Here is a 57,671-nt window from a genome sequence, read left to right on the forward strand (position 1 = left end):
TTTTTACTGACCCCCAGTTTAACTGGGGGTTTAGTCATGCCTATTCGGCGTACAATAAAAACCAAAAGAGCTCCTTCAACGAGGAGCTCTTTTGGTTTTTGTGTAGTTACTGTGTGTAAGAGAGAGATTCTGATACAAATGTATTACATAGAGTGTGTGGCTCTACGGTGGCCATGAATGCACTTTCATGACCACGTACTCTTAAAGTATTCTGCTAGAAAGGGACTAATAGAATACTATTGGTTTTGTGTAGTTTGTGGTGCACCTTGACCAGTTGGTTGTTGTGGTACATTACCATTAGGTTGACCACCTGGAAGTGGTTGACCTTGTGGAGGTATTTGACCATTTGAGTCCATACGCCTCCCATTATTTGGTCTCATACCATCTTGATGCATCATTTGATTTTGACCATTTTGGTGCATATGCTTACCATTGTTTGGTCCCATACCACCTTGAGGCATCATTTGATTATTTCCATCCATCATATGTTTATCCATATACTTATTAGGACCATCATGTCTATGTGGTTTTCTAAACTGTTGTTCATTCGTTTTCATCCATTCACCGAAATTAGGTAAATCGTTAACTGCAAAAGATGTAACTGCTCCAACAGCACAGATGACTGTAAGAATAGCTGTTATTATAATTCGTCTCATAGTTCCTCCTTAATCTACATTATGGAAGTAACGTTCACGCACACCGCGAAGCTCAAGCCCTACAAAGATACATACAAGTCCTCCGAAGAGCCCTACACCGCCTAATGCTACTAGAGTCATAGTAGACATTGCAGGGAATGCAGTTATATGTTCAAAAGGTTGCCATGAACTACCTAATAAATATAAGATAGCTGGCGTAATGATAAATACAAGAACTCCTACAATATATGATAAAGTACTACCAATTGATAGTAATGTTTTAGAAGCCTTCTTAGCCATTCCAGGCAATTGTGGCAATAAACGTTCTTTATAATCATCAAATCTAGCATAGATTTCTTGCATATTAACGGATTTACTTTCACCACCATCTTGACTGGATGAATCTGTAATAATGCCTGCATCTACATAGGATGCATAGATTTCCTCTGGTGTTCCTAAGGATTTAATAATTTCACCATCGGTAAGGCCTTTTTCATAACCTACCGCAAAGTGTTCCTCATAAACCTCTATAATATTCTCTACATCGGCAACATGCGCCTTTTTAAAGATATTACGCAAAGCCTCCAAAAAGCTATTTTTGTTCATTATAGTCAACTCCTTTCAACAGGATATTGATAACACCAGAAAACTCATCCCATTCTTGGCGCATCTTATTGTATGCTGCACGACCATCGGCCGTAATGTGATAATATTTCCGAGATGGCCCCGTAGAGGACTCCTTCAAATACGTATCAACATACTTTTCTTTCTTTAATCTATTAAATAATGGATATATCGTTCCTTCTGAAATCTCAATATATTCCGAAATTGTACTTACGATTTCATATCCATAGCGATCGTCTTGTGTTAATAATGCTAGTACTAGCATGTCCATAACACCTTTTTTCAATTGAACTTGCATAGTTCCTCCCTTTAGGCCGTGCCTATCTGCCAATGTGAAAGCTCTCTTACGGTCACTATCATGTACTAACAAATATATAATATCACAAGGTACCTAGCAATGCAAGGTACCTTGTAAAAATAAAATCCCCATCTGAGGATGAGGATTTTATTTTTCTTCTGAGCATAGAGCACTTATTTCGAAGATGCTTGTCCTAATTTAAGCTGTGTGCTCTTCATTTTTCCGTTATGAGTATAGGATATTAAAATTGTATCTCCAGGGCTCTTAGCATCAATTTGCTCTTTTAATTCGAGTAATGTGGTAATATCCTTACCATCAATTTGCGCAATTGTATCCCCTTCTACTATACCTGCTTGTGCTACCGGACCATTAGGATCCAATTGTACAACAAGAAGTCCGTCCCCTTCATAACTTACATTATTACGAGCTGCTGTTTGACGATCTATCGCCCACACACCAATATAAGGACGAATAACTTTACCATTTTTAATAATAGAATCAACGATTGTCATCGCAGAATTAATTGGAATGGCAAAACCCATTCCTTCAATCCCCTCTTTAGAGATTTTGGCGCTATTGATACCAATTAACTCTCCGTCTGCATTAATGAGAGCACCACCTGAGTTACCAGGATTAATAGCTGCATCAGTTTGAATCAATGGGAATCGTTGGCCTTGTTCATCAATTGTACGTGCTAACGCACTAATAACACCAGCGGTAACGGAACCTTTAAACTCTAACCCCAAAGGATTGCCAATAGCAATTGCGGGCTCACCCACTTGTACGGAATCGGAGTCCCCAATTTTTATAGGTTTAATATCTTTTGGAGGTTTAATTTTTACAACCGCTAAATCCGTCTGTGAATCCGAACCTATAACAGTACCCGTCACGGTACTGCCGTCAGATAATGATATCGTAACCTCTCCATTTTTAGCCCCTGCCACAACATGTTTATTCGTTACAATATGGCCTTCATTGTCGATAAGGACACCAGATCCAACACCTTCTCCCGCATAGATAGTGCGATTAAAAATATCCTTTTGGAATACTTGTGTTGTAATCCCTACAACAGCTGGACCAGATTCTTTAACCGCTTGCACTACATAGGTATTACGCGTTTCAGTGATTGGCTTAGTCTGTTTTGATTGTTCTCTCACATTTGTTGGTTGCGTATTAACAGGGCTACCAAAGAAATAGTATCCGCCCCCTACACCAATTCCCAAAGCAAGAATACAAGCAGCCGCTGTTTTCTTATATTTTAAAAATTCCATGTATATCTCCTTATGTCTGTTCTTATAGTAAGTTACATATCTATTATAACGATTAACACTCTTTATAAATGTATTATACTTGTGTATCTATTGTAAATATATACTATAATATAGTATTACTTCATATATTCTAGTATTACTACTACATAACTCACTAGATTAATCACCCTCAAAAATCAATTTTATAAAATTGATTTTGATGAACCTATTATAGTACTCTAATCTACACAATGCAAGATAACAATTTATAACGAAACCCATAATGATATAACTACTGTAAACAATATATTTCGCTCAATAAAAACTTAGAGAATTCAGGAGAAACCACATAAATATGTTCACATCTACACAAATACATAAAAACATAAAGGGCATTCGCTAGCCGTCGCTAGCAAATGCCCTTTATGCATATAGTTTGAGAGTGTAAGGACTGTTGAGAGAGAGAGTATATGTGATCTAGATAAGCTTAAGAGAGAACTTATTAAGAGAGAGAAGTTTAAATATTACTTATCTAGAGTCATAGTCAGCCTTACTTAAATAAGTATACATGGAATATCTAAACTATCAAAGTAACTATATAAACAATTCTTAAATCTTTGATTATATTTCTATAATAAATCTCTACAAACTCATATCCTATCAACAGTCACGAACAACGTGAGTCTAATGTGAATATACATTTCAGTTATTAAACAAATTTATAACCTACACCCCATACTGTAATAATATGTTTACTATCGGATGGATTATCTTCAATTTCTTCACGTAAACGATTGATATGTACCGCTACAGTAGCATAGTCACCATAGGAATCGAGACCCCATACACGAGAGTATAATTCTTCCTTACTAAATACGATGTCACGGTTACGCATCAAGAATTCTAATAATTGGAATTCTTTCTTTTTGAGATGAACTTCTTTTTCATTCACCCATACTTTCATCATCTTAGGATCAAGGCGAATTTCATCGGACTGAATAGCATTAGTTTCCATTGCATCGCGCTCTGTCAAACGTTTATATTGCGCCAACATAGCTTTGATTTTTGCAATTAAAACAGATGGAGAAAATGGTTTTTCAATATAATCATCAGCGCCTACGCCTAAGCCACGGATTTTATCGATATCATCAAGACGAGCGGTTACCATAACGATTGGTACACGAACTTTGTCGCGAATTTGACGACAAACTTCAAAGCCATCCATTTCTGGCAGCATAACATCAAGAATAATAAGGTCCACAGGAGTATTCAATGCAGCCTCGATACCATCTGTACCATTAGTCATAATAGTTACATCATAGCCTGCCACCATTAAATAATCACGCTCAATATTGGCAATATCCAAATCGTCTTCAATAATTAAGATATGTTCACTCATGATTCTTCTCCTTGTTTAGGAAACTCTAATATAATGCGTAGACCATGTGGCCTTACATTTTCAATTACAACTCGGCCTTCAAAGATTTCCATAATTCGACGAATAATCGACAATCCTAGACCACTTCCTTCTTGTGGGTTCGTACGAGACGAATCCACACGATAGAATGGGCGCATCAGACGCTCTAGAGATTCTGGTGGTACCCCTGGGCCATCATCACTGATGACACAGTATACAAAATCATCATCACTTGTTACATCGATAACGCAATGACCAATATCGGCCATTTTATACTTAGCACTATTATTCAACACATTTTGTAAAACACGTTGTAATAATTGTGGGTTAGCATTGATAAAAGGTGTTTCTGTAGCTATTCGGGCCTTAATCTCAAGCCCCTTCGATTGATACGGAGCTAAATGATCTTCTACAAAATCACGTACATACTGGCCTAATTCAATTCGCTCAGATGGACGAGATTCTTTTTTGTAGTTCAACGTTGTTATGAGGAATAGCTCCTCCAACATAGAATCTAAATCATTAGCGCGCTTCAAAATGATACCCATGTATCGTTTTTGTTGCTCTTCCGTTGGTGCAATACCATCGCGAACACCTTCAGCATAAGCTTTTATAGCCGTTAATGGCGTTCGAATATCATGGGATATACCAGCAAGTAGCTCTTTTTGTTGTTCTTGTTCCATTTCAATCTGACGATTTGCCATTTCTAACGATTTTGTCATATTTTTAACGTGAATCATGATAAAGCGTGTAACAAATCGATTGATAGCAAAGAATGTAACAATAAAGAGCAATATGGAAACTACAATAATATAGAAAGATACGGATTCCATTAAGCTATCACTACCATGAGTAGCGCGCTTAATCGCAATATGGTATACGTAGGCGTGACGCCCATCATATTTCCGCATTTCATAAACAAAAGTATTGTTGGATTGATACACGATACCCTGTAATTCAGGGTTAACATCGATAAGACCAACAATGGCAGAAGCACTATAGATTTGTGGGTTGCCATAGTTATACACCATGTTCCCTTGATCAAGTACCTCTACATATACCTCCTTTGGATCGAGAAGACTATAGCTAGGTTTAACCAAACTATTAATCAAATCATTTTCTAACCCATAAAAGGTAATGGTTTCAGTTATTCGACTGACGCTTTTAAACTGCTGTTCCTGCTCAATACGCAAATAGTAACCGGCATTAGCCAATATGCGCAAACCTGTAAAGTATAGCAAAAACAAGATAATTGCTATTAAAATAGGTACAACAAACAGCACAACATTGGATATCCAAATTCGTATTTGTAAATTCACAGGATTACCTCAATATCATTAATAGTAGATACTTCTTATAGTTTACGCTATTTTTAATACTTAACGCAAGTATAATACTCAAAAATTCAATATATTATTCACATTTTCTTCATACACAGTTTATAATTGGTAGATTATACAAGGGTTCCTCCTCCCTTTTAATATCTAATATTTCCCATAATAATAATATTTTCACACGCATCCAGGTATCTTATAACGATATGAAACTTGGTCATATCTAACGTTTCATAGATACTTAGTCTCCTCGCTTAATCAGACTCTCTCTATACTATTTATAAAATAATTTAAAATATAATATATAAAATAACTACTAAATCTCTTCATTTAATACAACGAAGCACATGCTAGATTATACTATTTCTCCATGAGAATAGTTTAAATTTAGACATAAAAAAAGAGGATTCCTAAGAATCCTCTTTTAGAGTTTAAATTAACGACGATTAGCATCGAAGAAGTTAATAGCAACTTCTGGGAACATAGCGTAAGTCAATACGTCTTCGTCAGTGATACCATTGTAGCCTTTAGAAGCTAAATCTTGACGGTAACCTTCCAATTCAGGTTCGATAAGATCTGCTGGACGGCAAGTGATAGGTTGTTCGTCACCAATAACAGTTTGACGAATTTCGTCAGAAATAGTACCAGGCAACGCACCATATTTACCGCGTACAAGGTCTTTAACTTCGTTAGGAACCATTTTGTAACGGTCGCCCATCATAACGTTCATCATAGCCATTGTACCAACGATTTGGGATGTTGGAGTTACCAATGGAGGGAAACCTAAGTCTTCACGAACGCGTGGCATTTCATCCATAACGTCGAAGAAACGATCGCCCATACCCATTTCGTTCAATTGGTTTTGAGTATTAGACAACATACCGCCAGGAATTTGGTAACGACGAACAGCTGGGATTACATCACTAGCTGGTTTCAAGTTAAATTCTTCAGCGATTTGTTGTTTAACTTTACGGAAGTGATCAACTAATGGAATGAATTTATCAAGGTCAAGACCAAGATCATATTCAGTACCTTTGAACATTTCAATCATAGTTTCAGTAGCTGGTTGGCTAGTTGCATGAGCGAATGGGGAGATAGCAGTATCGATGATATCTACGCCAGCTTTAGCAGCTTCCCAGTATGCAGTGCTTGCAAGACCGCAAGTGAAATGGCTATGTAAATCGATTGGCAATTCGCCGAAACGTTTTTTGAAAGTAGAAACCAAATCATACGCATCAGCAGGGCCTAACAAACCAGACATATCTTTGATACAAAGGGAATCAGTACCCATTTCAACCAAAGTTTCAGCTACTTTCAAGAAGCTTTCAGTTGTGTGAACTGGAGAAATTGTATATACCATAGCGGATTGAACGTGCGCACCAGCTTTTTTAGAGTACTTAATAGCAGCTTCCATGTTGCGTGGGTCATTCAATGCGTCGAAAATACGGATACGGTCGATACCATTTTTAACAGCTGCACCACAGAATGCTTCTACTACATCATCAGAGTAGTGTTTATAGCCCAATAAGTTTTGGCCACGAAGTAACATTTGTAATGGAGTGTTTTTCAAGTTGGATTTCAATTTGCGAAGGCGTTCCCATGGATCTTCATTCAAGAAACGAAGACAGCTATCATAAGTAGCACCGCCCCAACACTCAAGAGCTTCGTAACCGATATCGTCTAAAAGACCAAGTACTGGTTCCATTTGCTCATAACGCATGCGTGTTGCCAAAACAGATTGATGACCGTCACGAAGAACGGTTTCGCAAATTCTTAATTTTTTAGCCATGTTAATCCTCCAAATCGAAATAGTCTGTGTATGTAACTTTATACACCCATCAAATAACTATCTCATACCTATTTTTTTTACGATTTTTTTGATGTCTGCTCACACAAGCTAAACACACTGCAAATCGTTAAGACATACTTATATTAGACTACTTATAGAATTCTTTGTCAACAACTACATTATGCCATTTACTCATAAATTCATGTGTAAAATGATGATTTTTTCGTGATGAAAATCACAAAAAACTGCTAAAAAGCTAGATTTTAACGTGTATTTTTAATCAAATCATATTCTTTGTAATTTTTCTTTTTAATAAGAAATCAAGGATTATATAGCAATAATTTTTTACTATTATCAAAATAATCATCAAACTATATCGGTATTTATAAATGTAGTAATTCGATAAACATCGGTACGCTTATAAGCTCATCAATTTTATTAATAACATAGGTGATATGTTTAAATGTATAAACATGCAAAAGAACCTGTCCATTTATGGACAGGTTCTGATGTGATCTTTAAAATTCAAGAATCTCCGGATATACAGCTTATTTCTCAGGCTTAACCTTTTTAGGCGCAGTTTCAAGGACAATATTTTTACCATCCCGTTTTACTTGAATGGAAAAGGCCCCTTCCCCTTCTTTAAAATACTCCATCTTGATATCGAGGAGCATTTTACCAATCATAGTCTCTACCTTTTCCGTTAAGAACTCACGGTAAAATGCATCTTCCTTTTGCTTTGGACTTTGATGAACAACCGGTTTCTTAGCAGCCCGTTCCATATCGAGCATAGTATCTTCAAAATTATCTGTATCTTTAAAATTTTTCATCATATCCGCATCGGATAAACCTTTTTGAATTTTAAACTTTGCCATGTGTATCTCCTATCAGTTCGAAAATTGCTTTCTTTACACGTACTGGTTCAATACCAGACATACAATATTGATTAGGCTTAGGACAACGTCGTTTACGACACCCTAAACAATCTAATTCATCATTTACGAGCACCTTAAAGTCCCCCGTCAGAGGGCCCCATAATTTAGGATCTGTAGGACCAAAAAGTGCTACTACAGGCTTATTTAAAGCTAAAGCAATATGCAGAGCTCCAGTATCAGCAGTAACTACTACATCGCAACTTTCAATTAAAGCCCCTAACTCTTGAAGCGTCGTTTTCCCTAACATATTCAGTATAATTTTATCAATGCCCTCATCTGTTAGCGAGTCCATCAATGGTTTGTATTGAGTAGCCTCTTTAGGGCCACCTAAGCAAACAAAATTTGCTCTATATTGAAGGGATTTAATGAGGGAGTACCATTTTTCCTGAGGCCATTCTTTCGTTGCCCAAGACGTGCCTAATACAAGCCCAACTCGTAGAGGTGTATCCACCTCCCCACGATTCAAGGAAATGTCGTTATCAATCGTTTTCCACTGTTCTTCTGCCCAGCTCTGTAAATTTGATGACACCTGAAAATCCATATGGTACAGCTTATTAGCACTAGATTCATTTAGCGTGCAGTTCTCAACACCATCTTTAGCTAGATTAAGCGGTGTATCTAAATGTACATGTTCAGCAACAGCCATTGTTAACAGTTGAGCTACCTCAACATAGCGCTTAATCACATGATCTGTACTAGGCTTTGTTTTATGGTTAGTAAATAACCAATTCAACTCTTTTGTACCACCAAGGCCAAGTCGAATCGGGGCGTCTGAAGCCAATAGTACCAAACCTGTTATGAGTCGCCCTTGTACATCAATGGCTACGTCAAATCTATAAGGTTCTAATTTAGCCTTAAGCTCCCACCACATGCGCCACATTGTAGGGATATGTAGTTTTTTAGAATGTGCCTCGTATACATCCCGTTCCCAGGGAATTATTTCATCTACATAGGGATTGCCCTGTAAAAGCTCTACCATACTAGGCGTTACAATCCAATGCAACTTAGCATCAGGATACTGTTTCTTAATCCACCGCGCAGCAGGTGTAGCATGCAAAATATCACCTATGTAACTAAGGCGTACAAATAATATATTCATAGATATCCTTAGGGTACATACTATTATAGGAATAAAGCCTTTATAATGAAAGAACATTATAAAGGCTTTTTCTTAAGATTTCTTTTTACTACCACTACTATTGGATGATTTAGAAGATGTAGTATCTTCTGTTACCTTAGTAGTTTCTTCACTACCATTCTTAATGATGTTTTTTACATCTGATAATGTCAACTCATTAAATGTAGTAGGGTGATTGTATTTGTAAACTGGATTGAAGCCTACACCTAGTTTACCAGTGTAGACGGTCAATGCATTATTATCCTCATCAACACGAGCGATATAGATAGTTTTGTCCATATCAACACCGATAAAGCGGAAGCGCCCTTCAGGGTTGATAACACGCCAACCACCTTCAATGCCATTAAACATGAAGACATCCCCAGTTCTCACATTATCGTAGAAGAAGTTATCCTCATCGTAGAATACGCCGATATGACCGATATCAGTAGCTTGCATGTAAACACGACGTGTATCGTAGTTAGCATCGGTACGATAAATGCGATATGTATGTTCTTGAACTTTTACCTTCATATAAACCACATTCGTCGCTTCAGAGTACGCAGCATCTACGATTTTACTGCCCCGAGGCAAGTCTTCAAGTTTCGTATCAACTTCATGTTCTGGATCATCCGCATTAAGACGAGCCATGACAACATCTCTGGAGTCATATAAACCCATGATAGCATAGTTACGGTCTGGCATCCAGTTGAAGTAACTAATCGAACGCCCCTTCAAATCAATATTCGTAGGGGTACTTTCATTAGCCTTGTAAATTTTCAAAGAGTTTTCTGTAACAACGGCCATGAATTGACGGTCATAGGATACATATTTAGTGCCTTCCTTCACATCAGGGAAGTTTTTAGTATCATCTTTTGATGCGCCTGCTACGTTAAACTCTGTAGTCGGCGCAAACATATATTGATCAAGGTATAGGTATACCCCACCTTGCAGAAGAATACCTACCGCAAAGGCGCTCAGTACACGCGTAAAAGGTTTCATCTGTCCTCCTATTTCACGATAAACGCCGTTGGGATCATGCGTTCCCCTAACAAATCAGCTGGTTTATTTACTACTTTACCGTTGAGGTACAAAGTAGAACTAGAACCGCCATCTAAGTTTGCTGCAATGTAGCAACCTTTTTCAAAAAGAATATCTTGTACGTCACGCAAGGTAGCACCAATGGAATACCCTGGTTGGCGACCATCGATTACGAGGAATAGCACTGTACCATCTTTCTTTTGACCGATAGCAGTACGAGGACCTACACCCCAGCCACCATCACCTTCGGTAATCATCTTCTTACCATCGACGATAAGTGGTGGACCAAAGGTAATACCTTCCATGGCTTTCATATCACCTAGCTGAGTTTTATTATAATTACCAGCAATAAGGTTACCAGCTTTAGAGAAACCGACGAAGTCTACATCTTCATCAGGGCCTACATCCTTGCCGATAACGTACTCACCATCATGTAAAATAAAACCATATGGCAAACGGCCTGTACCAGTACCATTTGGATCATGGAAACCACCGCCATTAATAGCTGCTACAGCATTATTCATTTTTGCAATATTACTAGTGGTATCGCCTTTTTCTTGAATATTAGCCGCTGTACCAACTTGGATACGACGAGGGTCTGGAATTTCTAAAATATAGCCTACATAACGAGCAGACTGGATTTTTTCAAGATTTAAGCTCTTATCTTCACGAGCATTAAACTTGAATAAATCTTGACTTTTAACGACCCCAACAGTCCCCAAAATCGATTGTAATTCTTCGTCATTGAACAACCATGTAATGTAATGAGGATGACGAGATTGTAAAATAGCACCAATAACGGCACGCTTTACATTATTAAATGGTCCAAAGAGCACCACGAAGGGTGATGTGACAACGGTAAATAAGAACACCATAATGATGAACTTTACCCAATTCTTTTTGAACAATGTATTTCTCCTTATAAATCAGTGAAATGTTCAGTGCTAATGCGTTCTTCAAAATGCTTGATATCTACCGCATTACCTACCCAAACACGCAAAATATTATATGGATTATCACCCGTATGAGCCCAGCCAGACTTCATAGCCATGCCCATCTTGATACCAGCTTTCTTAGATGCCGAATCGGTGAATTCATTTTTATCTCCATATGGATAGCAGAACCAAGGATTATCCTTAATGCCTACTTCTTTAGCAAGTGCCTCTTGGGCCTTTGTGATATTTTCAATTTGTTTCACTTCGGACAATTGACCCATTTCTATATGTTGGAAACCATGATTGGAAATAGTGATACCATTTTTATGCATTTCACGCACTTGATCCCAAGTTAAACGCGTACCAATGTCGCCAGGATTGATAAAAACAGTTGCAGGGAATCCATATTCTTTCATGATTGGATATACGATAGAATATGTATCTGCATAACCATCATCAAAGGTCAAAACAACTGGTTTTTCAGGCACTGCAGCACCATTTACAACATATTCATACAATTGTTCCATCGTCAATGGATTGTAGCCGTTATCCTTGAGGAACTTCATTTGTTCTCTGAATAAATCCTCCCGAATAACTGCATCATTATCTTTGTCGTCGCCAACTTTATGATACATAAGGACAGGAATGCCCGATGGATGTACCATCTTAACTTCTTTTACAGGCGGTACTGAACTAGTAGGTTCTGTTTTTTGTGAAAGCACGCCACAACCTGCCACAACCATTGCCAATACCAAAACTAACAGTGTTACCAACGGAATCCGTTTCATAGGTCCTCCTCTATCAGAACACAATTATATACAGAATATTATAACATTTCCATGAAGAATAGTAAAAATTCCTCCATATAGGTATCATCTGAACAATGATTTATACTCTAAAGAGATTTATCACTTACTTATACTTTATGTTGTAATCTAGAAAAGAATGATTTAATATTTTAATTATAATGTTTCTTATTTAAACTATACGATTATTATATAAAGAATATAAAGGATTTCTTATGAAAAAACGCTTAAGCCTTATACAAATGGACGTCCATGTAAACGACGTGGAATACAACTATAATCGTGTTCAAGAGTTGCTCACGCAAGCTTTAGCTGAAAGTCCAGATATTATTGTTTTACCCGAAACATGGAACACAGGATTTCATCCATCTAAGGATTTAATCAATATTTCTGACAGAAACGGAGAAAGAACAAAAGATTTATTAAGTGCATTCTCTAAAGAGCACAATGTAAACATTGTGGGCGGCTCTGTAGCCGTAGCAAAAGAGGATTTAGTATTTAATACATCCTATGCTTACAACCGCGAAGGCAAGCTCGTAGGGGAATATTCCAAAATGCACGGATTCAGCCCTGCTAAAGAGGATTACTACTTTGCTAGCGGTACCCATACCACCCATTTCGAATTAGATGGTATTCCTTGCAGTACTGTCATTTGCTATGACATTCGTTTCCCTGAACTCGTTAGAATGGCGGCATTGCCTGGTACTGAACTGTTATTCGTACCCGCTCAGTGGCCAACCATGCGTTTACGTCACTGGCAAGTATTAAACGAAGTACGAGCCATTGAAAATCAACTCTTCCTATGTGCCGTAAACGGCTGTGGGACAGTGGGTCGTGTTCAAAGTACTGGTCATTCTGCCATATATGACCCATGGGGCACAAACCTTCTTGAAATGGATACCGTAGAAGGCATCTCATCTGTAGATATCGACCTCAACGTAGTAGAAGATATTCGCAATAAAATTAATATCTTTAGAGATCGTAAACCAGAGCTTTACAATCTATAAAATAAAGGCACATTGTTACTAAAACACCTTCTAAAATAGTCTTAATTTTGGAAAGCATTAATATGTAACAATGTGCTTTTTAATTATATTGTTTTAAATTCATATACTAAAACTCTATAAGCTTCCACATATCTTCTGGAACCTGTTCAAGAGGTTTATTTTTAGCTATTGCTTCTTTTAGAATGTCAATAGTATCTTGCACCTCTTGTTTATCCTTTGTATCTGGATCATGAAGGATGACACGATTTAAAGAATCTTTACCAAATTGCTTTAAATACTCTTTTTCCACTTGATTAAGTTCACGGCGTAAGTATTTCATAGCTATCACACCTCCTATATAAAAATCTAAAATATTTTATCATTCTAATCATTCCAATAGACCAACATAGTTTTTTATAACAATAATTATAAAATGATTTAAAGATTACCTCTATAAAAAACGGCGTATTAACGCCATTTTTTTGTTGCTTCTATATAGTAGTCGATAATAACTGGTCTAGTAATGCTGCTAATTTCTACATCGTCTACCTTTTCATCACGACCAAATGTAAATAGTTTGGCCATAATATCAGGTGTAATATATCGCGTATCTACGGCAGTGATTGGTTTAATTTGTGAAAGTTCATGTTTTGTAGCCATGTTAAAGCCCCATTCTCCAAAGGTGGGAACTTGAACATGATAGGGATATACAAAAAAACCTTCACTAGCCAATGTTTTATTGATACTCCAGAACACCTTAGGCGCATAGTACGGACTGGTAGATTGGACTACAAGAACACCACTTTCAGAAAGAGCATTGTAACATAAGCGATAGAAAATATTGCTATATAATTTACCAAGTGCTGCATTATTAGGATCTGGTAAATCAACGATAATCAGATCATATCGTTCTGAAGTACGCTCTAAAAATTTAAAGGCATCATCATTGATGATATGTACTCGCTCATCAGATAGTGAGCCTTGATTTAGTTCTACAATGAGCGGATTTGTTTTTGACACATCTGTCATAACCGCATCAAGGTCGACGAGCGTAATATTTACATCTCCATATTTCAAAAGCTCACGAGCGGCTAGGCCATCGCCACCACCAAGGATGAGGATGTTTTTAGGATATACTACCTGTGCCATAGGAATATGTACCAAGGCCTCATGGTAGCGATATTCATCCATCGACGAAAACTGTAAATTGCCATCGATAAATAAGCGAATATCATCTTTATGACGTGTAATGATAACCTTTTGATACTGTGATTGTTGAGAAAAAACTATGGTATCTCGATACAACCCATTTTCAATGTATTTTGATATGCTTTCAGAGGTAACCAAACCTACCGTTAAACTAAGGGCAATACCTATAGTGGCAAGTTTCAAGGCACGTCTAAAATGCAAATGATGTCGATAACGAATCACCACAATAGCTGCGGCCGTAATATTCAACAAACCACATAAAAAGGCAGAAGCCATATAACCGAGATAAGGTAATAACAGCAATGGAAACGCCACTGCCCCTACTAAACCACCGATGTAGTCAAAAGCAAAAACAGAGGACAACGTAACTCGTACATCCTTAGTATCCAGCTCTATAACACGTGCTAACAAGGGGATTTCCATCCCCACTAAACAACCTATGATAATCACCAACAGATACATAATAATCTGATAGGACACGATGTATAGATTGCCCAAGAATATAGCAAGTGCACTAATACCACCAACGACACCCACGGCTAATTCAATACCGATAAACCAGTCATACAAATGGGTTTTAATATATTTACTAAGATAGGAACCAAGCCCCATAGCGGCCATATATAGGCCAATAGTAATGGAGTATTGCCACACCGTATCGCCCGATATATAAGAGCTAATAGCGCCTATGATGAGCTCATAGCACAGTGAACAGCCCGATATAATAAAGGCCGTCAACAATAATAATCGGTGTGATTTCATCAGTGGATAGCTCCGGCAATTATGAGGGCACAACCCACAAAGATACCAAAGATCATAATGCCTGCCGCCGTATTCCCACGCATAATCTCTTCGGCTAAGGAATATTTACGGTGAAACGCATTAACCAAGAAAAATCCTACTAAGAATATAGCTATGCCAATAACAGAATACAAAAGGCTAGACACCAAGCCCTGTAAAAGATATTCCTCCACCGCTTGCGCTGATGGTGATTGAATAGCAGCGCGAACGATTTCGCCGATACCAATAAAGGATCCCGCACAAAGCCAAGCTACGGCACGATTGCCGCGCTTAATTTCAGTAGGGAAATCACCGGGAATAAAGACATCAATAATCCAATTACCAATAATCATCAGTATGATACCGATAAGGGAAAAGACAACCACATTTATAATATCTACGATATAAGGCATAATACCCTCCTACTATGTTTTAATAGCTTTTTTTAAACTGAAAATAATCGTGATTTACCTTAACAAATATTATTTGCCGGAGCTCGTACCCCCGCTATAACCGCCGCGACTGCCAGAACTACCATTACGAATACTGGTTGCATAAGATTCATATGGTGAATAACTATAATTATTCGCCTTAGATAAACGTGCTGCATCTGTAGTACCCGCACCATGACCCGTCGAATAGTCAGACTTATATGGATTCTTCGTTGGATCATAATCGGTATATGTGGATGAGGACTTATATTTTGTTTCATCTTGTCCATATCCGTTATACCAATACGAATTGCGATAGAACCAATAAGAGCGTGCACTTGAACGATAACCGCCATCATTATTATGATTGTACGCAGCTTCTCTACTTTCAATACGAACTAAAACTGTATTATCCGTAGAGATATAGACCGTAATATATTCATATTTAGTCAATAATGTTACTGTTTCCGTAGGAACCTTTTGCATCCCCTGTTGTTCTGATTGATATTTTGAAGCAACTGATATGTTATCATCTGTAATGTCTGTAAAAGCCGTGTTACCGTCTTGTGTAACTCGTTCAACCTCACCATCCAAGCCTTTAATGATATCTTGAGTCGTTTCATCAAGATTTAAAGATGATTGATAAATATCTGATTTCAGATTATTTGTGCCCGTAATGGATGTTACATATGTATATCGAGACGGATTGTCCTTAATATATTCAGATGCTGTATAAGGATGATTGAAAAAAGCACGTACATTATGCCACATGTGTATATCTAAATCAGGCGTATAAGCAAGAAAAATCACAATCATCCAAAAAGCAGGATAAAACCACTTTTTATAACGTTGTTGTTTCATGCGTTTCTGAATAACTTCACTAAACTCGGGATCAGTGTCTAAAGTCACATAGTCCTTGCTAATATAAAAGCCTTGCGAATACTCTGTTTCGTCATCCCACACTTCTATTGAAAATGTACTCGCTCCACTTTCAGTTTCATACTCTTCATAATCCGCCGAGTCACTTGTATCTACGTCTACATCACCCCAAACACCTCTAACTCGTTCACGTCCACTATCCACGAGCTTCATACCATCCGTGCTCATCCTACCACAAGGCTTTGTAAACTGATATTCGTTGCGGATTTCATCCCAGCTTAGCCAATATTCATCTTCACCAACATGTTTTAAAAGTTTATACTCAAACCATGTATCGCCATAGTCATCTTCGTATTTTATCTTCCCCAGAATGGTGTATAAATCGTTCCTGATACGCAACGTATCACCATAATTAAACTCCATAAATAGACCTCATAAAACACCTATACAAACGAAAATCATTAATTCAAAATCTAATTATTACAACATACCTTACTATGATTGTACACGGATTGTGAAAGCCTGCCAAACAACCAGATAAAAGAAAAGCTGTCAGCAATAATAATTGTTGTGATTACATCAACGGATAATTCTTCTAATAATAAGAACAGATACCACAATGATCCCAAGGACTATATTCCCAGCTACTATATAAGGCCATGTAAGGTCATCACGTATATCATGCAATATTTTTATATCAAAGATTGGCATATAAACTAGTAAGTTTGCAAAAATCCAAACTATGGGCCCTATAAACTTCATCTTCTTAGCAATATCCATTTTATCTAGAATAGACTCGGTTACCTCTACATCCTTTTCAACCGATACATATTCTTTATTGATATAAAAGCCTTTTAAATATTCCTTCCTATCGGACCATTCTTTAACAGAAAACGTATGTGTACCATTATTATTTTCATACTCTTTATAACGAGCAACATCAGAAGTATCTATATCCGTATCACCCCAAGTGCCTATTGCCATCTGATAACCACTATTCACAATTTTCATATCCGATGGTAACGCTTTTCCACACGACTTTGAAAACTGGTACGCCTCTCGCCTCTTATCCCAACTGAACCAAAACTCTGCGTTATTCTTATGTTTAATTAGCTTATACTCATACCAAATATCTCCATGAGTATCAATGTATCGTATCTTGCCTAGAATAGTATATAATTCCCTTCGGATACGTAGCGTCTCGCCATAATTAAAATCCATAACCGTCTCTCATATTGAAAATCATACATGTAAAATGTATATTACTTATTACTATGATTGTACACGGATTGTAAAAGCCTGCCAACACTTCTCAAATTTAAAAGAGAAGATAAACTCATTAAATGTATTTTAATATCAAAATAATGACAAAAAAGGACCTACAGTAAACTGTAGGTCCTTATATCTTGCTATATTTTTGTTTGATTTGATGTCATATATATCTATTATATATGAATCGCACTAATCTTCTATTTCTCGAATGTCATATTCAAGATTAAAAAATTTAATAAGCTTTAAAACATTATCTCGATTATAATTAGACGGAACTGGAATCAGTAATGTTTTATCACTATTAATATATACCGCTTTTACGTCTTCTCCCCAAACAAAATCAGGAAAACACTCAGCCAAACTAAGGTCTTCCCAAGTCTGGCTGCCAACAAGAAGAATTCCTTGACCTAATTTTCTTTGCATAGAACATATTACGTCCCACGCTTCGGCATAATCTGCTACGGGCACTGAATCTCTCATAAAATGTGGATTATGATTTAAAACTTTTAGCATTTCATCCACCTCCTATTATGTACCATAATTACACCATATTTTTAAATTGTATGCAATAGATTATTAACCAATCAGAACCACCCTTAAAAGATGAAACTGCTATTTAGAGTGGAATAAATACTAACGTATTCACATGATCTGCCATAATCTCCCCCTCAATAATCTTGCCCACTTATATTCACATAAACGCCTTAATATTTCACGTAAACTATTTCTGTATTGATTATATATAACTTTACGTCTATACTTAGGTGTAAATACTATGTGGTATTTGCATAACCATTTTGTGTGCGCAAGACTCTGTGTCTTTGTTGCCATATAAAATCACCTTTCTTTTGCATATAATGCGGCTTGAACACCTACATTATACTTAAGCAAGGTGATTTTTTATATAGCTTTCATTGCCACACCCGCATAACGGGTAGTTTTATGGCTCGCGACTACGTCGCGAACCAGTCTAAAGACAATAATAAAATAAGCCACCGCATCATATGCAGTGGCTATTATAACCCTCATATAAAAGGGGCAAATATTTATTATTTAAAGGGGCAAATAAGGGGCAAATTGTTGTTGCAATGCGTTACTCTTTATCTTTCAAATATCCTTGTAAATGCTTTATCTGTTACGATTTATTACAACTCGTTACAATCTGTTAATCAGCAAGTAGAAATGGTGCGGTTGGAGGGACTTGAACCCTCACGAGCGTACGCTCACCACCCCCTCAAGATGGCGTGTCTGCCATTCCACCACAACCGCATGGAATACAAATGGTGCCTCAGGACAGAATCGAACTGTCGACACACGGATTTTCAGTCCGTTGCTCTACCAACTGAGCTACCGAGGCATAAATGGCGACCCCGATCAGATTTGAACTGACGATCTTCGCCGTGACAGGGCGACATGTTAACCGCTACACCACGGGGCCGCGTATCAACTCTCGTTGACTACTTGTACATAATATCATGGATTTAAGACCATTGCAACTATTTTTTCAAAAAAATATTATTACAAAAGTATTAAAATTATTGATTATATTTGATAATCCCTACTTTATGGCTTTTATAAGGGAGTTTATCTACTAAATTAAACGTATTCATACTTTATCGCCACAATTCATCAGTTTTCGCATAAGTGCAAAATATCACAATATACTTTACTTCATATGCTACAATATGTATATAATCGGTATAAAAAATAACTATCTAGAAACATGAAAGGATTCGCTGTGAATAAGTTCAATTCAAAAGGTGTTATTATCGCCCTTATTATCGCTATTGTAGGCGCACTGGCTGCAGCATGGTACTTCTTGTGGTATGTGCCACATACACCGGCTTACACATTAAAAATCATTCACAAAGCAGTACAAGATAAAGATGCAGACGAAGTATTGCGCCACGTAGATATAAAATCCATCGTAAAAAATATCGTAGAGCGAGAAGGCAATAAGTATGTCGATACGTCTAATCCACTTGGTAAAGCTACAATAGCAGCCACAAAAACATTTGGACCTGCGCTTATCGAAGATGTATTGCGAAAGTATATCGAAGATCCAGATAGCTTTAAATCTGAGCCACCTACCAATAATACTACAACTCAAAACGATGATAATAAGTCCATGGTAGATCGCCTCGTAGAAGGTCGTCTATTTAAACAACACGATGTAGAAATTAAAGACTTAAAATCGGAAGATAATGGTAATACGGCTACCGTAACTGTAACGATACAAAACAATAAAAAGAATATGACAAAAGATGTAAGAGTTTTGATGCGTTACTTAGGGGACGGAACATGGGTTATTTACGATATTCCTGACATCGAGGACTTATATACGATCACCTGTAAGTAAACATCACTCAATATATAATTTAAAATACATCTATAAAGGATACCAGCCCTACAAAATCTCCAAAGCGAGCCAAGTTGATTTTGTAGGGCTGGTATCTTTTTTATATCACTTCATACCATATATTAGTTAACGATTAAAGTCTACGATTGCCAAGGTTACAGTTACTTGCGAAATAAGGCGTTGTGCATCATCAATCATATCAAAGCGCCAAACGTGGGAGGTTTTGCCTTTCAATAGTAGCGTACCTAAAGCTGTTAAATCTCCTTCGCATTTTACAGGGCGCAAGTGGTTCGCAGTTATAGACTGGCCTACACCAAATTTATGAGAGCCTACCAATTCATTGCTCATCATTCCTGCAATAATTTCTGCAAAAGCTAATGTAGCACCACCGTTTAAATAGCCTTGTGGTTGTTTGTGAAACTCAGTTAAATTCATTTTTGCAATACATGTGGTATCACTCGTCATACGAGGAGCATCAATTTGTAAGGATTCAATTAAATTCATAGTGTTCGTTTCTCCACACAATACGCGTCTAGTCTATCATCAAAGACTGTTACACCTAGTCCATCTCCATTGGGAACATGCATAACACCATTTTTAAATGTTAAATCTGGATAGATAAGATCTCGTTCAAAATATCTATTTGAGTCAGATAAATCACCTGCCATATAGGAATCTCCCAATGCAGCTAGTTGGACGTGAAGCATTTTAGAAACACCTGACTCAACCATGCTCCCTATCCAATATGGAATGTGACGTTCTCTACATAGATTAATAGCCGCCTTTGTTGGAATAAGGCCGCCCATTCGCCCTACTTTTACATTCAACACATCGATTAAGTCATATTCAATAGCATAGGACAAATCATCATACCCTAAGATGGACTCATCCAAACAAATTGGCGTATAGATTTTCCAATCACCATTATTAAGACGCTCCCACTTCCAATCTTTATAGGATTGAAGGGTTGTCATAGCAAAGGGTTCTTCAATACAAGTCAAGTTTAAATCATTATATTGGCGGACCTTTTCTATTTCATCATAGGAATAGCTTTGATTCGCATCAGCCGCTAAGACTAAATCTGGGTAATGTTTGCGAACTAAAGCTAGACGTTCATAACCATCTACAGGATTTACCTTTAATTTAATCCGCTTACAACCACTTATAACATGGCGCTCTACAATATCGAGTAATTTATCTATTGGTACATCACCGACAACGACACCACTTTCAATAGTATCTTGTAAAGCTTGTCCCATAATATAAGAAACAGAGTTTACACCTACCCGTTCGCAATGAAGATGAATGAGCGCATTTTCTAGAGCCGCAATGGCCATAGGCATATTATCTCGATTGAGCCAAAACTGTAATTGTCGAACATAGGTCATGAGCGGTTTAGGGCGCATCAAGCGCAAATTAAAGATATAATCATCTACTAAGGTTTTCCAACAGGTTTCTACGGTCTCAAATGTATAGAATGGCTCTGTGAAAGCTACGCATTCCCCATACCCTACATAACCTTGTTGATCCTCGATACGGATTACGATGGTTTCCCGCTCTTTTACCTCCCCCTTGGCGGTCTTGAAGTTAAAGTTCAGCGGCAATTTAAGGCGATATGTAGTTATACTTTTAAAGTTTAAAATATCATTCATAGGCGCCTCAATTTTCTAATTTCAGTTCATTGCGCAATATTTTTCCTGTTCCATTTCGAGGCAAAGCAGTCAAGACTTTTACATATTTTGGAACCTTATATTTTGCTAAAGAATTAGTCATAAAGTCTATAATGTCATCTGTAGTCATGCTTTTACCATCATGAAAGGCCACAAAGAGCGCTGGCACTTGCCCCCATTTATCATCCGGTACAGGAACAACCGCACATTCTTTCACTGCTGGTAATGTATACACTAAATCCTCTAGTTCCTTAGGGTAAATATTTTCACCCCCAGAAATGATGAGATCCTTACGGCGATTCAAAATATAAACAAAGCCATCCTCATCGATGTAACCAATATCATCTGTATTAAAGTCTCCATCGATAGGTTCCTTGTTGATATACCCAGACATAACCATCGGGCCAGTCAAATGAATTTCGCCTACCCCATCCGCATCAGGGTTATCGATGCGAACCTGCATACTAGGCAATGGCTTACCTACAGATTCTCGTTTATCAGGATAATCCAATACCGAGAAGGTCACGCTTTGACTAAAGGTTTCCGTCATACCGTAAGTCTTATAGATAGGCAAGGATTTCTTTTCACAAGCATCGATTAGCGCCATCGGAATGAACTCTCCACCAAGCAAGATAACACGTAATACATGGTGCGTAATATGCGGCTCTAATTGAGTCAAAATGGTAGGCACTAAGGACATCATATTGATTTGCTCAGTTTCTATGAGTTTTAGAACTTGAGCTTCATCATATTTAGACAAAATAGTGACAGCCATCCCATTATAAAGAGACCTCATCAAGATAGATAAACCACTCACATGAAACAGAGGCAGTACCATTAGCCAATTATCCTGCTCTGTTTTCCCTAGTACCTCTTGGGATGCTTGTACATGAGCTTTAATTTGTCCCCATCGAAGCGGTACAGCCTTAAATTGCCCCGTAGTAGCGCTCGTATTCATGATAGCAGCTATGTCTGTGTCCGCAAAGGTCCAATCAAAGGAGTCCTCGACTGCTAAATCTGATAGAATTCTTTCTAGAGTTTCAAACTCAATTGTAACAATTGAATTAGAGACCTCCGAATCAACGGAATGAGATAATTGATTTTCAACAGAATCTGATACTATAGGATCAACTAAATTTGATACTTGAGTTTCGATGGTATCAGGCAATTGATTACGTCGTTCTTTACTATGTAATACGGTGGTGATACCTAATTGATCCAATTGGTTCGCTATTTCGTTTGGCTTAAGATGTACATTGAGTAAAAGTACCTCTTTATGAACTAGCATAGCGCCCAACACATACATTGCCATGGTCACAGAGTTATCGGATACGATAGCCACACGAGATGCATCTAAAGGCGCTAAATTACGAGCTACATGAAGTACACCGCGGTATATATCGTTATAAGTATATTCATTTATACATTTACGATTAGGATAGTGCTGTGCACCATGGCGTAACCACTCCATCATCTCACCTCGTATCTAGATCTAATCACTAATAAGTAATCACTAATTACCAATAAGTAATAAGTAATAAGCAATAAATTAATAAATAATAAGTAGTAAGTAATAACTAAAATGTAATAATTGAACTATGATAAATAAAGAGATATTACAAGAAAGGCGCCTCATGTAGAGGCGCACTTGTCGTTTTAACAGTTAATATAATCCGTAATATAGGACTGTATCGACTCCCTATTAAGGGAATTTAGGGAATTGTTTGAAGTTAGGTTTGCGTTTTTCCTTGAACGCGTCGCGACCTTCTTTAGCTTCATCGATTGTGTAGTACATCAATGTAGCGTCCCCTGCAAATTGTTGTAAACCTGCAAGACCATCTGTATCGGCATTGAAGGCACCTTTCAACATGCGCAATGCCATTGGGGATAATTCAAGGATTTCGCTACACCATTGTACTGTTTCTTCTTCCAATTTATCGAATGGTACCACAGTATTAACCATGCCCATTTCATAAGCTTGAGCTGCAGTGTATTGTCGGCACAAGAACCATACTTCGCGAGCGCGTTTGTGACCGATCATGCGAGCCAAATAACCTGCCCCATAACCAGCATCGAAGGAACCTACACGAGGACCAGTTTGACCGAATTTAGCATTTTCAGAAGCGATGGTAAGGTCACATACGATGTGCAACACATGACCGCCACCGATAGCATAACCATTAACCATAGCGATAACAGGTTTAGGAATAACGCGAATCAAGCGTTGTAAATCGAGAACGTTCAAGCGAGGTACATTATCGTCACCTACATAACCACCGTGACCACGTACGCTTTGGTCACCGCCGGAGCAGAACGCTTCTTTATCTTCGCCTTTTCCGTGGTTAGCACCAGTCAATACGATTACGCCTACTTCGTTATCTTCACGAGCTACTGTGAAAGCATCAATTAACTCTATTACCGTTTTAGGACGGAATGCGTTGCGCACTTCTGGACGGTTAATAGTAATCTTTGCAATGCCATTATATGTTTCGTAAATTACATCTTCATAATTACGATCCAATACTTTCCAATCAAATTTGCTCATGGACTTAACCTTTCTTCTGTAAAAAATCTAACACCGCTCGTTCAAAAATCTGCGGTTTCTCTATATGTACATTATGCCCCGCCCCTTCGACGATGACATGATTAAATCTTGGCAACTTGCCAAATACATCTCTTCCTATTGTAGTATATTTTGTATCTAATGCGCCACTCACATATAAACCATTAACAGAGAATTTTTCTAATTTATCGCCTACATAAGACATTACGCCCTGCCCTGAGCCACGCAATGTACAGGCTAAGGCGTACGTGCTATTATTGGATCGACGTAGATAGATTAATTCCTCTACCCCTTCTGAAAGTTGTTTTTGACTTTCAAAAATAGGAACCTCTGCCCATCGTGTAGCAAACCAAGCGCCATCATGCTCTTCGATGTGACTCGCTAAGTCTTCATCAGCCTTACGGCGTTCAGCTCGCTCAACATCAGAAGCGATACCTACAGAGCCACTTTCAAGAACGATACCTTTGATTTCACGTTCGTAGTGCAAAGCATAAGAAAGCGCAATACGCGCACCCATGGAATAACCCATGAGGTAATAGCTTTCACCAACCATATGATAAATAACTGTATGCAAATCCTCTATCATTTGAGGAATTGTATAGGCCTTATCCTCATCAGGAATATCTGAATCACCATGGCCGATCAAATCGATACGGACCACACGATACCCCGGCAGATTAATAGAATCCCAAGTGTAGCTTGATTCAGAAAAACCATGGAAACATACAATGGGTTCACCGTCTCCAACCACAGTCAAACCGTAGCGGTACTCACCCAAGTCAAAATACATACGCTGAGCTGGATTACATAAAGCATTATCTACAATACTGCAAAAATACTGACTCATAGTAATGCCTCCATATCAACTGAAACTTTTGTATATTTCTTATGTAACTGTCGACTATATTCCCGGTCTGTAGGTATTTCAATGATATGAACACCAGATTCCGTGCTAACGTTAGCTAATACACGACTCAATTCATCAGGACTAGAGATTTTAGTGTGCCCACAGCCATAGAGTTTAGCGGCCCCACTATAATCTAAACCTTGTGACGTAGAGAACAAGTAATCAAAATGCTTTGTCCCCTTTTGTGGTAAGTATTCAAAAATGCCGCCTCCATCGTTATTATGCAAAATAATCGTCAAATTTAGATTATGCGTTTTAGCGACCGCTAAGCCGTTTAGATCATGGAACAAAGACAAATCTCCCGTTACAAGATATGTAGATTTACCATTTGTGGCAAGACCTAGTGCAGTTGAAACGGTACCATCAATACCATTAACACCACGATTACCGTAAAGAATAGCATCGGATTCACCAGAGAACCAGAAATAATCAAAGTCGCGAATGGTCATACTATTAGCCACTAGCACTTGGCTATTGTCAGGGATATGTTGTTGCAACTCGCGTATCGTGCGCCCTTCAAAACAGCTTGGTTCTTCTATGGCTGTACTTAGTTGAGCTTTACCAGCTGCTTCTAAACTTTGCCATCTATTAAGATATGCATTAGATTCGTTCTTTTCAGCGTACAAATGCGTAAACATATCGATGCTTGCTTGCATGTGTATGGTGGTTTTCCCCGTTGGATTCATGGAGTCCATTGTAGGATTTATCTCTATATACTCCACATTATCCCAACTTGCCACCATCTGTTGCACGCGTTTAGACACAACCATTTGGCCAAACTGAATCACGCAATCCGGCTTTAGTACAGGCCATAGGTCTTTATCGGCTAAAAATGCATCATACGTTGAAATCACAACATCAGGAGACTGTTTTTCCTGAGTCATATCTGTATCATTGCTACGATTGATATTAAATTCATGATTGGCATCAATAGCATCAGTCTTATGATAGCGTCTTACATTGGACAATGGATCCGCCAAGATAGGTGCTTGTAAGTTCTCCGCAAAGGAGTGAATAGATTCAACCTCATCTACATCGATTTGTGGACCAGCTAAAATAAGGACTTTCTTATATTGTGCAAGCAATGGATTAGTGTTATTAGTACTATTATCAGTAGTATTTTTAGTATAGCTTACATTTCTTATATTACTTGCTTTACTTACGTTACTTGGATTACTTGTATTATTACTTTTATTCTGGTAGCTGAATACATCACCGTAATTAGGTTTAAATACTTTGTAAGGGCTACGTCCCGCTTCAAAGTGTTTACCATCCAGTTCAGGCACTAAGGGCTCAAAGAGAGGTACATTGATATGAACGGGCCCTTTTTTAGTATCCATAGCTTTCATATACGCCTTGCGAGCTACTTGGCGTGGATATGTGTAGTAATGATCCTCTTGAGGCACCGCTAGTTCTTCGTAGTAATTTACAGCTGTACCAAAAATCTTTTGTTGATCTACTGTTTGTGGAGCCCCTACATGTAACAAAGTATGAGGTCGATCAGCAGATAATACGATAAGAGGTACCCCACTATATTGAGCCTCTAATATAGCGGGCAAATAATGAGCCTCTGCCGAACCAGATGTACAAACTAGTACAGTTGGTTTTTTATGAGCCTTTGCAATGCCAAGCGCCATAAAGCTAGCAGAGCGCTCATCTATATTCATATATGTTTCAAAGCCTTCATACTCCGTGAAAAGCATAGCCATCGTCGTAGAACGCGATCCAGGGCTAAACACTGCATGACGGACGCCGAGTTGGTAAAACTCATCTACCAAGGCAGCAATATATTCGTTCATTATATTCCCTTTCAACAACTTCTAAGGGTTTGGAAATGTATTATAACGCATCCAAAATAGTGCGCATTTTATTATTAGTTTCTGCATATTCTTCATCCGCATCAGAATCAGCGACAACGCCGCATCCAGCATAGGCATAAAGAATATTATTCATGATGAGTGCAGATCGAATAGCCACAACGACGATGCCGTCTCCCATGTCCTTCATAAAGCCAAAAGGCGCTGCATACATACCACGCTCATGAGCTTCGTACTTTTGTAGCAATGCCAACGCCTTTTCTCGCGGTTCACCGCCGAGAGCTGGTGTAGGATGTAGCAATTTTGCCCATTCCACGAGGGATTTTGTGCTATCCTTTGCGGTAATAATAGTGCGCAAGTGATAGAGATGAGCCAGCTCCATGATGCCCGTTTCACCTATGGTAACATCAGGTGTTATAGACTCCATTGTTTTCACGATACGATCGCGCACGATATTATGTTCAAAGAGATTTTTCTTATCTGTTAACAGTTGTTCCTTAGTCCACGCATTTGATCCATGTTTAGGAGCTGTCCCCGCCAAGGCATAACTGAGAATTTCACTACCTCGATGGCGAACTAGAATCTCTGGCGATGCGCCCACAAAGGTACGTCCATTCTTTTCGTAACCAAAGATAAAGCAATTTGGATTATTATCTACCAAATTTGCCAAAATACTCGCCACATTGTATGGTGTTTCGCTAGTGAACTGTACCTCTCGAGAAGAAACGACCTTTGTCATTTCACCACTGCTAATGCCGTCAGCGATAGCATTCATCAAACTATCCCAAGCAGCCTTATCATCACTAGTTTCCTTGTAGGTATGGCGAACTCGAGGCACCTCGAAATCTGTAATAGGGACGCTTTCACCAGCGTGCAAGTAGAAAGATTTCCCATTTTCTACGATGTAGTAATGGGTGAAAGCAATCATTTCATGGCCCATGCCAGCCCATTTGGGGTCCTTGGAGTTCTCAAAAAAAGTATCCCCATAAAACACGTAAGCGTAATTATGGCGGTCCTCATCATCTTTAACCGTCACCAGACGTTTAGCGCCTACAACGATGCGGTCACTTTGACGATCTACCCAGAATACGCGTTCTTCGTTGGGGAAATTCAGCCAAAAGGCTACCGGACTATTCAGTTCTAACGGTTCTTTATTATATATCATAGTTGTATATCGCTATAAAAAAATAAAATAGACTATAGTAAAAACACCTAACGTTTAGAAGATTTACTTCTACACGTCAGGCGTCATCAATAAGTTTCCAAATTTTTGAGATGAGCCTAACGCCATCACACGTCGATGGGCCCTCTTTATATCTAATTTATTATATCACAGGTAACCATTAAAATGTAGAAAATAAAAACCTCTACACCGCATGCGTTATGCATGAATGTAGAGGTTTTCATTATATTTAAAATGTTGTTACTTTATTTGAAAGCCTTAGCCCCAATATCTGTACGATATTGCATGCCTTCAAAGTCGATATGCGCTATACGTCCATAGGCTCTATCAAGTGCCGTTCTAAGGTCTTTGCCAAGACCGACAACACCGAGCACACGGCCGCCATTAGTGACATAGTTTTCACCAACAAGCTTTGTACCAGAGTGGAATACGATGGTTGTGTCATATTGTTTAATATCCCCACTGATGATATCGCCCTTTGATGAAGTTTCAGGATAACCCTTAGAAGCAAGGATAACGCAGGCCGCCGAGGAGTCTTTCCATTTCACCATATCAGCTGTCAATGTGCCCTTAGCACAAGCCATCATGATTTGACCTAAATCACTATCTAGTAGAGGCAATACAACTTGCGTTTCAGGGTCTCCAAATCGTGCATTGAACTCTACCACCTTAGGACCTTCGTCAGTAATCATAAGCCCAGCGTAGAGGCAGCCTACATACGGCATACCTTCCTTTTCCATAGCTGCTACCATAGGTTCCAAGATGGTTTTCATCGCTTCGACCCGCAATGCATCCGTAAGAACTGGTGCCGGCGCATAGGTACCCATGCCACCCGTATTAGGGCCTTTATCACCATCAAAGATGCGTTTATGATCTTGAGAGGCAATCATTGGAACAACGGTCTTACCATCTACAAAGGCTAATAAACTAGCCTCTTCACCTTCCATAAACTCTTCGATAACAACGGTGCTGCCTGCATCACCGAATCGATTACCGCTGAGCATATCTTCCACAGCTGCATTCGCTTCGTCGACGGTCATGGCTACTACAACACCCTTCCCTGCCGCCAAGCCGTCAGCTTTAACAACTATAGGAGCTCCTGTTTGAGCGATAAAAATTTTCGCTTCATCTACCTTGTGAAACACACCATACGCAGCAGTTGGAATGTTGTATTTTTTCATGAGATCCTTGGCAAACACCTTTGAGCCCTCTAGTTGAGCGGCGGCTTTGGATGGTCCAAAAACTGGAATTCCCACCTTATTGAGTACATCTGCTAAACCTGCTACCAAAGGGGCCTCAGGCCCAACAACAACTAAATCAACTTGATTCTCTTTTAAAAAGCTAATCAAATGATCGCTTTGTTGCCAATCGATGCCAACTAGCTCTGCACAATCTGACATGGCCGCGCTGCCAGGAATGGCGTATACCTTTGTTACGTTAGGGCTGATGGACAATCGCCACGCCAATGCATGTTCGCGGCCGCCGTTACCGATTACACATACTTTCATAAGTCCTCCATCGGCGCCTAAACGCCATCAAGTTCATAATAATATAAACACATAACGGGACCACGCCAAGCATCAATACTTCTTGACCGTACAATGGATATTTTACCCTGATAGTGTTTAACAATCCGCTAACAGTTCTTAACCAATTAATGTTTAAAGTGACGAATATTTGTAAATACCATGGCAATACCCGCTTCGTCAGCCGCTTTGATGGATTCTTCATCGCGAATAGAGCCACCTGGTTGAATAATAGCTGCAATGCCATGTTTTGCCGCTGTTTCTACGGTATCGCCAAAGGGGAAGAATGCATCGGATGCCAAAACAGCACCTTTTGCGGCTTCTCCGGCTTGTTCAAGAGCAATTTTTGCAGAGCCTACGCGATTCATTTGACCAGCCCCAACTCCAAGGGTACTCTTTTCATTAGAAATCAAAATAGCATTGGACTTTACATGTTTTACAAGTTTCCATGCAAATTCAAGGGCTTTCCATTGTTCCTCTGTCGGTTGTACCTTCGTAACAACTTTATAGTTAGCACGATCTTCTACAAGATCATCTTCTGTTTGCACTAATAAACCACCTGACACCTTTTTCACTGTCACTTGGCCAGATTCCGGCTTAGATAGCTCGATGAGGCGAATATTTTTCTTTGCTTCAAGGATTTCTAATGCTTCTTTTGTGAAAGTAGGTGCCATAATAACTTCTAAGAAAATTTTGCTCATTTCCTCCGCTGTACTTGCATCTACTTCACGATTTAAGGCTACGATGCCACCAAAGGCAGATACGGAATCTGCTTCGTAAGCATTTACATATGCATCATGTAATGTAGCTGCAGTAGCGGCACCACATGGGTTCGTATGCTTAATAATACATGCAGCTGGATTAGTAAACTCCCATACCATATTCCATGCCGCTTCCATGTCTACAATATTATTATAGGAAAGTTCTTTGCCATGTAGTTGTTTCAAAGCCCCCATGCCATGAGCTGTACCAATTTCTTTGTAGAATGCTGCTTGTTGATGCGGGTTTTCGCCATATCTAAGATTTGTCACCTTTTCATAAGCGCTCAAATATTCAGGAGGTGTAGGCCCTTCATTCAAGATTCCACTCATATAATTAGCGATAGCCACATCATAAGCCGCTGTATGAGCAAAGGCTTCTTTGGCAAGACCAAAGCGATATTCCTTAGTTAATTCTCCTTGGTCTTTGAGCATCTCCAAGATTTCATCGTAATGATTTGGATTTACTACGATGCCTACGTAAGCATGATTTTTTGCTGCAGAACGAACCATCGTAGGGCCACCGATATCGATATTTTCAATAGCTTCCTCCAAGGATACATTTGGTTTTGCAATGGTTTCACGGAATGGGTAAAGATTGACCACCACAAGATCAATTGGCTCAATACCATGATCAGCCATAGCTTGTTGATGTTCCGTATTATCGCGAATAGCTAAAATGCCTCCATGTACCTTTGGATGTAAAGTTTTTACTCGGCCATCCATCATTTCTGGAAAACCCGTTAAAGACTCAACAGCCTTTGCAGAAATGCCTGCATCGGTAATCGCCTTAAGCGTACCACCTGTAGAATAGATGGTTACACCTAAATTAGCTAAGCCTTTCGCAAAGTCTACAATCCCCTTTTTATCAGAAACACTTAGTAGTGCATTTTTAATCATGTAACCTCTCCATTTGCTTTCGCATATCAATCTTCAATGTAAACAACTCTATCTTTTATAGTGAGCTTATCCTCACAAAATAGTCGTAACGCCTCTTTATATGTTTTATGTTCAATAGGCAATAATCTATCACTCAAGGTATCTTCTGTATCGTCTGGTAATAGAGGAACTGTATTCTGCATGATAATAGGACCTGTATCCATTCCGGCATCAACAAAGTGTACCGTACAACCAGTTACCTTTACGCCCGCATCGATGGCTTGTTGATGCCCATGTAGTCCCGGAAAAGATGGCAACAAGGCAGGGTGGATATTTAAAATTCTATGCTCATAGTGCTCAATCAGTGGAGCCCCTACAATACGCATATATCCAGCCAAAACGATACCATCTACCTTATAGGGCTCTAACGCATCTAACTGGGCTTGTTCAAAGCTAGTTTTAGAATCATAGTCGCTACGCTCGATGACAATGAGTGGAATATTCCAAGGTTTAGAACGTTCAACAATCCCTGCATCACCGTGATCTGTAATGATAACTACAAACTCACCATTAATATATCCATCTTGCATGGCTTTATAAAGGGCTTCCCCATTGGAGCCTCTACCGCTTGCGAATAGAGCTAGACGTTTTCTAGCTACGGAACTAGTCATTAAATACCGCCCCTTTTACAACAACTGGACCTTCGCCTTTAACGATATGACCAATTTCATAAACCGCTTCATTACGACTTTCAAGATTTGCCTTTACTCGATCCACATCCGCAGCGTCCACTACGAGGATCATGCCAATGCCCATATTAAAAGTACGGTACATTTCATGCCAATCTACATTGCCCCATTCTTGTAGCTTTTCAAAAACTGGAAGGCGAGGCCATGTATCACAATCGATCTCTGCCGTTACTCCCGTAGGTAAGACGCGAGGAATATTTTCATAGAAACCGCCGCCCGTAATATGAACCATACCTTTAATTAAATCTTCTTTAATCAACGGTAATACAGCTTTAGGGTATAAGCGCGTTGGCGTTAATAATTCTTCTCCCAGTGTTTTGCCAAATTCAGGAATATCTTGATCAATAGAGAAACCCTTGTGATCAAATACAATTTTACGAACTAAAGAGAAACCGTTAGAGTGAACCCCAGAAGAAGGTAACCCAAGAATAACGTCTCCTGCCTTGATACTTTCACCAGTAATCAATTTAGGACGATCTACGATACCAACGGCAAAACCAGCTACATCATAATCCTCATCATCGTAGAAGCCTGCCATCTCAGCAGTTTCACCGCCTAGTAAAGCGCAGCCTGATTCTTCGCACGCCTCAGCTACACCACGTACGATATCCGCCACTTTTACAGGCTCTAGTTTGCCAACCGCAATATAATCAAGGAAGAATAAAGGTGTAGCACCTTGTACGAGGATATCATTAATACTCATAGCTACACAGTCTTGACCGATAGTATCATGTTTATCCATCATAATAGCGAGACGTAATTTGGTGCCCACCCCATCTGTACCAGATACGAGCATAGGATCAGACATAGCATGACCAGCTAAGGAATAGAGTCCCCCAAAACCACCTAAATCACCAACAACACCCGGTGTATACGTGCGTTTAACAGATTCTTTCATCAGTTCTACGGCGCGATTACCTGCATCGATATCAACACCTGCATCACGATAGGTTAAACTAGTTTTATTCGAGCACATATTTGACCCCTTCCTCTTGGTCCGCAGGAACCGCTACACTATAATCACCATTGAAACATGCAAAACATAAATCATCTGGCTTTACATCAGATACAGCACGACATAGGCCTTCACGAGACAAGTAATGTAATTTATCAGCCTTGATAAAATCTCTAATTTCATCCACTGTATGAGTAGCTGCTATAAGTTCTTTACGCACCGATGTATCAATGCCATAATGACAGGAATACTCAATAGTTGGAGAACTAATACACATATAAATCTCTTTAGCACCCGCCTCTTTTAGCATTTTTACAATGATACCACTCGTAGTACCGCGCACAATAGAATCATCAATAAGGACGATACGCTTACCTCCAACAATATGTGGTAATGCATTTAGCTTCATACGAACAGCTAATTCTCGTTCCTCTTGATTTGGTTTAATAAAGGTACGACCGCTATAACGGTTCTTAACTAAACCTTCTGCAAAAGGGATACCCGATGCACGAGCATAACCTAATGCAGCTGTTGTACCGGAATCCGGAATGGACATTACGATGTCCGCATCATACTTAGTTTCGTTATATAGTTCGCGGCCCATATTTAGCCGAGATTGATATACGGATTGACCATCGATATGACTATCGCCACGTGCAAAATAGATGTATTCAAAGACGCAAAGTTTTTTATCGATTTTTTCTGGTTCCGCATAGATAGTACTACGCACACCAGAGTCATCGATGATAACCATTTCACCAGGATCTATATGACGAATAAACTCTGCCTTAATCGCATCAAAAGCACAGCTTTCACTAGAGAGCACATAACCATTTTCAGTTTTACCTAAACAAAGTGGTCTAAATCCTTGAGGGTCTCGTACACCTACTAAAGAGTCGTTCGTAGTAATGACTAAAGAGAACGCCCCTTCAATTTGACGCGCCGCATCGGCAATCCGTTCCGCTTGTGTTTCTGCTTTAGAACGGGCTATCAGGTTTACGATAACCTCAGAATCCATCGTCGTTTGAAAGATGGAACCATCGGCTTCAAGACGTTTTCGAATAGATAAGGCATTCGTTAAGTTTCCATTGTGAGCCACCGCAATTTGACCGCCTTGGTAGTGAATAACCAAAGGTTGAATATTACGCGGATTATTGGACCCGGTCGTAGAGTACCGCACATGACCAGTCCCCATATAGCTTGGCAAAGATGGTAATTCTTTGATAGCCTCGGTCAACAAGCCCATGCCTTTTTTCAGTTCTACATCATGACTATCGGTAACAGCAATGCCCGCACTTTCTTGACCACGATGTTGGAGAGCAAATAGCCCCCAATATACATAGCGTGCTACATCAACGGTCCTATCATAGATGCCGAACACACCACACTCTTCGTGCCATTTATCAAAAACAGAATCGTAGTTCATCTTCCCCCCTATTAGGCACGCTCACCTGTAAGACGGAATAACATTTCCTTATACGCTTCTTCAATATTACCAAGATCTCGACGGAAACGGTCTTTGTCGAGTTTTTCACCAGTTGTAGCATCCCAGAAACGACATGTATCAGGAGAGATTTCATCACCTAATAATACCTCGCCTTTATGAGTGCCAAATTCTAATTTAAAATCTACAAGAGTTACGTTTTTAGTAGCCAAGAATTTTTTTAAAATATCGTTTACCTTTAAAGTAATAGTAGAGATTACGTCAAGTTGCTCTTGAGTAGCCCAACCAAGTGCAGTGATTTGGGATTCGTTGGCAAACGGATCGCCTAATTCATCGTTTTTATAGCAAAACTCAAGTATTGGATGTTTAAGTGGAGTTCCTTCTTCAATGCCAAAGCGTTTAGCCATAGAGCCAGCCGCAATATTACGAACGATAACTTCAAGAGGAACTATTTTTAATGTAAGTACTGTTTGGTTGCGATCATCTTCACGACGAACGAAATGAGTTGGTACGCCTTCTTTTTTCAACAATTCAAAGAAGAAAGAGGAAATTTTGTTATTCAACACGCCTTTACCAAGGATGGTGTCATGTTTTTCACCATTAAATGCAGTGGCATCATCTTTGTAATGAACGATGTACTCATCTTTGTTATCTGTTGCATATACTTGTTTTGCTTTGCCTTCGTACAATAATGTTAATTTTTCCAAATCGATGTTAGCCATGATCTTTCTCCTTTATCATAATTAATGATACAAACTATGTAATAGATATCTAAATAAACGGTTTTTCTTAACCAATATTTAATCAGTGATGATTTAGATGATTAAATTTGAACAGCACCTTGTAGTTCTGCATTGTCTGCTAAGACTTTATCTGCCATATCTTTACGATATTGTTGATATTGTTCTTTCAGGTCTTTATTGAAAGCTGCCCCAATCTGCACTGCAAAGAGCGCCGCATTTTTAGCACCGTCTACAGCCATTGTAGCTACAGGCATACCAGATGGCATTTGAACGATAGCAAGCAGAGAATCAATGCCCATTAAAGCCGTTGCATTAAGAGGGATGCCGATAACAGGTAGTGTAGTGAAACTCGCCACCACACCAGGTAAGTGAGCCGCCGCGCCAGCACCCGCAATAAAAGCGATAACCCCTTCATCTTCAAGTCGTGTGACAAAGTTCTTCACAGCCTCTGGTGTACGATGAGCTGAGGCAATAACCATTTCATAAGGAATATTAAACTCATCAAGTACAGATGATGCCTTTTTCATTGTGTCTAGGTCAGACTTGCTGCCCATGATAATACCGACCTTCATAGATCCTCCTAATAAAAAAGCCCAGCCGAAACAGACTGGGACAAATGCGCACAAGTAGCCTCCGTAGACTTGCTTTGAATTTGTTGATTTGCATAGTTCACGGCGCTACCTCCTTCTTGTACTCAAATTGTAACACCTAACATTTACAAAAGCAATACAATTTTCGAATAATCTTATATTAAATATTTTTATTATTCGCCATATTCCGAACTATTATAATAAAACAGATTACATTATATAGATTATGTTTAAATTAATCTGTAAAATATAATAACGTTTTTTACAATTTTAGAGTAACTCAAAGTAATTCTATTAATCAAATATTTGTATGATTTTTCTTATCCATATAAAAAAGCGGATAACCCGGTTAAAAACAGGTTATCCGCTCTTCATAATTCCGAACATTAGACCACTTAACTTGTATCTATTATTGATTAGTGAGTACCGCTTTCAAAGGCAGCTTTCAATTCACCTACAGATTCAGGAATATAATCTACAATAGAAGACATCAACGCATACATCAATGCCGGCTCGAACGCATCATCACCACACATATATACACAATCCAAGTATAAACTAGAATCTTGTTCATCGATATATAGTTTGTAATTTTTATACGTCGCATTATCCCGATTGATTAAGGCATTCAAAGCGTTCATATTTTGTGCCGTTACCTTTTCAGGGCCCAACACCAAACGAATTACGCTATAAATACTGTTATCGAGAATGACGAACAAAGGCATATCCCATAATGGGGATTTGATATAAGAACGATATACTACAGTACCGTCTTCATCATCAAAATCCTTGCGTTCAAAAGATATGATTTCTTCTTCTTTCAAGAACTTATCAAATAATAAGGATTTAGGATTCATAACAACCTCTATTAAGCTAAACCAGCGACTTTAAGAATATCTTTATGTACAGCATCTAAATGCGGTTGAATTACTTCGAGCAAAAGATTTACTACTACGGTAGGATCAAATTGTTTATTTAAACATGGCATAGACACATCCATATAAATATTATTGTCTTCAACGCTCACATAATATTTTGACACTTTATAATCTTGATTTAACGTGTTAAGCTCTTTCAACACGGCAGGAATCACTTTTTCATCAATAGATGTTGTTGTGATAGCAATGCGTGCATAAGTAAACGCGGAATCGTCTACAACGATGAACACAGGTAGGCTATGGTCATGAACATCCAAACGACCATGATATACAACTGTATTAAGATCATCTGTCATTTCTTCCTTTGTAAACCAAGTGTTGCCGCCTTTGTTAAGATCAGCAACGAGTAAGTCGAATTTTTCTGCTTTTTTATTCATAATTCCCTCTAACAATAATCAGACTAATTAGTCTTCGATAAACACACAACCATTATCTTTGAATTCTTTAATGCGAACTAAAGACTCTACACGGTAGCCCGCATTTTCGAGGCGTTCACGACCAGGTTGGAAGGATTTTTCGATAGCAATAGCCATTCCTACCACTTCATCACCTGCGTCTTGAACCAATCTAGCAAGGCCCATAGCAGCCTCACCAGATGCCAAGAAGTCATCGATAATCAACACTTTTTCGCCAGCTGGCAAGAATTTTTTAGAAATAGTGATATCATAATTCTCTTCTTTTGTATAAGAGTACACAACACTATGATATACATCATCTACCATAAGGATGGATTTTTTCTTACGCGCAAATACCAATGGCACGTCTAGTTCAAGCGCGGCCATCAACGCCAACGCAATACCAGATGCTTCGATGGTAACAATACGTTGTACACCTGCATCACGGTAACGATCCGCGATTTCTTTACCAATTGCCTTAAACAATTGTGGATCGATTTGATGGTTTAAGAAACCATCTACTTTCAGCACCCGATTATTGAGGACAATCCCCTCTTCACGAATGCGTTCTTTTAATAATTCCATGTGCTCATACCTCCGCATAACTATCTTTAAATTTTAACGTAAACAACCCCTTAGGGTCAACCTATATCTAGTAAAAGTCTTATAATATAACCCATAAATGTCATTGCCAATATGACTTAAATATTTTGTATATGAATTATATAACTCAACTGCTTTATAAGAATATAATATAGCACGGCAAAACTTATACTAATATATAAAAAGACACACTTTAAGAAAGTTTCCTAAAGTATGTCTTTAAACATGTCTTTTTCTTATAAAATTTTATCTCGAGTACTTTCACGATTAACTAGCAAGGAAGTAAATCTCGCAGCCCCTTCAGATTGAGGAACCAAGCGTGAGCGCACAAGCACAATGTCCCGTGTTGGTACCGGAATATCTGTATCGATGCGCACAATCGTCCCTTCTTGCATTTTTTGTTGCACCACATGATTAGGCAACATGGAAATACCCATATTGATTTCTACAAGGTCTAGTAATACATCGACGCTACCTAATTCAAAGCGAGGCTTACGACAAGCGCCATGAGTCACATCGTCAAAGAATGTACGACTAGCAGAGCCTTTATGCAAGAGCAAAATAGGCTCGTTAAGAAGGCGCCCTTGATCAAAGAATCCCGCCCCTTTATAGTCAGGACCGCCAACAAAGACGTCTTGAATTGTAGCTAGCGTAGTTACCTCTAACTGAGGATTATCTCTCAATCCCTCATAATCATTAACCACAGCTAATTGCGCCTCTTTATTGAGTACCAATTCTACACAATCAGGAGACGGACGATTGATAATATGTAAGCCAATTTCACTTTCTTGTAATTGCCATTTATGGAAATAAGGCAATAAGAAATGGCGACACAAAGTATCTGTGGCAGCCAAATTTAAACTTTCATAAGCTTGGTTAACGCGTTCTTGTAATTGGGTAACACCATTATCAAGAATGGAAAAAGCTTTAGCTACCGTATCAAACAATTCTTTGCCTTCTGGCGTGAACCCTACAGATTTTGTAGTGCGCACGAAAAGAGGCATATTAAGTTCCCCTTCTAATTGTTTAATACTTTGACTGATGGCGGATTGGGACACGCCTAATTCTTTTGCGGCACGAGAAAAGGATAAATATAAGCCTACCCCTAAAAAGGTTCTATATAAATCTGCAGATACTGCCATTTTATTCACCTCTGTTATATACTAATAGTAACGTCTTACTTTTAAATATACATATCATTACTCTATTATAACTATAGACTCTCAATATATAATGAATATGTAGAAATCTTCATGAAAGTTAGGTCTTATGACCTTCATGAACTTTTCATATTCATTAGTATTTCTAATCTTTTCATTAGTAAGATTATCTTTACTTATAAGTCTAGACCGACTATACTTAATTTGTCAATATCCCATAGGGAATTATATACATTACAGGAGGCTACAATGGCTATACAACGATTATTCGTAACAAAACGAGAATCTTTCAACCAAGAAGCACAACGCATGTTACATACCTTACAACAGGAATTATCTATGCCTGCTACAAATGTAACTATCTATGAACGATACGACATTGAAAATTTAGATGCAAAAGATTTAGAGTCTGCAAAAAATCTAATTTTCTCCGAACCTCCTGTAGATACAGTATTAGAAGAAATTCCAAATGTTCAAGGCTTTGTATTCGCTGTTGAATATGTGCCAGGTCAGTACGATCAACGTGCTGACAGTGCAGAGCAATGTATTTCTATGCTCACCCTCACATCTGGCCACATCGTACGCTGCGCTCGCGTATACGCTATAGAAGGTACTTTCACAAAAGAACAGGAAAATGCCATCAAAGCATACTACATTAACCCTGTTGATTCCCGCGAAGCGAGCCTTGATGTGCCAAATACATTAGCTCTCAATTTAGAAGATCCAAAGCCAGTGGCAACAATCGATCGCTTTACTACGATGAGCGATGCTGATTTAGAAGCGCTCATCAAAAACTACGGTCTTGCTATGACATTAGCAGACCTTCAAATGATTAGACAACAATACGCAGAGGTAGAACACCGCGATCCTACGATTACAGAAATTCGACTCTTCGATACATATTGGTCTGACCACTGCCGTCACACTACCTTTATGACGGAATTGACGGATATCACTATTGAAGACAGTCGCTTCACAGGCTCTATAAAGGAAGCCCTCGAAGAATATATGGACGGCCGTACTGAGCTCTACACGACTAAGAAAAAAGCTCGCTCCCTCATGGACATGGCTACATTGGCTGTAAAAGAATTGCGCCACGCTGGCGGTCTAACAAATCTCGATGAATCCGATGAAATCAATGCATGTACCATCATCGTACCTGTCGATGTAAACGGCAAAACCGAAGAATGGTTATTATTGTTCAAAAACGAAACCCATAACCACCCTACCGAAATCGAACCATTTGGTGGCGCAGCTACCTGTTTAGGTGGCTGTATTCGCGACCCATTGAGTGGCCGCGCTTATGTATACCAAGCTATGCGCATCACAGGCTCTGGCGATCCACATACAAGCCTTGAAAATACGTTAGAAGGAAAACTACCACAAAAGAAAATCACCCAAGAAGCGGCTCGTGGCTATTCCTCTTACGGCAACCAAATTGGCCTTGCTACAGGTGAAGTAAAAGAATATTACCATCCTGGCTACGTAGCGAAACGCATGGAAATTGGTGCTGTTATCGGTGCCGCGCCTCGCAACCAAGTTCGCCGCGAAGAGCCGACTGCCGGTGATGTTGTAGTATTGCTGGGTGGTAAAACTGGTCGTGATGGCTGTGGTGGCGCTACAGGTTCCTCTAAAGAACATACCGTTGACTCTCTAGCCACATGCGGTGCAGAGGTTCAAAAAGGCAATGCTCTTACAGAGCGTAAAATCCAACGTTTATTCCGTCGTGGCGAAGTAACGACACTTATCAAACGTTGTAATGACTTCGGCGCAGGCGGTGTATCTGTCGCTATCGGTGAATTAACTGATGGTTTATCAATCAATCTCGACTTAGTCCCTAAAAAATACGCTGGCCTCGATGGTACAGAGTTAGCCATTTCTGAATCACAAGAGCGCATGGCCTGTGTCATCGCCGCTTCTGATGTAGAAGCGTTCAAAGCATACTGCGACGAAGAAAACTTGGAATGCACAGTTGTAGCTGAGGTAACTGATACAAATCGCCTTGTTATGAACTGGAATGGCGAAACAATTGTAGATATTAGCCGCGACTTTTTAAATACAAATGGTGCTAGCCAACAACAAGAAGCTATCGTAAAAGCTCCGGCAGATCGCTCTTACTTCTTACGCGGTTCTGCTAGTGCAGATAACTTCAAAGAAAAATGGCTCGCAGCCGTATCCGATTTAAATGCAGCCTCCCAACAAGGCTTAGCAGAACGCTTTGACAGCACTGTGGGTGCTAATACGGTGCTCATGCCATTCGGTGGTAAGTTCCAAAAAACGCCTACCCAAGGCATGGTAGCCAAATTACCTGTTCTAAACGGTGAAACTACAACAGCCAGCATCATGACTCATGGCTTTGTACCTGAGTTATCTGCATGGAGCCCTTATCATGGTGCACAATATGCAGTGCTTTTATCTGTAGCAAAATTAGTAGCTCTTGGCGGTCGCCGTGAAGATGCATACTTAACATTACAAGAATATTTCGAACGCCTCAACTCTAAAGAATCTTGGGGTAAACCAGTAGCTGCACTTCTCGGTGCTTATAAGGCACAAAAAGAACTTGAAATCGGCGCTATCGGCGGCAAAGACTCTATGAGCGGTACATTTATGGACCTTACGGTTCCGCCTACCCTCGTATCCTTTGCGGTTGGTACAGCTAATATAGATAATATCGTGAGCCAAGACCTTAAAGGCGTAGATCACCGCCTTGTATTCTTTGATGTACCTCGTACATACGATGACACTCCTGATTGGGATCGATTCAAAGAAAACTGCGATACACTACAAGAACAAATTGAAAAAGGTCGCGTTTACTCCGCCTATGTAGTTGATCAAGGCGGCATTCCTGAAGCAGTAACAAAAATGGCGCTCGGCAATAATATCGGTGTTAAATTCGATAAATACGCTGAACGTGGTATCTTCCAACCAGCTCTCGGTTCCTTCATCGTTGAAGTAGATATTACAGCTGTTAACTATCTTTTAGAGTTGCCTGATGTGAAAGTTATCGGTGTAACCCAATCAAATCCTGTTATCAAATGGGAAGGTCAATCCGTATCGCTCAAAGAAGTGCAAGCGGCCTATGAAGCACCTCTAAGCGATATCTTCCCAATGTACGCACCAAACGGCTTTGGTGAAGCAGTCGCTTACATTCATGACCAACACGCTAAGCCTCGCAGCGCATCCTTAGGTGCAAAACCAAAAGTTCTCATCCCAGTATTCCCTGGTACAAACTGTGAATTCGACTCTGCTCGTGCCTTTGAGCGGGCTGGTGCAGAAACAGATATCGTGCTCATCCGCAACCAAACTCCAGAACAATTAAAAGAATCTATCGACGTAATCAAAGCTAAATTAGCAGAGTCTCAAATTCTTATGTTCCCAGGAGGTTTCAGCGCTGGTGACGAGCCAGATGGTTCTGGTAAATTCATGGCTACCCTCTTCCGCAATCCATACCTTGCAGAAGGCTTAGAAAACCTCTTGTACAAACAAGATGGCCTTGTATTAGGTATTTGTAACGGCTTCCAAGCACTTATCAAGTTAGGCTTGTTACCTGGTGGACACATTGAAACCTTAACCGAAGATCATCCTACATTGACATACAACACGATTGGTCGTCACTTGTCTCGCATGGTCAACACGAAAGTTATTTCCACTAAATCTCCGTGGATGAGCGATGCCAAGGCAGGTGAAATTTACACAGTACCAATTTCCCACGGCGAAGGTCGATTTATTGCTTCCCCTCAACAAGTGTTAGAGTTCAATAAAACTGGCCAAATCGCTACACAATATGTAGACTTTGATGGTATTGCCTCCATGGATAGTCGCTTCAATCCAAATCAATCTGTAGCCGCTATCGAAGGTATTTATAGTCCTGATGGTCGCGTATTCGGCAAAATGGCACACTCCGAACGCTGTGGTGCAGGCATTAGCAAAAATATTCCTGGACAACTAGAAATGCCAATCTTTACATCTGGCGTAAAATACTTTAAATAATTTGTTACTATACTTTCATGTGAAAGCCTACTACTCACAGTAGGCTTTTCTCATTTTATAAAATATTATATCTATACGAATTAAAATCATAATACGCCAAATAAGCCCTACCTATTCCCCTCAAAACTATATAGGTAGCTACTATGCAAATGATATCTTTCACATTTTCCATATTTGCAAAGCCTATCATATTGATTTTTTTCGAAAATATTAGTATTATTAATTGATAACATATTTACAGACATGAGTTTTATGTAAACCTATACATACCTAGTGTGAGTTAAGAAAGGATTTTATTATGCATTGTGCTCAGAAAATGACTCATAATATCTACTGGATTGGTAGTAATGACTGGACAACAGAACGTTTCGAAAACTTATTCCCTATTCCAAATGGTGTTAGCTATAACAGCTATTTCATCGACGATGAAAAAACTTGTGTCGTAGACTCTGTAGATGCTGAAATTCGCGAAGAGTACTTCGACAACTTGACTCACCTCTTAAATGGTCGTGAACTTGATTACATCGTTGTAAACCATATGGAGCCAGATCATTGCCAAACATTGTTGGAAACATTGGAACGTTATCCAAATTGTAAAATGGTTGGTAACGCAACAACATTCCGCATGTTCGAACAATTCTACAACACTCCAAAGCCAGAACAATACCATCAAATTAAAGAAGGCGACGAAATCTGTTTAGGTAAACATACACTTGTTTCCTACACTATGCCTATGGTTCACTGGCCAGAAGTAACTTGTACATTCGAAAAATCTACAGGTACATTGTTCTCTGCAGATGCTTTCGGTACATTTGGTACTATTAACGGCAACATTTTTGCTGACCAAACTGATTTCGTAGCAACTTACGAAGAAGAAGCTCGTCGCTACTACACAAATATCGTTGGCAAATACGGTCCTCAAGTACAAAATGCAATTCGCAAGGTTTCTTCTCTTGAAATCAAACGCATTGCTCCGCTTCATGGCCCAATCTGGCGTACACCTGAAACGATCGAATATATCTTACACAAATACTTGCACTGGTCCAGCTACACAGCTGAGAAAAAAGGTGTTGTAATTGCCTTCGGTTCCATGTATGGTAACACTCGTGACATTGCTCAACAATTGGCAAAACAATTGTCCCGCCGCGGTATTACTGATATCAAAATTTACGATGTTTCCAAAACAAATGCTTCCTACATCATTTCTGATGCTTGGAAATATACTAACTTGGTAACTATCGCACCAACATACAACTTGAGCTTATACCTAACTATGGAAAACTTCATCCACGAGTTGAAAGCCCTTAACTTCCAAAACCATAAGGTATCCATCATCGGTAACCACTCCTGGGCTTCCGCTGCAATGAAAACAATGGTTTCCCACTTCGAAAACGACTTCAAAGATATTGAAATCGTATCTGAACCACTAGACATCAAATCCTCTTTGAAAGAAGAAGACATTCCATTGATCGAAAAAATGGCAGACGATATCAAAGCTTCCATCGAAGCAGCCGAAATCAAAGACGTATTCTAATACGAATTACAAAGCCGCCTAAACAGGCGGCTTGTTTTTTTATATACCAGATTTACACAACTAAAACCAATCCCTAACCTTCGATTTATACCGGTTTATCGCAATCAAAACCTATATTTCATAAGCCTTGTAAATATGCAATAATTCTACTATTTTTTGCTTGACATAAATCTAACTTTTTCATATACTATACAAGTACCTGTTACACAACAGAATACATGGAGAGGTGTCCGAGCGGCTGAAGGAGCATGATTGGAAATCATGTGTGCGGTTATCCCGTACCCAGGGTTCAAATCCCTGTCTCTCCGCCATAGTAAAAGCAGTGCTTATGCACTGCTTTTTTATTTTCTACGATAAAAAAGTGATTTGTATAACGCTACTTTTATATCATTGTCGCATGATTTTATAAATAAAAATACTATTCCAGCACACAAAACGGCTATTCAAGTTAAACTTGAATAGCCGTTTTATCTATGTATCACATCATATTAATTATGAATTTTTTTAGCAATATCACCGATAATCTCAGGTGTCGTTCTACAACAGCCACCAATGATTTCAGCCCCAGCTTTTCGCCATACTTCAACGTAGTCTACAAATGATGCAGGATCTCCAAACCAAGTCTTAGTTTTACTATCATAGCTTTCACCAAGATTAGGATATACAGCAATCGGTTTATCTGTAACCGTTCGAATATCTTTAATCAAAGATTCTACATGTTCAGGTTTACTACAATTAATACCAATCCCCGTAATAGAATGTACCTTATCAATCATTTGTGCGCATTTAATGATGGTTTCACCACTAGAAACATGGTGACTATCCTTACAAGAAAAAGCAATCCACCCGGGAATACCTTTTGATGTAAACGGATCAGACATAGCTCTTGCGATAGCAATAGCTTCAGCATAAGACGGTATAGTTTCAAAGGATAATATATCTGGATTTTCTTCACAGAATAATGCTAATCGAGGAATGTGGAATACCTCTAGATATTCTGTTTGCACATCAGGATAACCACGGTATTCAGAACCATCCGCCAAGAAAGCGCCATAAGGTCCTACAGAAGCTGCCACCAACGGTTTAGGTAAAGCACCTTCAGAAAAATATCTAACCCCCTCAGGAGTCTCTTCACCAAGCGTAATACCACGCAATGTAAGTGCCCCACTCGCCTTGGCTTCTAAAAACTCATTACGAGCTTGCACAGCTAAACGAACAGATAATTTAACTAGCTCTATCGCCTCTTCCGTGCCATAACCTAAGCCTTTAAAGCCTGCTACTGTCGCTTGATAGCCAGAGCTTTGAATGATATCGGCGCCAGCAGCCAAATAAGAAATATGTATTTTCTTAATAATATCTGGCTGATCCATGAGAACTTTAGCAGACCACAACTTATGTTGGATATTACAGCCATAACGCTCTAATTCGGTCCCTAAAGCTCCATCTAAGACGAGGGCGCCCTTTTCCTTAATAATATCTAAAAATGCACTTCGTTTAGCCATCATATCACCCATTCTATACATACCTCATATAACCTGAGGCTTACCTAGCATATTATATCAAATAATACATTCTGGTACTATCTACAAACTATTTTAATACCTCTGCTGGAGGCTCCTTACCAAACCATTTCTTATAAATTTCTGCGTATTTGCCATTTGCTTTGATTTTAGCCAAACCATCATTGATTTTATTAAGCAACTCTGTATTGCCTTTTTTCACAGCAATGCCTAATGGCGCCGCATCATAATCTTCTCCAGTGACCTTTGCGATACCTTTGCCCTTACCATTAACATAATACTCGTTTACCGGTGTATCATTGATAACTACATCGACGCCTTTATTTTGTAGTTCTAAGAAAGCATCGACGATGATATTAAACTGACGTACCTCGGCATTTGGAATCTTACTAGCAATCTCTGCACCAGTAGAACCAATAGACACACCAATGCGTTTCCCTTCTAGATCCTTAAAGCTGTTAATATTGGTGTTATCAATGTTAACAACGAGACCATTACCTGCAATATAGTACGGTTTACTAAAATCAACGGATTTTGCTCGTTCTTCAGAAATAGTCATATCCGAAATGGCGATGTCGATTGTATTACTTTGTAGTGCTGGTAAAAGCGCATCAAAGTTCAAATTTTGAATATCTGTTTCTATGCCCTCTTCTTTAGCGATAGCATTGATAATATCAATATCAAAACCAGCTAGTTTACCACTATCTTTATCTTTAAAACCAAACGGTGCATAGGTCGCATCAGTACCTACGCGCCATACCTTCTGACTATTACCTGTATTACCACAGCCAGCGATTAATAAACTACTAGCAATGGTGAAAGCTCCCAATAGAGCTGCTATTTTCTTAAATTTCATGTTACTACCCTTATTTGGCTCCGTTCTATCTAGAAACAGAGCTCTTCTTAATCAACTAATATATTTATACTTACACTTATGAGCATAATAAAAATAATACCTCTAGAGGTATTATAGTTTTATGATAACATTCGATATAGTTATGGTCAATAAATCCGACTATACCAATAGGTATTATATAAGTATAGCTTTTAACTATATCAAAAAGAATATTTCTATGTATATAAAAAGACCGCCTTTACCAAGCACAGATGAAACTTGATAAAGGCGGTTATCCCCAAGATGGAGAATTCCAAGCTATTTAAAATAAATAAGGAATTCACTTTATTGAGGATTTACTATATTTAATTTATTTAGCATGTTTAGTTTTTATATACATAGCTACCTTGTACAAGAACGTACAGAGTAACAAGTACATTACGATACTAAGGTATGTCGCTTCAGGTGTTTCTACCCAAGCCTCTGCAAATACATCAACACCTGCAATGCGAAGTACCGCACTGAACAAGGAGCCAATAGCACCACCGGCTACTAGGCCAGAGGCAATTGTACTACCTTTGGAGAAGCGAAGATCTGTCAATTCTTTATCTTTTGTACTATTTTGTACAAAGTACGCAATCAAACCTCCGATAAGTAATGGTGTATTAATTTCCATTGGCAAGTATGTGCCCAAGGCAAATGCCAACGGCGGAACTCTTACCATCCACAAGATAATTGCAAATAATGCACCAGCCATGTAAAGAGGCCATTGAGCACTACCACCAGTCATCATTGGCTCAATGATGGCGGCCATAGCGTTCGCTTGAGGTGCATTTAATGCGTGATCTCCTACAAATCCATAAGCATCGTTCAAAAGAATCATAACACCTACAGAAAGTACGGCACAAAGAATAGTACCAACGATTTGCCATTGTTCCATTTTCTTAGGGGTAGCACCTGTCATATGTGCCACCTTAAGCTCAGACATGAAGTTACCAGCCATCCCAATAGTAGTACCGATAAAGGATGCCATCATGAGGACTGCAATCATACCGATCTTACCAGTCATACCTGCTGCGGTTAAGCATACAGCGGAGATGATAATCATAAAGATTGTCATACCTGAAACTGGTTCTGTACCTGTATAAGCGATAGAGCTAATCCCCACTACAGATAATAGGAAGGACATAATAAGAACAATTAAGAACGCTACAATTGTTTGTCCGAAGCTTTCAGCATACATAAAATGGAAATATGCTGCAAATAAAACTGTACATAACAAGATGCCAGCACCAATCCAAGATGTAGGTACATCACGTTGTGTACGAAGCAAATTAACATCTACAGTTTTAGAACTAAAGATATCAAGCACTGCATTTTTAACAACGCTAGCTACTACTTTGGACATCGTAATTAGACCGATGATACCTGCCATAGCGAGCATGCCGATACCAATATGGCGAACATAATCGAGGAATACCTTGCGAATTGGGGCCTCGCCCAATGGAACTGCATGACCGCCAATTTGCATAATATGTTCAGGTGCTAAATAGTACACAATCGGAATACATACAAACCAAGAGAAGAAAGAACCGGCTGCAATGATAGCCGCATAGCGAAGGCCCGTGAAATAACCAAGGCCAAGCAATGCTGCATCAGTATCTACCGCTGCAGTTAGCTTAGTTTGATCTGCAAGAGCTGCCCCCCACTTAAAGGTAGCAGTGCGAATAACCTCTTGCCACCACCCTAAACTATTAAGAATAAAGTCATACACGAGAGCAATTAAACCAGAGCCAAGCATAAGTTTTGCTTTGCTACCTTCATTACTCATCAATACTTCCGCTGCAGCACGACCACTGGGGAACGGATACACATAGTGCATTTCTTCAACGAAATAGCGGCGAAACATAACGCATAATAAAACACCTAAAACGCCGCCAAGAATGATAGGGATCGCCATTTGTACAAAGGATACATCTGTTACATTCCAGATGTAAAGGGCTGGCAAAAAGAACATAGCCCCTGCTAATGTGTTCGTACTAGAACTAGCGATAGCTTGAATGTGTACGGTTTCAGCAAAAGCATTTTGTCGCTTTAAAATAACTGCTGTACCCATAGCAAGTACAGATACTGGTGCAAAGGCATCTACTGTTTGACCGATTTTCAAACATAAATAGCCAACAGCCAGTGTGAAAACTGCCGCATAGAACAAGCCCCAGAAGACTACATATGAGTTGATCTCTACGTAATCCTTCTTAGGATCTAACACCGGTTCTACGGGCGGAATGGTATGAACTTCGTCCGACATAGTAAAACCTCCTAACAAAAAAGTACAAACGTATAACTATTCACCTTTATACTAACACGGTACTATACATGGTTCAATGGTTTTCTATGCACTATGCGAATATAATATCTCACGCCCTATAAATAATTATTTTGCATTTTTAGCGCCCCTGTTCTACAATGAAAGTATATTAAGAATCTCTATTATGTAACAGCATTGAATACTGCACTGTATAATACGTATGTTTACTTACGAGGAGGCTCATTATGGAATCAATGGTCGAACGTTTTGTACGCTATACAAGCATAAATACACGGTCTAATGAGGAAAGTACAACCATTCCTAGTACTCAAACTCAAGTAGACTTTGCTATGAATGTGCTCGTTCCTGATTTAAAAGCAATCGGTTTAGATGAGGTTATTTACAATCGTGAAAATGGTTTTGTCATCGGTACGCTCAATGCTAATACAGATGAAAAAGCTCCTGCTATCGGCTTTATTGCGCATATGGATACAGCCGATTACAACGCTGAAAATATTAAGCCTCGCATCGTAGAAAACTATGATGGCGGTGATATTTGCCTTAACGAAGAACATCAAATCTTCACCCGTCGTGCAGATTTTCCAAATCTAAAAAATTATATTGGCAAATCCTTAGTTGTAACCGATGGTCTAACACTTCTTGGCGGTGATGACAAGGCAGGTATCTGCGAAATCATGGAAGCTCTCGCCTACCTCGTGGCTCACCCAGAAATTAAACACGGTAAGATTATGTGTGCTTTCGGTCCAGACGAAGAAATCGGTACTGGTGCAGACCACTTTGATGTTAAACAATTCCCTGTGGACTATGCTTACACTATCGATGGTGAAAGCTTGGGCCAACTTGAATACGAAACCTTTAATGCTGCAGGCGGTACCGTTACCCTTAAAGGCGTTTCGGTTCACACAGGCACAGCTAAAGGCATTATGATCAACTGTGCTAAATTAGCTATGCAATTCGATACTTTATTACCAGGAGCAGCCGTTCCTGAGCACACCTGTGGTCGCCAAGGTTTCTTTATGCTCATGAGCATGGAAACACAAGTAGATACTGGTAAAATGAATTACATTATCCGCGACCACGACAAGGAATTGTTCGAAGCGAAAAAAGCCTTTTTCCTACAAGCTGGCCAAACATTAAACGAAATTTATGGTCGCGAAGTATGTGAAGTGACTGTAAAAGACCAATACTACAACATGTACGATGTCATCAAAGACAATATGGAATGCGTAAACGTAGCCAAAGCAGCTATGGAAAAGGCTGGCATTACACCTCTTTGCGATCCTATCCGCGGCGGCACAGATGGTTCCAAAATCTCCTTCATGGGTATTCCTACGCCAAATATTTTTACAGGTGTAGAAAATCTACATGGTCGTCATGAATTTGCATGTATCGATGATATGAAGAAAGCCGTTGAAGTTATCGTCAATATCGTAAATATTGAAAAATAATAACATTAGTAAAGCAGTACTAAAATACATTTGTCGAATATTATATTAAACCCAAATGCTTTAACAAGCTTAAATCCTAAAATGAGCGCTAACATAAGAATAACTTCAGATGTTCAGACGTTAGAAAAAGTTAATACTCAAAAAGGACTATACGAATATCATTTCGTATAGTCCTTTTAAGTTACATTTTACGCAAGCTTACTATTGCGTTTAAGATTTCTAATTTCTTCCTCTTCAGCACGAGCTTTTAGAGAAAGATCTTTTTCAGTCCCTACATAACGACCGTAAAATAAATAGTAAGCTACAAGCGCAAGGAGTGCTACTACAACAGTTACATGGAACATGCTAGTATAACCTACAACCTCTTTTATAGCACCTAAAATATATGGCCCAAAGCCAAGCCCCATATCCAATGCAATGAAATATGTAGATGTAGCGACCCCAATTCGGTGAACAGGCACAATTTTTACGGTTACCGCTTGACCGTTAGACATGAATGTACCATAACCAAGTCCAACAAATACAGCAGACAAAAGGACTAACCATGTAGAATGAGCAATTGATAATAAGAAAATACCAAGCGCCAAAGATACAAAACAAGGATAAAGAACAAAGTTTTCCCCTTTCATATCAAAGAGAATGCCTAATAAAGGTCTTGTTATAGTAATAACCACCGCATATACAACGAAGAAGAAGGTTCCCGCCATAATAAGATCTAAATCTTTTGTGTAGGCCGCCATAAATCCAATAACACCTGAGTACGCAAAGCCTACAAGTGCAGAAACAAGACTAATCGAGTTCATACGCGGTTCAATATAATCGGAAATTTTAATTCCCTTATGTACTTCGGAATCAATATTAAGCTTAGGTTCGTTAAACTTCATAATAACAGAGCCGATACCACAAAGAACAATGAGGCCTACACAGAACGCAATAATAAAATCATAACCAAAGTTATGAAGCATTAAAATACCTAAGAATGGACCTACAGCAGCAGCAAGAGATGTAGATAAGCCATAATAGTTAATACCTTCCCCACGGCGCGATATCGGAATAATAGCTGCTACGATAGTACTTGTAGCTGTAGATGTAATACCATAAGCAAAGCCATTTAGGAAACGAACACTATCAAGAATCAACAAACTTGGTGTGTAAAAATACATCGCCGTCGAAATTAAGTAAATCAACAGCCCTAAATACAACATCTTACGACAGCCTAAAACACTTATAAACCGTCCCGCCAATAAGCGAGCTACAACGGTACCGATAATATAAATACCAACCGCTAAACCAGCTTGGCTCGCCGTAGCATGCAGATTATCTTTTGCTACAACAGCAATAATAACGATCAGTAAATAGTAAATCAAAAATACTAAGAAATTAATCAAAGTATCGAGAACAAAAGATTTTGTCCATAAGGCATCGTTAGCCTTATCCATAATATCAACTCCAGTTTCTGAAATAATTGTCAACCACTTTATGACAATGGTTAATTATAGACCTCTCATTTCAAAAAACAAGAATTAAATTGTTATATATCTTATAAATTTTATTAATAATAATCGCTATGCAATTATATAGAACAAGTTATATGCCATTTTAAAAACTTATATAATTTTACGATAATAAAACACCTCTAATAATTAAGATGAGTCCAGAAGACCCAAAACTAACTATCAAAGGTGTTATTATTACAATTATTTTGTTATTAATCCACAAGCTTTAAAAAAGTTCTTATACGCTTCAGCCTTTTTCGCTAGGCTCAATGGATAAGCCCGCGATGTAGATGGCAATCGTGTTAACGTTAACTCACGACCGTTAAACACATAGGGTATAGTTTCACCAGTTTTAGGTAACTTTACCTTCTCCTGTAAAAGGCTTAGCAATACTTCTGTAGCCTTACCACCAGTAGTGCCGATATGTTTACATTCTGGAACTTGTTTTAATACCTCAGCGAGAGGTACAGGCTCAACTACTTTCAAAAAGGCATCGGATGCATTCCCCTTTTCTCGGATTGCTTTTAAAACCGTAGGACATGAGGCGATGCCAATTTCAGATAAAAAAGATTTTATCTTGTCCGCATCAAAAGCCTTTTCCTCTCCTTTTCTAAAGTAATCCTTATCGTCAAAGAATACGATACCATACACACGCCACATATCATTTAGAAAGTTAGGATAGTGAAATTCCATAGATCGTTTTTCAGAAGCTGGCGGGAATGTTCCCATCGTCATTACCGTCGCATTCTTCGGTAAGAATGGCGGAAATGGCCGTGTTTCAATTATGTCTGCCACTGATCATCAACTCCTTTCACAATCTATTATGAACTGAACGTTCAATATAACAAATGAGCTATGTCACATATAGCAAATACCATAACCAAACCATATTAATGACTAGTTTACGCTAATTACAAAGGCATTCTAAAGGCCAAAGCAATGTAACTATAACCTATTATTGACCAATTGGTCGAGATACCAATGTATTGATATGGTCAAAACCAACTGGTGTTGGGGATACGAGGTACAAACATACTACAGCCGCCACGGCAAAGCCAATGGCCAAGTATGAGAAGCTACCATTACGAGGGAATTCATACAAGCCAAACATACGAATACCGATAGCTGCACCAATGGCCGTAATCAAAGACGGTATAGAGAAAATGTTATAAAAGCCGAACACTACCATAAGCCCTGCGTAGCCACCTACTACAGTAACCATAGGCAACATGCGATCCATTGGATTTGGAATAGATCGCGTAAGTGCAGCTGGATAATACGAAGCTTCTACACCAAACATGCCTAAAAATATATTAAAATCAGCCCAAATGATGTCCCATGCACTTCTAAAAGCATCTCTATGATTACCGGCATACCATGTAAAACCTGTAATGATTAAAATAGCTAAGCCTGCACAGATAAAGTAGTATTCACTAGGAATTTTAGGACCTGCATAAGCACCTACAGCTGTTACAACAGCACTCAAAATAGATGTTACTATTACGCGTTGTAAACGAGGACGTTTATTTTCAGGAATGCGCTTATACACAGTAGCCAATAATTCTAAAACGAAGCAAGCCATAAAGATAGCAATGCCTGCAGCAGGAACAAAGAAGGCACTCACCAAACTCAAAATGAAGGGAATGCACAAACGCCATTTAGGGAATAATACAAGATCTTTATAATCTAAACGAACATCTTGTGTCTCCATAGTGAAGTTGTTGTACACCACAAAGAGCAGCATGAAGGCGATTGCATCAATGGCAGTAGCCCCCCAAATCAATAAGGTTGGCACTACAACCATAGACAAGGCTACCCCAGAAAGGCGAGATAAGCCAGCAGCCACTAAGCCCAGTAATAAAAATGGTGTTAAAGCAGATATAATTTCGAGCATAATATTCCTCCCATCATTGTATAAATTTAAGTATATAGTATCTACTACACTACATCAAGGAGAGATATATTTTTTCATAGCTAACCGCTTTCGCACGGCAGAGGTAGAGCAGCCCATCACCTGTGCAATCTTTGCAACTCCACACCCTTGAGCACGGAGCTTTTTTATCTTATTTTCGTCTAGATCAAGAGAATTCGCTCTGATTTCTACACCTTGTTCTCGCAAATACATTGCCACTGTAGAACCACGAATCCCATAAGCTAGACCAATGTCATCTGTACTCATGCGATGATGAGTATATAAATATGCCATTTCCTCTACTCGTAAAGGCTTTCGAGCTTTAGGTGTCAAACAAATCCCCATATGCCGCAATACATGGTGAACTTTCCATCGCGATATACCATACATGTGTGCAATGGTATCTGTACTATTTCCACTTTTATAGGCCCTACATATACGCACCACATCTATGGAGACATTCTTATTAGACCGCTGACAGGCCAATCCATATTCTTTCAATCGGTTTGCCATCGTCGTAATAGACACGTCATAACGTTTTGCTAGTGAATGGAGCGACCACTTACCGGTCTCATATAAAGCTTGTACGTGGACCATATTGATTTCTTTCTTCAGAGGCCTCCTCTTGATATCATACGCTTTCATACGGCGCATTATAGTATCAACACTGCATTGAAAATAGTCTGCCACATCCCGAACGCTCCACTGCTTCTCTATATATAATTGTTTCAATAAATCTTTTGGTATAACACGCACATTACGATACATAATTTTACCTTTCCTTATGAACGAACTCCTTTCTCTATTATTGTGAAAGTTTCATCAAGAAAAAACAACAGAAAAGAGGTTCCTAATAGTCACATAGGTGACCAATAGGAACCTCTTTCAATATGTAATTATATGCACCACATTAGGATGTGTGTCAGTATGGTTGCTATACCACATCAATGTACAATCCGCTATTATTATTTATTTTCCAATAAAACCATAATCAATTTATATGTTTATAAATAGATTACTTCATTAGCGGTATCTACGTTCAAGAGCCTTAGGTTTACTTAAAATAATAGACCATTTCATACCCTCTTTTAGAGCATGATTGGTTTTTCTAACACGAGTCGGAGTTACAGCCGAAGCAGTTGTAACACTTACATTATCGAGAAGAACATGGCCCTCTTTAGAGGCCTTATCTCGTTTAAACTCAGCTAGTCTTTCACTTAAGGTCGGACCCGTAACAGCTTCTCTATCTAAGCGAGTCTTATTTGTAGTATAACTTGGAGTGCTACTGGAACTTTTCGTTGATAAGGCTTCAATATCTCGTTGAGCTGCTGCAGCCTCTTCATTGAAATGTATGTCCTCCATAGTTTGTGATGGAGCTTCTGGTTGATGATTTAGAATCGGTTTATCTTCATAAAGGTCCCGATAAAAGTCATCAGCCTTAGACAAATCATCCACAGAAGGTTCATCTACCTTGCGCTCTATAGATATGCCATATTCGCGTTCCATGTCTTCCCAAGTTCCCACTGTTCCTGAGCTGACCTGCTCATCTGACTCTTCTGTTTTCTTGCCTTTCAAAACAGAAAAAGCAATATACGCGATGATACCTAACACAAATATAGGATTATGCTCAAAGATGGATAGCACTGAAGACAAAATAGAGTCCATAGCTACTCCTATTCACTATCTGCTAAGTTTTCACGCATTTTAGTGTCTGCAATAATATTGTTCATATTGTAGTAATCCATAACGCCAAGATTACCATTTCTAAAAGCCTCTGCCAACGCTTTTGGAACTTCAGCTTGTGCTTCCACAACCTTAGCTTGCATGTCTTGTGTTTTAGCACGCATTTCTTGTTCTGTAGCAACAGCCATTGCACGGCGTTCTTCGGCACGAGCTTGAGCGATTTTCTTATCGGCTTCGGCTTGGTCAGTTTGCAATTGAGCACCGATATTACGTCCTACGTCTACGTCAGCGATATCAATGGATAAGATTTCAAAAGCAGTACCTGCATCAAGACCCTTACCCAATACAGTACGAGAGATATGATCTGGATTTTCCAATACATCTGTATGCTCTTCAGAGGAACCTACGGTCGTAACGATACCTTCACCTACGCGGGCGATAATTGTAGCCTCACCTGCACCACCAACGAGGCGATCGATATTAGCACGTACAGTTACACGAGCACGAACTTTCAACTCGATACCATTTTTTGCTACCGCAGAGATAATTGGAGTTTCAATAACTTTAGGATTAACGGACATTTGAACCGCTTCCAATACATCACGACCTGCGAGATCGATGGCTGCGGAACGTTCAAAGGTCAAAGGAATAGATGCGCGTTCAGCGGCAATCAAAGCGTCTACAACGCGGTCAACGTCACCACCGGCAAGGTAATGCGCTTCCAACTGATTTACATTCACATCAAGACCCGCTTTATTAGCTTTAATCAAAGGCATTACGATTTGAGACGGATTTACACGACGTAAGCGCATACCTACAAGTGTAAAAATACCAACGTTAACGCCTGCTGCTAGAGCAGATACCCAAAGTCCTAATGGCACAACATATAAGAATACCATAATACCAATCAGCAAAATGGGAATCAAAATTAAAATACCTACATCCATAATAACCTCCATTATTTACAACGATGTTGTGAAAACTTAATCACGCTTTCTAACAATATTGCGGCCACCTACAACGCGAAGTACCACAATAGGTGAACCGGCATCGATGAAGTCACCTTCGGTTACAACATCTACCAAATTACCATTAATTTTAGCAATACCTGCAGGGCGCAGTGTTGTATGAGCTACGCCTTCCTTGCCAGCCAAATCTTCTAATACATCATTAGATACATAACCAGCTTTTGTCGTAGATCGTTGCCCTAAGGTAAACAACTTACCTATCCAAGTCTTTTCAAAGTGATTAAAGAACACGATGATAATGACAATTAACAAGGCTGTTAATCCTAGCACGGCATACAATGCTACTGTGCCTTCCCCAAGAGCTACATAAACGCCCCACAGGAATGCGCAATAACCGATAAGACCTAAAATACCGCCTGGTACTACGAGTTCTACCGCCATCAAGGCAACGCCGATAGCCATCCATATCAAAAACTCCATAGGCCCTCCTCTCTTGAATTAATTTTATACAACTTATATGTTCATTATACAATATTGAGGATAAATTATAAAGACACTAAATAAAAACGACTACTTACTTAGGTACAACCTAATTCAGTAGTCGTTTATTTTGTGTACAAATCAACTTACTTTATAATCTCAAGATTCTACTCCAAGATTTTAAAGACCTATGATATTATACTTCTGTTTTTTTCAATTGATCGTTGCCAACACCTGTTTTTTGAAGGATTAACAAGCTAATGCTCATAGCCATGCCTACTACGGTGGCAAGGCCCATCCCTTTTAATACAACAGGACCAACCGCGAGTTCTGCACCGCTAAGACCTACCACAAGGATGACGGATGTAAGAATCATATTAACAGGATTTGTGTAGTCTACTTTACGTTCTACAAGCATACGCAAGCCAGATGCTGCGATGATACCGAACAATAAAATAGATACACCACCCATAACAGGTACCGGAATAGCATGAATAAG

The 57,671-nt window shown here is 39.0% G+C and carries 52 protein-coding genes, 4 tRNA genes and 1 pseudogene (1 of these 57 running past the window's edge); 6 read left to right on the forward strand and 51 right to left on the reverse strand.

The window, feature by feature from the left end:
• Nucleotides 1–236: 236 nt before the first annotated feature.
• From Q0507_RS03490 to Q0507_RS03545, 12 genes are all read right to left on the reverse strand, one after another.
• The gene (locus Q0507_RS03490) at nucleotides 237–656 is read right to left on the reverse strand and encodes a transcriptional regulator (RefSeq protein WP_298712480.1); all 420 of its coding nucleotides are present in this window, start codon (nucleotides 654–656) and stop codon (nucleotides 237–239) included.
• 9 nt (nucleotides 657–665) lie between these two features.
• Nucleotides 666–1,241, reverse strand: a complete 576-nt coding sequence (locus Q0507_RS03495) for a DUF1700 domain-containing protein (protein ID WP_298712484.1) — start codon at nucleotides 1,239–1,241, stop codon at nucleotides 666–668.
• Nucleotides 1,228–1,557, reverse strand: coding sequence for a PadR family transcriptional regulator (locus tag Q0507_RS03500; protein WP_298712487.1), 330 nt, complete (start codon nucleotides 1,555–1,557; stop codon nucleotides 1,228–1,230). The genes Q0507_RS03495 and Q0507_RS03500 overlap by 14 nt, the downstream gene beginning before the upstream one ends.
• Before the next feature lie 173 nt (nucleotides 1,558–1,730).
• On the reverse strand, nucleotides 1,731–2,828 hold the full coding sequence (locus tag Q0507_RS03505; RefSeq protein WP_298712490.1) for a S1C family serine protease: 1,098 nt from the start codon (nucleotides 2,826–2,828) through the stop codon (nucleotides 1,731–1,733).
• Nucleotides 2,829–3,516: 688 nt separating this feature from the next.
• On the reverse strand, nucleotides 3,517–4,206 hold the full coding sequence (locus Q0507_RS03510) for a response regulator transcription factor (protein WP_298712492.1): 690 nt from the start codon (nucleotides 4,204–4,206) through the stop codon (nucleotides 3,517–3,519).
• Nucleotides 4,203–5,543, reverse strand: a complete 1,341-nt coding sequence (locus Q0507_RS03515) for a sensor histidine kinase KdpD (protein WP_298712494.1) — start codon at nucleotides 5,541–5,543, stop codon at nucleotides 4,203–4,205. The genes Q0507_RS03510 and Q0507_RS03515 overlap by 4 nt, the downstream gene beginning before the upstream one ends.
• Before the next feature lie 451 nt (nucleotides 5,544–5,994).
• Entirely contained in the window at nucleotides 5,995–7,347 is a 1,353-nt protein-coding gene (locus Q0507_RS03520) for a pyruvate carboxylase subunit B (protein WP_298712496.1), read from the reverse strand.
• A gap of 548 nt (nucleotides 7,348–7,895) precedes the next feature.
• Nucleotides 7,896–8,222, reverse strand: a complete 327-nt coding sequence (locus Q0507_RS03525; RefSeq protein ID WP_298712499.1) for a hypothetical protein — start codon at nucleotides 8,220–8,222, stop codon at nucleotides 7,896–7,898.
• Entirely contained in the window at nucleotides 8,209–9,381 is a 1,173-nt protein-coding gene (locus Q0507_RS03530) for a glycosyltransferase family 9 protein (RefSeq protein ID WP_298712502.1), read from the reverse strand. Before Q0507_RS03530 ends, Q0507_RS03525 begins: the two co-directional genes overlap by 14 nt.
• A 72-nt stretch (nucleotides 9,382–9,453) precedes the next feature.
• A complete protein-coding gene (locus Q0507_RS03535; protein ID WP_295817246.1) occupies nucleotides 9,454–10,401 on the reverse strand; it encodes a hypothetical protein in 948 nt (315 codons plus the stop codon).
• 8 nt (nucleotides 10,402–10,409) lie between these two features.
• Nucleotides 10,410–11,348, reverse strand: coding sequence for a phosphodiester glycosidase family protein (locus tag Q0507_RS03540; RefSeq protein WP_298712506.1), 939 nt, complete (start codon nucleotides 11,346–11,348; stop codon nucleotides 10,410–10,412).
• Nucleotides 11,349–11,359: 11 nt separating this feature from the next.
• The gene (locus tag Q0507_RS03545; protein WP_298712509.1) at nucleotides 11,360–12,163 is read right to left on the reverse strand and encodes a polysaccharide deacetylase family protein; all 804 of its coding nucleotides are present in this window, start codon (nucleotides 12,161–12,163) and stop codon (nucleotides 11,360–11,362) included.
• 233 nt (nucleotides 12,164–12,396) lie between these two features.
• Here Q0507_RS03545 and Q0507_RS03550 point away from each other — a divergent pair, with 233 nt between their 5' ends.
• Nucleotides 12,397–13,188, forward strand: a complete 792-nt coding sequence (locus Q0507_RS03550; RefSeq protein ID WP_298712512.1) for a carbon-nitrogen family hydrolase — start codon at nucleotides 12,397–12,399, stop codon at nucleotides 13,186–13,188.
• Nucleotides 13,189–13,294: 106 nt separating this feature from the next.
• Here the strand turns inward: Q0507_RS03550 and Q0507_RS03555 are convergent, their stop codons facing one another.
• The 10 genes and pseudogenes from Q0507_RS03555 to Q0507_RS03600 all read right to left on the reverse strand — a co-directional run bounded on the left by Q0507_RS03555 (nucleotide 13,295) and on the right by Q0507_RS03600 (nucleotide 19,176).
• Nucleotides 13,295–13,507, reverse strand: coding sequence for a hypothetical protein (locus Q0507_RS03555; RefSeq protein ID WP_298712514.1), 213 nt, complete (start codon nucleotides 13,505–13,507; stop codon nucleotides 13,295–13,297).
• A gap of 128 nt (nucleotides 13,508–13,635) precedes the next feature.
• Nucleotides 13,636–15,138, reverse strand: coding sequence for a polyamine aminopropyltransferase (locus Q0507_RS03560; protein WP_298712517.1), 1,503 nt, complete (start codon nucleotides 15,136–15,138; stop codon nucleotides 13,636–13,638).
• Entirely contained in the window at nucleotides 15,138–15,569 is a 432-nt protein-coding gene (locus Q0507_RS03565; protein WP_298712519.1) for a DUF350 domain-containing protein, read from the reverse strand. Before Q0507_RS03565 ends, Q0507_RS03560 begins: the two co-directional genes overlap by 1 nt.
• A gap of 69 nt (nucleotides 15,570–15,638) precedes the next feature.
• Nucleotides 15,639–16,889, reverse strand: a complete 1,251-nt coding sequence (locus Q0507_RS03570; RefSeq protein ID WP_298712522.1) for a DUF4178 domain-containing protein — start codon at nucleotides 16,887–16,889, stop codon at nucleotides 15,639–15,641.
• A 156-nt stretch (nucleotides 16,890–17,045) separates the two neighbouring features.
• Entirely contained in the window at nucleotides 17,046–17,687 is a 642-nt protein-coding gene (locus tag Q0507_RS03575) for a DUF4178 domain-containing protein (protein WP_298712525.1), read from the reverse strand.
• A 240-nt stretch (nucleotides 17,688–17,927) separates the two neighbouring features.
• Nucleotides 17,928–18,251: a hypothetical protein gene (locus tag Q0507_RS03580; protein WP_298712528.1), complete on the reverse strand. Its 324-nt coding sequence runs from the start codon at nucleotides 18,249–18,251 to the stop codon at nucleotides 17,928–17,930.
• Between the two features lie 106 nt (nucleotides 18,252–18,357).
• A pseudogene (tnpA, locus tag Q0507_RS03585) lies at nucleotides 18,358–18,569 on the reverse strand (IS200/IS605 family transposase); the annotation flags it as partial.
• Nucleotides 18,570–18,921: 352 nt separating this feature from the next.
• Nucleotides 18,922–19,007: transfer RNA gene (locus tag Q0507_RS03590), tRNA-Leu, on the reverse strand.
• Nucleotides 19,008–19,019: 12 nt separating this feature from the next.
• Nucleotides 19,020–19,095, reverse strand: a tRNA-Phe gene (locus Q0507_RS03595).
• A 5-nt stretch (nucleotides 19,096–19,100) separates the two neighbouring features.
• Nucleotides 19,101–19,176, reverse strand: a tRNA-Asp gene (locus Q0507_RS03600).
• A 285-nt stretch (nucleotides 19,177–19,461) separates the two neighbouring features.
• On the opposite strand from Q0507_RS03600, the gene Q0507_RS03605 reads away from it, so the two are divergent.
• On the forward strand, nucleotides 19,462–20,097 hold the full coding sequence (locus Q0507_RS03605; RefSeq protein WP_298712531.1) for a DUF2939 domain-containing protein: 636 nt from the start codon (nucleotides 19,462–19,464) through the stop codon (nucleotides 20,095–20,097).
• A gap of 126 nt (nucleotides 20,098–20,223) precedes the next feature.
• Here the strand turns inward: Q0507_RS03605 and Q0507_RS03610 are convergent, their stop codons facing one another.
• The 18 genes from Q0507_RS03610 to Q0507_RS03695 all read right to left on the reverse strand — a co-directional run bounded on the left by Q0507_RS03610 (nucleotide 20,224) and on the right by Q0507_RS03695 (nucleotide 38,959).
• The gene (locus Q0507_RS03610) at nucleotides 20,224–20,601 is read right to left on the reverse strand and encodes a PaaI family thioesterase (protein WP_298712534.1); all 378 of its coding nucleotides are present in this window, start codon (nucleotides 20,599–20,601) and stop codon (nucleotides 20,224–20,226) included.
• On the reverse strand, nucleotides 20,598–21,749 hold the full coding sequence (gene menC, locus Q0507_RS03615; RefSeq protein WP_298712537.1) for an o-succinylbenzoate synthase: 1,152 nt from the start codon (nucleotides 21,747–21,749) through the stop codon (nucleotides 20,598–20,600). The genes Q0507_RS03610 and menC overlap by 4 nt, the downstream gene beginning before the upstream one ends.
• 7 nt (nucleotides 21,750–21,756) lie before the next feature.
• Entirely contained in the window at nucleotides 21,757–23,241 is a 1,485-nt protein-coding gene (gene menE / locus Q0507_RS03620; RefSeq protein WP_298712540.1) for an o-succinylbenzoate--CoA ligase, read from the reverse strand.
• A gap of 228 nt (nucleotides 23,242–23,469) precedes the next feature.
• Complete coding sequence (gene menB / locus Q0507_RS03625; protein ID WP_298712543.1) at nucleotides 23,470–24,312, reverse strand: 1,4-dihydroxy-2-naphthoyl-CoA synthase; 843 nt, start codon at nucleotides 24,310–24,312, stop codon at nucleotides 23,470–23,472.
• Between the two features lie 4 nt (nucleotides 24,313–24,316).
• The gene (menH, locus tag Q0507_RS03630) at nucleotides 24,317–25,177 is read right to left on the reverse strand and encodes a 2-succinyl-6-hydroxy-2,4-cyclohexadiene-1-carboxylate synthase (protein WP_298712547.1); all 861 of its coding nucleotides are present in this window, start codon (nucleotides 25,175–25,177) and stop codon (nucleotides 24,317–24,319) included.
• Nucleotides 25,174–27,036 carry a 2-succinyl-5-enolpyruvyl-6-hydroxy-3-cyclohexene-1-carboxylic-acid synthase gene (gene menD / locus Q0507_RS03635; protein WP_298712550.1) on the reverse strand — a complete coding sequence of 621 codons (1,863 nt, stop codon included), beginning with the start codon at nucleotides 27,034–27,036 and terminating at the stop codon, nucleotides 25,174–25,176. The genes menH and menD overlap by 4 nt, the downstream gene beginning before the upstream one ends.
• A 40-nt stretch (nucleotides 27,037–27,076) precedes the next feature.
• Nucleotides 27,077–28,219 carry an isochorismate synthase gene (locus Q0507_RS03640; RefSeq protein WP_298712557.1) on the reverse strand — a complete coding sequence of 381 codons (1,143 nt, stop codon included), beginning with the start codon at nucleotides 28,217–28,219 and terminating at the stop codon, nucleotides 27,077–27,079.
• A gap of 263 nt (nucleotides 28,220–28,482) precedes the next feature.
• Entirely contained in the window at nucleotides 28,483–29,745 is a 1,263-nt protein-coding gene (gene purD, locus Q0507_RS03645; protein ID WP_298712560.1) for a phosphoribosylamine--glycine ligase, read from the reverse strand.
• 146 nt (nucleotides 29,746–29,891) lie between these two features.
• Nucleotides 29,892–31,421 carry a bifunctional phosphoribosylaminoimidazolecarboxamide formyltransferase/IMP cyclohydrolase gene (gene purH / locus Q0507_RS03650; protein ID WP_298712563.1) on the reverse strand — a complete coding sequence of 510 codons (1,530 nt, stop codon included), beginning with the start codon at nucleotides 31,419–31,421 and terminating at the stop codon, nucleotides 29,892–29,894.
• A 26-nt stretch (nucleotides 31,422–31,447) separates the two neighbouring features.
• Nucleotides 31,448–32,071 carry a phosphoribosylglycinamide formyltransferase gene (purN, locus tag Q0507_RS03655; protein ID WP_298712566.1) on the reverse strand — a complete coding sequence of 208 codons (624 nt, stop codon included), beginning with the start codon at nucleotides 32,069–32,071 and terminating at the stop codon, nucleotides 31,448–31,450.
• Nucleotides 32,064–33,125, reverse strand: coding sequence for a phosphoribosylformylglycinamidine cyclo-ligase (purM, locus tag Q0507_RS03660; protein ID WP_298712569.1), 1,062 nt, complete (start codon nucleotides 33,123–33,125; stop codon nucleotides 32,064–32,066). Before purM ends, purN begins: the two co-directional genes overlap by 8 nt.
• Nucleotides 33,112–34,530 (reverse strand): amidophosphoribosyltransferase, encoded by a 1,419-nt coding sequence (gene purF / locus Q0507_RS03665; protein ID WP_298712572.1) that lies wholly within the window; start codon nucleotides 34,528–34,530, stop codon nucleotides 33,112–33,114. Before purF ends, purM begins: the two co-directional genes overlap by 14 nt.
• Before the next feature lie 11 nt (nucleotides 34,531–34,541).
• On the reverse strand, nucleotides 34,542–35,270 hold the full coding sequence (gene purC / locus Q0507_RS03670) for a phosphoribosylaminoimidazolesuccinocarboxamide synthase (RefSeq protein ID WP_298712574.1): 729 nt from the start codon (nucleotides 35,268–35,270) through the stop codon (nucleotides 34,542–34,544).
• A 101-nt stretch (nucleotides 35,271–35,371) separates the two neighbouring features.
• Nucleotides 35,372–35,863, reverse strand: a complete 492-nt coding sequence (gene purE, locus Q0507_RS03675; protein WP_298712577.1) for a 5-(carboxyamino)imidazole ribonucleotide mutase — start codon at nucleotides 35,861–35,863, stop codon at nucleotides 35,372–35,374.
• A 434-nt stretch (nucleotides 35,864–36,297) separates the two neighbouring features.
• Nucleotides 36,298–36,738, reverse strand: coding sequence for a hypothetical protein (locus Q0507_RS03680; protein ID WP_012863928.1), 441 nt, complete (start codon nucleotides 36,736–36,738; stop codon nucleotides 36,298–36,300).
• A gap of 11 nt (nucleotides 36,739–36,749) precedes the next feature.
• Nucleotides 36,750–37,196, reverse strand: coding sequence for a hypothetical protein (locus Q0507_RS03685; protein ID WP_298712582.1), 447 nt, complete (start codon nucleotides 37,194–37,196; stop codon nucleotides 36,750–36,752).
• Between the two features lie 27 nt (nucleotides 37,197–37,223).
• Nucleotides 37,224–37,799, reverse strand: a complete 576-nt coding sequence (locus Q0507_RS03690) for a xanthine phosphoribosyltransferase (protein ID WP_298712585.1) — start codon at nucleotides 37,797–37,799, stop codon at nucleotides 37,224–37,226.
• Between the two features lie 254 nt (nucleotides 37,800–38,053).
• Complete coding sequence (locus tag Q0507_RS03695) at nucleotides 38,054–38,959, reverse strand: LysR family transcriptional regulator (protein WP_298712590.1); 906 nt, start codon at nucleotides 38,957–38,959, stop codon at nucleotides 38,054–38,056.
• A gap of 267 nt (nucleotides 38,960–39,226) precedes the next feature.
• On the opposite strand from Q0507_RS03695, the gene Q0507_RS03700 reads away from it, so the two are divergent.
• From Q0507_RS03700 to Q0507_RS03710, 3 genes are all read left to right on the forward strand, one after another.
• Nucleotides 39,227–42,967, forward strand: coding sequence for a phosphoribosylformylglycinamidine synthase (locus tag Q0507_RS03700; protein WP_298712595.1), 3,741 nt, complete (start codon nucleotides 39,227–39,229; stop codon nucleotides 42,965–42,967).
• Between the two features lie 298 nt (nucleotides 42,968–43,265).
• Nucleotides 43,266–44,501 carry an FprA family A-type flavoprotein gene (locus Q0507_RS03705; protein ID WP_298712598.1) on the forward strand — a complete coding sequence of 412 codons (1,236 nt, stop codon included), beginning with the start codon at nucleotides 43,266–43,268 and terminating at the stop codon, nucleotides 44,499–44,501.
• A gap of 220 nt (nucleotides 44,502–44,721) precedes the next feature.
• Nucleotides 44,722–44,812, forward strand: a tRNA-Ser gene (locus tag Q0507_RS03710).
• Nucleotides 44,813–44,989: 177 nt separating this feature from the next.
• Here Q0507_RS03710 and mmuM read toward each other — a convergent pair.
• From mmuM to Q0507_RS03725, 3 genes are all read right to left on the reverse strand, one after another.
• Entirely contained in the window at nucleotides 44,990–46,003 is a 1,014-nt protein-coding gene (gene mmuM / locus Q0507_RS03715; protein ID WP_367268446.1) for a homocysteine S-methyltransferase, read from the reverse strand.
• Between the two features lie 88 nt (nucleotides 46,004–46,091).
• Nucleotides 46,092–46,877 carry a basic amino acid ABC transporter substrate-binding protein gene (locus Q0507_RS03720; protein WP_298712604.1) on the reverse strand — a complete coding sequence of 262 codons (786 nt, stop codon included), beginning with the start codon at nucleotides 46,875–46,877 and terminating at the stop codon, nucleotides 46,092–46,094.
• 349 nt (nucleotides 46,878–47,226) lie between these two features.
• Entirely contained in the window at nucleotides 47,227–49,164 is a 1,938-nt protein-coding gene (locus tag Q0507_RS03725; RefSeq protein ID WP_298712607.1) for an OPT family oligopeptide transporter, read from the reverse strand.
• Between the two features lie 245 nt (nucleotides 49,165–49,409).
• Here Q0507_RS03725 and pepT point away from each other — a divergent pair, with 245 nt between their 5' ends.
• Nucleotides 49,410–50,633, forward strand: coding sequence for a peptidase T (pepT, locus tag Q0507_RS03730; protein ID WP_298712609.1), 1,224 nt, complete (start codon nucleotides 49,410–49,412; stop codon nucleotides 50,631–50,633).
• Nucleotides 50,634–50,821: 188 nt separating this feature from the next.
• Here pepT and Q0507_RS03735 read toward each other — a convergent pair whose 3' ends face one another.
• From Q0507_RS03735 to uraA, 8 genes are all read right to left on the reverse strand, one after another.
• Nucleotides 50,822–52,072 carry an MFS transporter gene (locus tag Q0507_RS03735; protein ID WP_298712612.1) on the reverse strand — a complete coding sequence of 417 codons (1,251 nt, stop codon included), beginning with the start codon at nucleotides 52,070–52,072 and terminating at the stop codon, nucleotides 50,822–50,824.
• A gap of 258 nt (nucleotides 52,073–52,330) precedes the next feature.
• Nucleotides 52,331–52,924, reverse strand: coding sequence for a DNA glycosylase (locus Q0507_RS03740; RefSeq protein WP_298712617.1), 594 nt, complete (start codon nucleotides 52,922–52,924; stop codon nucleotides 52,331–52,333).
• Between the two features lie 160 nt (nucleotides 52,925–53,084).
• The gene (locus Q0507_RS03745) at nucleotides 53,085–54,023 is read right to left on the reverse strand and encodes a hypothetical protein (protein ID WP_298712620.1); all 939 of its coding nucleotides are present in this window, start codon (nucleotides 54,021–54,023) and stop codon (nucleotides 53,085–53,087) included.
• Between the two features lie 54 nt (nucleotides 54,024–54,077).
• Entirely contained in the window at nucleotides 54,078–54,809 is a 732-nt protein-coding gene (locus Q0507_RS03750; RefSeq protein ID WP_298712623.1) for a sortase, read from the reverse strand.
• A gap of 255 nt (nucleotides 54,810–55,064) precedes the next feature.
• A complete protein-coding gene (locus Q0507_RS03755; protein ID WP_298712626.1) occupies nucleotides 55,065–55,706 on the reverse strand; it encodes a hypothetical protein in 642 nt (213 codons plus the stop codon).
• 8 nt (nucleotides 55,707–55,714) lie between these two features.
• Nucleotides 55,715–56,671, reverse strand: coding sequence for a flotillin-like protein FloA (gene floA / locus Q0507_RS03760; protein WP_059361546.1), 957 nt, complete (start codon nucleotides 56,669–56,671; stop codon nucleotides 55,715–55,717).
• 36 nt (nucleotides 56,672–56,707) lie between these two features.
• On the reverse strand, nucleotides 56,708–57,172 hold the full coding sequence (locus Q0507_RS03765; RefSeq protein ID WP_012863916.1) for an NfeD family protein: 465 nt from the start codon (nucleotides 57,170–57,172) through the stop codon (nucleotides 56,708–56,710).
• A 196-nt stretch (nucleotides 57,173–57,368) separates the two neighbouring features.
• Nucleotides 57,369–57,671, reverse strand: partial view of a uracil permease gene (gene uraA, locus Q0507_RS03770; protein ID WP_298712632.1) — the end only. Its footprint extends 981 nt past the window's final position; only the last 303 of its 1,284 coding nucleotides appear in the window; its start codon lies beyond the right edge, outside the window; the stop codon is at nucleotides 57,369–57,371.

Source organism: uncultured Veillonella sp. (assembly GCF_938010505.1).
Lineage (GTDB): Bacteria > Bacillota > Negativicutes > Veillonellales > Veillonellaceae > Veillonella.

What these genes read in the sequence shown, in the direction of transcription:
- purH (WP_298712563.1), bottom strand. Translation starts at nt 31,421, where the DNA reads ATGATTAAAAATGCACTACTAAGTGTTTCTGATAAAAAGGGGATTGTA.
- Q0507_RS03565 (WP_298712519.1), bottom strand. Translation starts at nt 15,569, where the DNA reads ATGCCTTATATCGTAGATATTATAAATGTGGTTGTCTTTTCCCTTATC.
- Q0507_RS03575 (WP_298712525.1), bottom strand. Translation starts at nt 17,687, where the DNA reads ATGGATTTTAATTATGGCGAGACGCTACGTATCCGAAGGGAATTATAT.
- Q0507_RS03500 (WP_298712487.1), bottom strand. Translation starts at nt 1,557, where the DNA reads ATGCAAGTTCAATTGAAAAAAGGTGTTATGGACATGCTAGTACTAGCA.
- menH (WP_298712547.1), bottom strand. Translation starts at nt 25,177, where the DNA reads ATGAGTCAGTATTTTTGCAGTATTGTAGATAATGCTTTATGTAATCCA.
- menB (WP_298712543.1), bottom strand. Translation starts at nt 24,312, where the DNA reads ATGAGCAAATTTGATTGGAAAGTATTGGATCGTAATTATGAAGATGTA.
- Q0507_RS03580 (WP_298712528.1), bottom strand. Translation starts at nt 18,251, where the DNA reads ATGCTAAAAGTTTTAAATCATAATCCACATTTTATGAGAGATTCAGTG.
- Q0507_RS03490 (WP_298712480.1), bottom strand. Translation starts at nt 656, where the DNA reads ATGAGACGAATTATAATAACAGCTATTCTTACAGTCATCTGTGCTGTT.
- Q0507_RS03735 (WP_298712612.1), bottom strand. Translation starts at nt 52,072, where the DNA reads ATGGATAAGGCTAACGATGCCTTATGGACAAAATCTTTTGTTCTCGAT.
- floA (WP_059361546.1), bottom strand. Translation starts at nt 56,671, where the DNA reads ATGGATGTAGGTATTTTAATTTTGATTCCCATTTTGCTGATTGGTATT.
- Q0507_RS03545 (WP_298712509.1), bottom strand. Translation starts at nt 12,163, where the DNA reads ATGAAACGGATTCCGTTGGTAACACTGTTAGTTTTGGTATTGGCAATG.
- Q0507_RS03495 (WP_298712484.1), bottom strand. Translation starts at nt 1,241, where the DNA reads ATGAACAAAAATAGCTTTTTGGAGGCTTTGCGTAATATCTTTAAAAAG.
- Q0507_RS03755 (WP_298712626.1), bottom strand. Translation starts at nt 55,706, where the DNA reads ATGGACTCTATTTTGTCTTCAGTGCTATCCATCTTTGAGCATAATCCT.
- mmuM (WP_367268446.1), bottom strand. Translation starts at nt 46,003, where the DNA reads ATGGCTAAACGAAGTGCATTTTTAGATATTATTAAGGAAAAGGGCGCC.
- Q0507_RS03680 (WP_012863928.1), bottom strand. Translation starts at nt 36,738, where the DNA reads ATGAATCCTAAATCCTTATTATTTGATAAGTTCTTGAAAGAAGAAGAA.
- Q0507_RS03750 (WP_298712623.1), bottom strand. Translation starts at nt 54,809, where the DNA reads ATGTATCGTAATGTGCGTGTTATACCAAAAGATTTATTGAAACAATTA.
- purF (WP_298712572.1), bottom strand. Translation starts at nt 34,530, where the DNA reads ATGAACTACGATTCTGTTTTTGATAAATGGCACGAAGAGTGTGGTGTG.
- Q0507_RS03720 (WP_298712604.1), bottom strand. Translation starts at nt 46,877, where the DNA reads ATGAAATTTAAGAAAATAGCAGCTCTATTGGGAGCTTTCACCATTGCT.
- Q0507_RS03690 (WP_298712585.1), bottom strand. Translation starts at nt 37,799, where the DNA reads ATGGAATTATTAAAAGAACGCATTCGTGAAGAGGGGATTGTCCTCAAT.
- purD (WP_298712560.1), bottom strand. Translation starts at nt 29,745, where the DNA reads ATGAAAGTATGTGTAATCGGTAACGGCGGCCGCGAACATGCATTGGCG.
- Q0507_RS03605 (WP_298712531.1), top strand. Translation starts at nt 19,462, where the DNA reads ATGAAAGGATTCGCTGTGAATAAGTTCAATTCAAAAGGTGTTATTATC.
- Q0507_RS03510 (WP_298712492.1), bottom strand. Translation starts at nt 4,206, where the DNA reads ATGAGTGAACATATCTTAATTATTGAAGACGATTTGGATATTGCCAAT.
- purN (WP_298712566.1), bottom strand. Translation starts at nt 32,071, where the DNA reads ATGACTAGTTCCGTAGCTAGAAAACGTCTAGCTCTATTCGCAAGCGGT.
- Q0507_RS03610 (WP_298712534.1), bottom strand. Translation starts at nt 20,601, where the DNA reads ATGAATTTAATTGAATCCTTACAAATTGATGCTCCTCGTATGACGAGT.
- Q0507_RS03745 (WP_298712620.1), bottom strand. Translation starts at nt 54,023, where the DNA reads ATGCTCGAAATTATATCTGCTTTAACACCATTTTTATTACTGGGCTTA.
- Q0507_RS03570 (WP_298712522.1), bottom strand. Translation starts at nt 16,889, where the DNA reads ATGGAGTTTAATTATGGTGATACGTTGCGTATCAGGAACGATTTATAC.
- Q0507_RS03695 (WP_298712590.1), bottom strand. Translation starts at nt 38,959, where the DNA reads ATGGCAGTATCTGCAGATTTATATAGAACCTTTTTAGGGGTAGGCTTA.
- Q0507_RS03640 (WP_298712557.1), bottom strand. Translation starts at nt 28,219, where the DNA reads ATGATATATAATAAAGAACCGTTAGAACTGAATAGTCCGGTAGCCTTT.
- Q0507_RS03765 (WP_012863916.1), bottom strand. Translation starts at nt 57,172, where the DNA reads ATGGAGTTTTTGATATGGATGGCTATCGGCGTTGCCTTGATGGCGGTA.
- Q0507_RS03550 (WP_298712512.1), top strand. Translation starts at nt 12,397, where the DNA reads ATGAAAAAACGCTTAAGCCTTATACAAATGGACGTCCATGTAAACGAC.
- purC (WP_298712574.1), bottom strand. Translation starts at nt 35,270, where the DNA reads ATGGCTAACATCGATTTGGAAAAATTAACATTATTGTACGAAGGCAAA.
- Q0507_RS03535 (WP_295817246.1), bottom strand. Translation starts at nt 10,401, where the DNA reads ATGAAACCTTTTACGCGTGTACTGAGCGCCTTTGCGGTAGGTATTCTT.
- Q0507_RS03685 (WP_298712582.1), bottom strand. Translation starts at nt 37,196, where the DNA reads ATGAATAAAAAAGCAGAAAAATTCGACTTACTCGTTGCTGATCTTAAC.
- Q0507_RS03700 (WP_298712595.1), top strand. Translation starts at nt 39,227, where the DNA reads ATGGCTATACAACGATTATTCGTAACAAAACGAGAATCTTTCAACCAA.
- Q0507_RS03520 (WP_298712496.1), bottom strand. Translation starts at nt 7,347, where the DNA reads ATGGCTAAAAAATTAAGAATTTGCGAAACCGTTCTTCGTGACGGTCAT.
- Q0507_RS03555 (WP_298712514.1), bottom strand. Translation starts at nt 13,507, where the DNA reads ATGAAATACTTACGCCGTGAACTTAATCAAGTGGAAAAAGAGTATTTA.
- Q0507_RS03705 (WP_298712598.1), top strand. Translation starts at nt 43,266, where the DNA reads ATGCATTGTGCTCAGAAAATGACTCATAATATCTACTGGATTGGTAGT.
- menD (WP_298712550.1), bottom strand. Translation starts at nt 27,036, where the DNA reads ATGAACGAATATATTGCTGCCTTGGTAGATGAGTTTTACCAACTCGGC.
- menC (WP_298712537.1), bottom strand. Translation starts at nt 21,749, where the DNA reads ATGAATGATATTTTAAACTTTAAAAGTATAACTACATATCGCCTTAAA.
- pepT (WP_298712609.1), top strand. Translation starts at nt 49,410, where the DNA reads ATGGAATCAATGGTCGAACGTTTTGTACGCTATACAAGCATAAATACA.
- purE (WP_298712577.1), bottom strand. Translation starts at nt 35,863, where the DNA reads ATGAAGGTCGGTATTATCATGGGCAGCAAGTCTGACCTAGACACAATG.
- menE (WP_298712540.1), bottom strand. Translation starts at nt 23,241, where the DNA reads ATGATGGAGTGGTTACGCCATGGTGCACAGCACTATCCTAATCGTAAA.
- Q0507_RS03725 (WP_298712607.1), bottom strand. Translation starts at nt 49,164, where the DNA reads ATGTCGGACGAAGTTCATACCATTCCGCCCGTAGAACCGGTGTTAGAT.
- Q0507_RS03525 (WP_298712499.1), bottom strand. Translation starts at nt 8,222, where the DNA reads ATGGCAAAGTTTAAAATTCAAAAAGGTTTATCCGATGCGGATATGATG.
- Q0507_RS03560 (WP_298712517.1), bottom strand. Translation starts at nt 15,138, where the DNA reads ATGAAATCACACCGATTATTATTGTTGACGGCCTTTATTATATCGGGC.
- Q0507_RS03505 (WP_298712490.1), bottom strand. Translation starts at nt 2,828, where the DNA reads ATGGAATTTTTAAAATATAAGAAAACAGCGGCTGCTTGTATTCTTGCT.
- purM (WP_298712569.1), bottom strand. Translation starts at nt 33,125, where the DNA reads ATGTGCTCGAATAAAACTAGTTTAACCTATCGTGATGCAGGTGTTGAT.
- Q0507_RS03530 (WP_298712502.1), bottom strand. Translation starts at nt 9,381, where the DNA reads ATGAATATATTATTTGTACGCCTTAGTTACATAGGTGATATTTTGCAT.